The 57,671-nt window shown below is 45.6% G+C and carries 50 protein-coding genes, 1 pseudogene and 1 other annotated feature (1 of these 52 running past the window's edge); of the genes and pseudogenes, 34 read left to right on the forward strand and 17 right to left on the reverse strand.

Annotation, left to right across the window (positions count from 1 at the left end):
• Positions 1–396: 396 nt before the first annotated feature.
• From L6I86_RS28765 to L6I86_RS28780, 4 genes are all read left to right on the forward strand, one after another.
• Complete coding sequence (locus tag L6I86_RS28765; RefSeq protein ID WP_056609081.1) at positions 397–621, forward strand: hypothetical protein; 225 nt, start codon at positions 397–399, stop codon at positions 619–621.
• 109 nt (positions 622–730) lie between these two features.
• Positions 731–2,494, forward strand: coding sequence for a B12-binding domain-containing radical SAM protein (locus L6I86_RS28770; RefSeq protein WP_236291896.1), 1,764 nt, complete (start codon positions 731–733; stop codon positions 2,492–2,494).
• A 122-nt stretch (positions 2,495–2,616) separates the two neighbouring features.
• Complete coding sequence (locus tag L6I86_RS28775; RefSeq protein ID WP_236291897.1) at positions 2,617–3,042, forward strand: pyridoxamine 5'-phosphate oxidase family protein; 426 nt, start codon at positions 2,617–2,619, stop codon at positions 3,040–3,042.
• Positions 3,043–3,195: 153 nt separating this feature from the next.
• Entirely contained in the window at positions 3,196–4,698 is a 1,503-nt protein-coding gene (locus tag L6I86_RS28780; protein WP_056609087.1) for an IMP dehydrogenase, read from the forward strand.
• 83 nt (positions 4,699–4,781) lie between these two features.
• Here L6I86_RS28780 and L6I86_RS28785 read toward each other — a convergent pair whose 3' ends face one another.
• From L6I86_RS28785 to mnmL, 3 genes are all read right to left on the reverse strand, one after another.
• A complete protein-coding gene (locus L6I86_RS28785) occupies positions 4,782–5,747 on the reverse strand; it encodes a type I phosphomannose isomerase catalytic subunit (protein WP_276574909.1) in 966 nt (321 codons plus the stop codon).
• Positions 5,748–5,819: 72 nt separating this feature from the next.
• Complete coding sequence (mnmM, locus tag L6I86_RS28790) at positions 5,820–6,392, reverse strand: tRNA 5-(aminomethyl)-2-thiouridylate-methyltransferase MnmM (protein ID WP_236291899.1); 573 nt, start codon at positions 6,390–6,392, stop codon at positions 5,820–5,822.
• A gap of 172 nt (positions 6,393–6,564) precedes the next feature.
• Positions 6,565–7,545, reverse strand: coding sequence for a tRNA modification radical SAM protein MnmL/YtqA (mnmL, locus tag L6I86_RS28795; RefSeq protein ID WP_236291900.1), 981 nt, complete (start codon positions 7,543–7,545; stop codon positions 6,565–6,567).
• Positions 7,546–7,717: 172 nt separating this feature from the next.
• On the opposite strand from mnmL, the gene L6I86_RS28800 reads away from it, so the two are divergent.
• Both L6I86_RS28800 and trmB read left to right on the forward strand, forming a co-directional pair.
• A complete protein-coding gene (locus L6I86_RS28800) occupies positions 7,718–8,350 on the forward strand; it encodes a WGxxGxxG family protein (protein WP_236291901.1) in 633 nt (210 codons plus the stop codon).
• A gap of 148 nt (positions 8,351–8,498) precedes the next feature.
• Positions 8,499–9,263, forward strand: coding sequence for a tRNA (guanosine(46)-N7)-methyltransferase TrmB (gene trmB, locus L6I86_RS28805; RefSeq protein WP_236291902.1), 765 nt, complete (start codon positions 8,499–8,501; stop codon positions 9,261–9,263).
• Positions 9,264–9,323: 60 nt separating this feature from the next.
• Here trmB and L6I86_RS28810 read toward each other — a convergent pair whose 3' ends face one another.
• Both L6I86_RS28810 and L6I86_RS28815 read right to left on the reverse strand, forming a co-directional pair.
• Entirely contained in the window at positions 9,324–10,451 is a 1,128-nt protein-coding gene (locus tag L6I86_RS28810; RefSeq protein WP_236291903.1) for an MGDG synthase family glycosyltransferase, read from the reverse strand.
• Positions 10,452–10,454: 3 nt separating this feature from the next.
• Positions 10,455–10,985 (reverse strand): phosphatase PAP2 family protein, encoded by a 531-nt coding sequence (locus tag L6I86_RS28815; RefSeq protein ID WP_056609098.1) that lies wholly within the window; start codon positions 10,983–10,985, stop codon positions 10,455–10,457.
• A 694-nt stretch (positions 10,986–11,679) separates the two neighbouring features.
• Between L6I86_RS28815 and L6I86_RS28820 the strand changes: the two genes are divergently transcribed.
• The 4 genes from L6I86_RS28820 to rplT all read left to right on the forward strand — a co-directional run bounded on the left by L6I86_RS28820 (position 11,680) and on the right by rplT (position 14,293).
• The gene (locus L6I86_RS28820; protein WP_236291904.1) at positions 11,680–12,915 is read left to right on the forward strand and encodes a glycosyltransferase family 2 protein; all 1,236 of its coding nucleotides are present in this window, start codon (positions 11,680–11,682) and stop codon (positions 12,913–12,915) included.
• Positions 12,916–12,944: 29 nt separating this feature from the next.
• Positions 12,945–13,089 (forward strand) — a sequence feature (ribosomal protein L20 leader region).
• Positions 13,090–13,141: 52 nt separating this feature from the next.
• Positions 13,142–13,642: a translation initiation factor IF-3 gene (gene infC / locus L6I86_RS28825; RefSeq protein WP_056609101.1), complete on the forward strand. Its 501-nt coding sequence runs from the start codon at positions 13,142–13,144 to the stop codon at positions 13,640–13,642.
• Positions 13,643–13,673: 31 nt separating this feature from the next.
• Positions 13,674–13,877 carry a 50S ribosomal protein L35 gene (gene rpmI, locus L6I86_RS28830; RefSeq protein ID WP_028553997.1) on the forward strand — a complete coding sequence of 68 codons (204 nt, stop codon included), beginning with the start codon at positions 13,674–13,676 and terminating at the stop codon, positions 13,875–13,877.
• A 56-nt stretch (positions 13,878–13,933) separates the two neighbouring features.
• On the forward strand, positions 13,934–14,293 hold the full coding sequence (rplT, locus tag L6I86_RS28835; RefSeq protein ID WP_028553998.1) for a 50S ribosomal protein L20: 360 nt from the start codon (positions 13,934–13,936) through the stop codon (positions 14,291–14,293).
• Between the two features lie 78 nt (positions 14,294–14,371).
• Here the strand turns inward: rplT and L6I86_RS28840 are convergent, their stop codons facing one another.
• Genes L6I86_RS28840 through L6I86_RS28850 form a run of 3 tightly spaced genes read right to left on the reverse strand, consistent with a single transcriptional unit; the run spans position 14,372 to position 18,295 of the window.
• Positions 14,372–15,475, reverse strand: a complete 1,104-nt coding sequence (locus tag L6I86_RS28840) for a GerAB/ArcD/ProY family transporter (protein ID WP_236291905.1) — start codon at positions 15,473–15,475, stop codon at positions 14,372–14,374.
• A gap of 36 nt (positions 15,476–15,511) precedes the next feature.
• The gene (locus L6I86_RS28845; RefSeq protein WP_236291906.1) at positions 15,512–16,741 is read right to left on the reverse strand and encodes a Ger(x)C family spore germination protein; all 1,230 of its coding nucleotides are present in this window, start codon (positions 16,739–16,741) and stop codon (positions 15,512–15,514) included.
• 24 nt (positions 16,742–16,765) lie between these two features.
• A complete protein-coding gene (locus tag L6I86_RS28850) occupies positions 16,766–18,295 on the reverse strand; it encodes a spore germination protein (RefSeq protein WP_056609105.1) in 1,530 nt (509 codons plus the stop codon).
• A 520-nt stretch (positions 18,296–18,815) separates the two neighbouring features.
• Between L6I86_RS28850 and ilvB the strand changes: the two genes are divergently transcribed.
• The 15 genes from ilvB (at position 18,816) to L6I86_RS28925 (ending at position 36,080) form a co-directional block, all read left to right on the forward strand.
• Positions 18,816–20,561 carry a biosynthetic-type acetolactate synthase large subunit gene (ilvB, locus tag L6I86_RS28855; protein WP_236291907.1) on the forward strand — a complete coding sequence of 582 codons (1,746 nt, stop codon included), beginning with the start codon at positions 18,816–18,818 and terminating at the stop codon, positions 20,559–20,561.
• Positions 20,558–21,046, forward strand: coding sequence for an acetolactate synthase small subunit (gene ilvN, locus L6I86_RS28860; RefSeq protein WP_173110574.1), 489 nt, complete (start codon positions 20,558–20,560; stop codon positions 21,044–21,046). Before ilvB ends, ilvN begins: the two co-directional genes overlap by 4 nt.
• A gap of 146 nt (positions 21,047–21,192) precedes the next feature.
• Positions 21,193–22,185, forward strand: a complete 993-nt coding sequence (gene ilvC / locus L6I86_RS28865; RefSeq protein WP_236291908.1) for a ketol-acid reductoisomerase — start codon at positions 21,193–21,195, stop codon at positions 22,183–22,185.
• A 161-nt stretch (positions 22,186–22,346) separates the two neighbouring features.
• The gene (locus L6I86_RS28870; protein WP_236291909.1) at positions 22,347–23,894 is read left to right on the forward strand and encodes a 2-isopropylmalate synthase; all 1,548 of its coding nucleotides are present in this window, start codon (positions 22,347–22,349) and stop codon (positions 23,892–23,894) included.
• Positions 23,895–23,989: 95 nt separating this feature from the next.
• Positions 23,990–25,186: an aminotransferase-like domain-containing protein gene (locus tag L6I86_RS28875; protein WP_056609114.1), complete on the forward strand. Its 1,197-nt coding sequence runs from the start codon at positions 23,990–23,992 to the stop codon at positions 25,184–25,186.
• A gap of 583 nt (positions 25,187–25,769) precedes the next feature.
• Positions 25,770–26,597: a VanW family protein gene (locus tag L6I86_RS28880; RefSeq protein ID WP_236291910.1), complete on the forward strand. Its 828-nt coding sequence runs from the start codon at positions 25,770–25,772 to the stop codon at positions 26,595–26,597.
• 129 nt (positions 26,598–26,726) lie between these two features.
• Positions 26,727–27,182, forward strand: coding sequence for a DUF2269 family protein (locus L6I86_RS28885; RefSeq protein WP_236291911.1), 456 nt, complete (start codon positions 26,727–26,729; stop codon positions 27,180–27,182).
• Between the two features lie 213 nt (positions 27,183–27,395).
• On the forward strand, positions 27,396–28,931 hold the full coding sequence (locus tag L6I86_RS28890; RefSeq protein WP_236291912.1) for a spore germination protein: 1,536 nt from the start codon (positions 27,396–27,398) through the stop codon (positions 28,929–28,931).
• On the forward strand, positions 28,928–30,025 hold the full coding sequence (locus tag L6I86_RS28895; protein ID WP_236291913.1) for a GerAB/ArcD/ProY family transporter: 1,098 nt from the start codon (positions 28,928–28,930) through the stop codon (positions 30,023–30,025). The genes L6I86_RS28890 and L6I86_RS28895 overlap by 4 nt, the downstream gene beginning before the upstream one ends.
• Positions 30,022–31,140, forward strand: coding sequence for a Ger(x)C family spore germination protein (locus L6I86_RS28900; RefSeq protein WP_236291914.1), 1,119 nt, complete (start codon positions 30,022–30,024; stop codon positions 31,138–31,140). Before L6I86_RS28895 ends, L6I86_RS28900 begins: the two co-directional genes overlap by 4 nt.
• A 31-nt stretch (positions 31,141–31,171) precedes the next feature.
• Positions 31,172–32,275, forward strand: coding sequence for a GerAB/ArcD/ProY family transporter (locus tag L6I86_RS28905; RefSeq protein WP_236291915.1), 1,104 nt, complete (start codon positions 31,172–31,174; stop codon positions 32,273–32,275).
• Positions 32,272–33,390 carry a Ger(x)C family spore germination protein gene (locus tag L6I86_RS28910; RefSeq protein ID WP_236291916.1) on the forward strand — a complete coding sequence of 373 codons (1,119 nt, stop codon included), beginning with the start codon at positions 32,272–32,274 and terminating at the stop codon, positions 33,388–33,390. The genes L6I86_RS28905 and L6I86_RS28910 overlap by 4 nt, the downstream gene beginning before the upstream one ends.
• A gap of 148 nt (positions 33,391–33,538) precedes the next feature.
• Positions 33,539–34,618, forward strand: coding sequence for a 3-isopropylmalate dehydrogenase (leuB, locus tag L6I86_RS28915; protein WP_056609132.1), 1,080 nt, complete (start codon positions 33,539–33,541; stop codon positions 34,616–34,618).
• Positions 34,619–35,139: 521 nt separating this feature from the next.
• Positions 35,140–35,688, forward strand: coding sequence for a peroxiredoxin (locus tag L6I86_RS28920; protein WP_028554012.1), 549 nt, complete (start codon positions 35,140–35,142; stop codon positions 35,686–35,688).
• Positions 35,689–35,771: 83 nt separating this feature from the next.
• Entirely contained in the window at positions 35,772–36,080 is a 309-nt protein-coding gene (locus L6I86_RS28925) for a glycine cleavage system H family protein (protein WP_236291917.1), read from the forward strand.
• On the opposite strand, the gene L6I86_RS28930 is transcribed toward L6I86_RS28925, so the two are convergent.
• From L6I86_RS28930 to L6I86_RS28950, 6 genes and pseudogenes are all read right to left on the reverse strand, one after another.
• On the reverse strand, positions 36,081–36,377 hold the full coding sequence (locus L6I86_RS28930; protein ID WP_236291918.1) for a hypothetical protein: 297 nt from the start codon (positions 36,375–36,377) through the stop codon (positions 36,081–36,083).
• Positions 36,378–36,508: 131 nt separating this feature from the next.
• Positions 36,509–38,470 carry a glycoside hydrolase family 15 protein gene (locus L6I86_RS28935; protein WP_173110590.1) on the reverse strand — a complete coding sequence of 654 codons (1,962 nt, stop codon included), beginning with the start codon at positions 38,468–38,470 and terminating at the stop codon, positions 36,509–36,511.
• Between the two features lie 179 nt (positions 38,471–38,649).
• Positions 38,650–40,806 (reverse strand): 1,4-alpha-glucan branching protein domain-containing protein, encoded by a 2,157-nt coding sequence (locus L6I86_RS28940; protein ID WP_338113455.1) that lies wholly within the window; start codon positions 40,804–40,806, stop codon positions 38,650–38,652.
• 63 nt (positions 40,807–40,869) lie between these two features.
• Positions 40,870–41,670, reverse strand: a pseudogene (locus L6I86_RS35985) (1,4-alpha-glucan branching protein domain-containing protein); the annotation flags it as partial.
• Complete coding sequence (locus L6I86_RS28945; RefSeq protein WP_236291919.1) at positions 41,667–42,230, reverse strand: DUF4912 domain-containing protein; 564 nt, start codon at positions 42,228–42,230, stop codon at positions 41,667–41,669. The pseudogene L6I86_RS35985 and the gene L6I86_RS28945, both read right to left, overlap by 4 nt.
• 175 nt (positions 42,231–42,405) lie before the next feature.
• Positions 42,406–42,618, reverse strand: a complete 213-nt coding sequence (locus L6I86_RS28950; RefSeq protein ID WP_236291977.1) for a KTSC domain-containing protein — start codon at positions 42,616–42,618, stop codon at positions 42,406–42,408.
• A 192-nt stretch (positions 42,619–42,810) separates the two neighbouring features.
• Between L6I86_RS28950 and L6I86_RS28955 the strand changes: the two genes are divergently transcribed.
• Positions 42,811–43,233, forward strand: coding sequence for a hypothetical protein (locus tag L6I86_RS28955; protein WP_056609146.1), 423 nt, complete (start codon positions 42,811–42,813; stop codon positions 43,231–43,233).
• A gap of 111 nt (positions 43,234–43,344) precedes the next feature.
• Here L6I86_RS28955 and L6I86_RS28960 read toward each other — a convergent pair whose 3' ends face one another.
• Complete coding sequence (locus L6I86_RS28960) at positions 43,345–44,118, reverse strand: LytR/AlgR family response regulator transcription factor (protein ID WP_236291920.1); 774 nt, start codon at positions 44,116–44,118, stop codon at positions 43,345–43,347.
• 189 nt (positions 44,119–44,307) lie between these two features.
• Between L6I86_RS28960 and L6I86_RS28965 the strand changes: the two genes are divergently transcribed.
• Entirely contained in the window at positions 44,308–44,937 is a 630-nt protein-coding gene (locus tag L6I86_RS28965) for a hypothetical protein (RefSeq protein WP_236291921.1), read from the forward strand.
• On the opposite strand, the gene L6I86_RS28970 is transcribed toward L6I86_RS28965, so the two are convergent.
• A complete protein-coding gene (locus L6I86_RS28970; RefSeq protein ID WP_236291922.1) occupies positions 44,908–45,549 on the reverse strand; it encodes a helix-turn-helix domain-containing protein in 642 nt (213 codons plus the stop codon). The genes L6I86_RS28965 and L6I86_RS28970 overlap by 30 nt on opposite strands.
• Positions 45,550–45,802: 253 nt before the next feature.
• On the opposite strand from L6I86_RS28970, the gene sigI reads away from it, so the two are divergent.
• The 4 genes from sigI to L6I86_RS28990 all read left to right on the forward strand — a co-directional run bounded on the left by sigI (position 45,803) and on the right by L6I86_RS28990 (position 50,861).
• The gene (sigI, locus tag L6I86_RS28975; RefSeq protein ID WP_236291923.1) at positions 45,803–46,591 is read left to right on the forward strand and encodes an RNA polymerase sigma factor SigI; all 789 of its coding nucleotides are present in this window, start codon (positions 45,803–45,805) and stop codon (positions 46,589–46,591) included.
• A gap of 19 nt (positions 46,592–46,610) precedes the next feature.
• A complete protein-coding gene (locus L6I86_RS28980; RefSeq protein WP_236291924.1) occupies positions 46,611–47,966 on the forward strand; it encodes an anti-sigma-I factor RsgI family protein in 1,356 nt (451 codons plus the stop codon).
• Between the two features lie 182 nt (positions 47,967–48,148).
• Positions 48,149–49,162: an aldo/keto reductase gene (locus tag L6I86_RS28985; RefSeq protein ID WP_236291925.1), complete on the forward strand. Its 1,014-nt coding sequence runs from the start codon at positions 48,149–48,151 to the stop codon at positions 49,160–49,162.
• 190 nt (positions 49,163–49,352) lie between these two features.
• Positions 49,353–50,861, forward strand: a complete 1,509-nt coding sequence (locus tag L6I86_RS28990) for a leucyl aminopeptidase (RefSeq protein ID WP_236291926.1) — start codon at positions 49,353–49,355, stop codon at positions 50,859–50,861.
• 99 nt (positions 50,862–50,960) lie between these two features.
• Here L6I86_RS28990 and L6I86_RS28995 read toward each other — a convergent pair whose 3' ends face one another.
• Positions 50,961–51,449: a hypothetical protein gene (locus tag L6I86_RS28995; protein ID WP_236291927.1), complete on the reverse strand. Its 489-nt coding sequence runs from the start codon at positions 51,447–51,449 to the stop codon at positions 50,961–50,963.
• A 195-nt stretch (positions 51,450–51,644) separates the two neighbouring features.
• Here L6I86_RS28995 and L6I86_RS29000 point away from each other — a divergent pair, with 195 nt between their 5' ends.
• From L6I86_RS29000 to L6I86_RS29010, 3 genes are all read left to right on the forward strand, one after another.
• Complete coding sequence (locus L6I86_RS29000) at positions 51,645–52,922, forward strand: MFS transporter (protein WP_236291928.1); 1,278 nt, start codon at positions 51,645–51,647, stop codon at positions 52,920–52,922.
• A gap of 1 nt (position 52,923) precedes the next feature.
• Positions 52,924–53,847 (forward strand): Gfo/Idh/MocA family protein, encoded by a 924-nt coding sequence (locus tag L6I86_RS29005; protein WP_236291929.1) that lies wholly within the window; start codon positions 52,924–52,926, stop codon positions 53,845–53,847.
• A 351-nt stretch (positions 53,848–54,198) separates the two neighbouring features.
• Positions 54,199–57,671, forward strand: partial view of an OmpL47-type beta-barrel domain-containing protein gene (locus L6I86_RS29010; protein WP_236291930.1) — the 5' portion only. 952 nt of this gene lie beyond the right edge of the window; only the first 3,473 of its 4,425 coding nucleotides appear in the window; the start codon lies at positions 54,199–54,201; its stop codon lies beyond the right edge, outside the window.

The following is a 57,671-nucleotide window of genomic DNA, read 5'->3' on the forward strand; positions in this document are numbered from 1 at the left end:
CACCAACCCACCAACCCACCAACCACCAACCACCAACGCATCAACACACCAACCACCAACCCACCAACCCAGCTCCCCACCAACAACAAACTGTCCCCCAACCGCTCCTCATTGGATAAATCCAATAGAACGCACTGAAAAGTAGCCAGAATTTGTGTTTGATTGGAGGAATCCATTCAAATCCCTCAAAATACTACTTTTTCTGCCCAAATTGAGCTCATCTACTGGATAAATCCAATGTATAGGGCATGGTAAGCACTCTATTTGTGGGTTTTCACTGTATTTATCCAGTGGTGTAATTACAATGACGGACGTGCTGCCCCCCCACCCGAATACGCCTCCGCAAATCAGGGAACACTAGCACGTACATATCCTACGTGTGAGAGGTGGTTTCCTATGCTTTTATACCAATTAACGCAATGGTTCGAAGAACGCAGTACGCTACAACAAGCGCTGCAACGTGAACCGGTGGAATCGGCCGGCGAAATCAGTCAGAGAATCCAAGAAGTCGAGCAGCAGCTTTACTCCCACGCCGAACGCTGGAAAAACGCCATCGAAGAAGCCTCTTACCTGCAATTCCCCTATGAAGTCCCCCATCTGGACGACGACATGGTTCTTTAATGTTTTTTGTTTTACTGTCCCGTATGGGAGGGCTTACCTTTGTATTTCCGCGGTTTTCGTGTAGAATTAGAAGGCACGATAACCCAGAATAGAACGAGGTTTTTTTCATATGAAAGTACTTGTATCCACACTGAACGCCAAATTCATTCATACATCCTTGGCTTTGCGCTATCTGAAAGCGTTCTGCGAGAAGGATTTTGATGTTGAGATATCTGAATATACGATTAAAGATCCCGTCATGAATGTCGTCTCCGACATTTATCAGAAGGCACCGGATGTACTGGGCTTCTCCTGTTATATATGGAACATCGAAGAGACAATTCACATTATCAAAATGATCAAAAAAATCAGACCCGAAATCCTCATCGTCCTTGGCGGACCCGAGGTTTCTTACGACACAGACTACTGGATGGAGCGCATTCCCGAGGTTGATTTCATCGTCATGGGCGAAGGGGAAGAGACATTCCACCAACTGCTGACCGAGATCTCAACAACCCGCAAATACCACTTCGTCTATGGCGTTGCCTACCGCAAGGAGCAAGAAGTGATCCTTATGCCGGGCAGACCAAAGCTGAAGCTGGATGATATCCCGTCCCCGCATCGTTTCAAGGAGGATCTTCCGAGCCTAGCGAACCGTGTTGTCTACTTCGAGACGAGCCGCGGTTGCCCGTTCTCCTGCCAGTTCTGCCTATCGAGTATCGAGGTGGGGGTGCGGTATTTTGACATGGAGCGAACCAAGGCGGATCTGCTGTACCTCATCGACTCTGGCGCAAAGCTGATCAAATTCGTGGATCGTACGTTTAATATTAAACGGGACTACGCAATGGAAATCTTTGAATTCCTTATCCAAAATCACCGTGGAACCGTGTTCCAATTCGAGATTACGGCGGACATTATGCGACCGGAAGTGCTTGATTATCTGGCTGAAAATGCCCCTCCAGGTACGTTCCGTTTCGAGATCGGTGTGCAATCGACGAATGACACGACGAATGACCTCGTGCAGCGAAGACAGAACTTCTTCAAGCTGAGTCGCACCGTGTCTAAGGTGAAAAACAGCCTCAAAATCGATCAGCATCTCGATCTAATTGCGGGGCTTCCGGAAGAGGATTATAACTCGTTCCGTAAGACGTTTAACGATGTTTTCGAGCTAGGTCCGGAAGAATTGCAACTTGGCTTTCTCAAAATGCTGCGCGGCACAGGCATGCGTAACGATGCTCATAAATATGGCTATATTTATATGGATCACGCGCCTTATGAGATTCTCGGCAACGACATCCTTCCATTCACCGACTTGATTCGCATCAAGCGCGTGGAAGATGTGCTTGAGAAATATTGGAACGCTCACCGCATGGATCACACGGTGAAGCACTTAATCGCCAACGAATTCGCATCGGCGTTCGATTTCTTTCAAGAGTTCGGCGACTTCTGGGAAGGCCGCGGCTGGCAGAAGATCGGGCATCAGCTTGAGGATCTGTTCACTCGCTTACGCGAGTTCCTGCTGCATCGCGGCACGTCAAAGATGCATATCATCGAAGGCTTGATGAAGCTCGATTACTTCCTCGGCCACAAATATAAGCCGCGTAAAATCTGGTGGGACTTCACCTTGGAGAAGTCCGAACAGAATGCGTACCTCAAGCTGATTGCGGAGCAGCCTGAGCTCGTCAGCGGAGACTTCCAGAGCCTCCGCATCAATGAGAAAGATCTCCACAAGCATGCTATGCTTGAGGTGTTACCGTTCGCTTTGCAGACGTATCTGCAAAGTGGCCATATCGACGAAAGCAGCAAGGAGCTGCTTGTCGTGCACTTCCCGCCGGACGCGCAGAAGCCGGCGTCCTACTACACGATGCCGCTGCAGCAGCTGGCAACGATTTAACCCCCAAATCCCCTTCACGCCTAGCGTGAGGGGGATTTTTTTCGCATAAAACGATTGAACACGCGCCCATATGGGTAATCTAGGGTAGTTAAAGCAGTTTGAGACTGAGAGGAGAGCTAACTATGATCGAAACGAAAAAAACACAACTCGAAGAGCAAATCATTCAAGTGCTGGACGCTAATCAGGTGTGCTCCTTTGCGACGATTGACGGTAACAAGCCGAAGGTGCGTTATATGGCTTTGTTTCATGATGGGCTGGAGATTTATTTAACGACAAGTAAGAAGACAGATAAAGTTGAGGAACTCCAAGAAAATCCCCACGTGCATATTCTAGTAGGATATGACGGCAAGTCTACGCCGAACATTTTGCAAATCCAAGCTACGGCAAAGATCTCTTCGGACAATGCAATTCGGGAGAAGCTATGGACCGATGAAATGAAAGAATGGTTTGACGGGCCGCACGATCCTAACTATGTGGTGATGGACATTTCACCGTCGTATATTGAATATTCGAGTAAGGGCTCTGAACCCCAAATTTGGAAGAAATAACGACACCTCGTAGCCTACTGAACATTTCCCTAAAAAATCCATTGACCACAGGCAAGGTTCAGTGATAAGATTATAAAAATTTACCTATGGATCAATCAAAGGCGAGACTTTGAGCTGCGCTCAAAGATCCCTATTTTAGGAGGAAATTGTAAAGTGGCTACGTATTATATGGAACCATCGCGTACGTTTAGTGAGTTTCTGTTGATTCCTAATCTAACGACGAAGGCTTGCACACCTGCAAATGTAAAGTTGAAGACACCTTTAGTCAAATTTAATAAGGGTGAGGAACCAGCAATCTCACTGAATATCCCGTTTTCCTCCGCTGTCATGCAAGCCGTATCCGATGATGGAATGGCTATTGCACTGGCGCGTAGTGGCGGGATTTCGTTTATTTTCGGCTCTCAGTCGATTGAAGAGCAAGCACAGATGGTGCGTAAGGTAAAAGGGTACAAGGCTGGTTTCGTTGTAAGCCGCTCTAACCTGAAACCTGAGCAGTCACTTAGTGATGTGCTAGCTTTGAAAGAAGAGACAGGACACTCAACCGTTGCGATCACTGATGATGGCACAGCGAACGGAAAATTGCTGGGGATCGTAACAGGCCGTGACTACCGCAAGAGCCGCGATCCGTTAGATCGTGCAATTTCGGAGTTCATGACACCTTTTGAGAAATTAATTTATGGTAAATCCGGTATTTCGCTCTCGGAAGCTAACAACCTAATCTGGGATCATAAGCTGAACTGCTTGCCGATTGTGGATGACAACGGGAATCTAGATACGCTTGTTTTCCGCAAAGATTATGATGAGCACAAAGAGAACCCGATGGAACTACTTGATAAGAATAAGAGTTACATTGTCGGCGCTGGGATCAACACGAAGGATTATACGGAGAGAGTTCCTGCGCTTGTTGAAGCGGGCGTAGACATTCTCGTAATCGATTCCTCTGACGGTTACAGCGAATGGCAGCATGAGACTGTGCAGTATGTGAAACAGAATTTTGATGTGAAAATTGGTGCGGGTAACGTTGTTGATCGCGAAGGTTTCCGCTACCTGGTTGAGTCAGGTGCTGACTTTATTAAAGTAGGGATCGGCGGCGGTTCCATCTGTATTACGCGAGAACAAAAGGGTATTGGCCGCGGCCAAGCTTCCTCTGTGATGGAGGTTGTTGAAGCGAGAGATGAGTACTTTAGAGAAACGGGTACGTATATTCCGATTTGCTCCGATGGTGGTATCGTACACGACTACCACGTAACCCTTGCTTTGGCGATGGGTGCTGACTTCGTTATGTTGGGCAGATATTTTGCACGTTTCGATGAGAGCCCAACTAGAAAACTTAAAGTGGGTAACAACTTCGTGAAAGAGTACTGGGGCGAAGGCTCCAATCGTGCCCGTAACTGGCAGCGTTATGACACTGGTGGCAAGAGTAAGCTCTTGTTCGAAGAAGGTGTGGATTCCTACGTTCCTTATGCGGGAAGTCTGCAAGAAAACTTGGACAAGACGCTAGGTAAAATTAAATCTACCATGTGCAACTGTGGTTCCTTGACGCTGGACGAGCTCAAAGCAAATGCGAGAATTGCTCTCGTATCCGCAACAAGCCTAGTTGAGGGCGGAGCACATGACGTAATCCTTAAAGAAAGCAGCCTTTCGGAAGAAGGTTAGCATAAATATAAAAGCTCTCTGACAGTGCCCGTCAATCGCGGCTATCAGAGAGCTTTTTTTTATTTTTAGATAACGAATATCTACTAAGGCAAATAACTGCGAATCACTGTCATGTTGCCCTCAAGTGAGTAGCTGCCCAGATCAGCTGGAAGCAAGAAACAGTCACCTGGCTTGGTCGCGATTTGACCGTCTGCCCATTGCAGCGTCCCATTGCCGTCTGCAATCACAAGGATCACGAAGCTATCTGGTGTTGTCGTGAGTTCCCATTGCGGTCCTACAAGGCCTTTTTCCACGGTGAAAAAAGGAGAGGACGCGAGTGTCAGCCAAGTACCAGCTTCCGCTAAATCTGTCTTCATACGCGTGGAGCCTGATCCTTCATACGCGATGACATTGAGGGAATCCTCGATGTGAAGCTCACGCATTTTACCATCTAAGCCTGGACGGTTGTAATCATACAACCGGTACGTTGTATCCGAATTTTGTTGAATTTCGGCTACTAGTACACCCGCGCCAAGCGCGTGAACCGTTCCAGCTGGTATGTAGAAGGAATCTCCAGCTTCAACAGGTACTTCTTGCAAACAATCCATAATGCGGTTCTCCGCAATCGCTTCTGCAAGGCTTTCCCGTGTTACGCCGTCTTTCATGCCATATATAATTTTAGCGCCTGGCTTAGCATCGAGAATATACCACATTTCTGTTTTGCCAAGTTCACCAGCCGCGAGGTTCTCGTAGTGATCATTGGGATGAACCTGAACAGATAGATCGTCTTCACAATCTAGCAATTTAATTAATAGTGGAAAACGGCCATTTTTTTCGGAAAAACCTTTGGTCCCGAATAATGTTTTACCGTACTTTTCACGAATTTCGTCTAGACCTAAGCCAGCTAATTCGCCGTTGATGACTTTCGTTGTTCCGTTCGGGTGATCGCCGATCATCCAGCCTTCGCCAATGGCGCCTTCCGGCAGCTTAAAGCCGAATCGTTCGAGCGCTCTGCCTCCCCAAACACGTTCTTTCATTTCAGGTTGAAATTGTAGCGGGTATGATTTCAAAACAATCCCTACTTTCCCCTAGTCTATTCTATCATTCTGTCATTTATACCACTCTAGCATTATATCATGTGACTATCTTTTTTCTAGAGCCAAGAGATACGGCGCGGAGGCGCTGCGATTGGCAAATTGATACCGCAGCACCTGAAACGCTGCGAGCGGCAAGCACTCCGCCCAGCGCTCAACCGCTGCGGCTTCTTCAGACCCGCCATCGTGGCCGCTGTACAGCACGATGGTCACGATTCCGCCTTTGCGCAGCAGGCGGAGGGCAGCTTCAAGAGCAGGAATCGTCGATGCCTGCTCCGTGATGATGGCTGTATCGGCTCCTGGCAGATAGCCGAGATTGAAAGTGACCGCGGCGACCTTGCCGTGGCGGTCTTGCGGCACTGCCGCTTCCATGAGCGCATGGCTGCATAGGCTCATGTGCACTTGGGCGTCTGGCAGCTCTTTCGCCAGACGCTGCTGCGTTTGATCCAGCGCAGCCTGCTGGATATCGAAGCCGTAGACGCTTCCCCGAGCGCCGACGAGCTTAGCCATAAACAAGGCGTCTACGCCAGTGCCAAGCGTGGCATCAATAACAGTATCACCAGGCCCGACGCGCTGCCCGATTAGCTGGTGTACATAACTTAGAACTGAAACAAATCCCATGTGTTGAGAGCCTCCAATGATTGCTTGCTAACGCATTTCTCGACAATTTCCCAGGAAATAAGGAACGAGAGACGCTAATTGTACAAAATTCACTTAAGCGCCAAGTTGCGAAACATGGTTCTTCTATTCGGTTTCACAATCAATAAGATTCTCAAGCTGGTTTCACGCATGGCTAGCGGGCAGTAACGCCTTCAGCACTTTCTTTTCCCGCCCAATACTTTCCTTGCCATGTATTCCGCTCCGTGAGCAATTTATCAAAAGCGTTCAACACTTCCCACTTCTTAAGACTCCACATCGGTCCAATTAGTAGATCCCGCGGGGCATCTCCCGTGAGTCGATGAACGATCATCTCTGGCGGCAATATCTCCAATGTATCCACGATCAGCTTCACATACTCATCTTTCTCCAAGAATTGTAACAAACCAGCTTCGTATTGTTTCACCATTGGTGTTTTGCGCATGAGATGAAGCAAATGAATCTTGATGCCCTGCACATCCATCTGAGCGACAGCTTTCCCTGTATCCAGCATCATCTCATGGGTTTCTCCAGGTAAGCCATAAATAATGTGCGCACACACGCGAATATTATGTTTGCGCAATTTAGCTACAGCATCCAGATAACATTGCGTATCATGGGCACGATTGATGAGCACCGAAGTGGATTCATGGACGGTTTGTAGACCCATTTCTACCCATAAATAAGTGCGCTGATTCAATTCAGCTAGATATTCAATGACATCATCTGGCAAGCAATCTGGCCGCGTGGCGATAGACAAGCCGACAACACCAGGCTGCTTCAAAATCTCTTCATAATACTCCCGCAACTCCTCAACCGGCGCGTAAGTATTCGTATAGGCTTGGAAATAGCCGATATAGTTGGCCTCGGGCCATTTTTGATGCTGAAGATCGCGGATCTTATTAAATTGTGTGACAAGATCGTCGCGGCGACTTCCAGCGAAATCTCCTGATCCACGTGCACTGCAGAAGGTGCATCCGCCTGTTGCAATTTTGCCATCGCGGTTCGGGCAGGTGAAGCCAGCATCAAGCATGACTTTGAAAACTTTCCCTCCAAACGCATCGCGCATTTCATAATTCCATGTATGGAAACGTTTATCGCCCCAAAGCTGAGGTGATTCCTGGATCATTGTAGACATAGGACATGTATCCTTTCTTTCTGTTGCTTCGCTTTCTTCCAACCTATATTGTAGCGAAATTTACGCATGAAAGCGACCCCTGCCTTTCCAACAAGTTCCCCGATAAAACCCCTCAACTACGAGCATGATAACTTTGCACCACAATTACGAGCTGAGAGGGGAAATGGACTACATGAAAAAGTTTCGTACGATAACTTTGGCAGTAGCATTGACAACAGCTTTAACTATGGGGGCAGCAGGTGTTCAGGCAACTCATATGGATACTGGAAATGCGGTCGGAACGGGATCACCAATTGGGACATTGGGAACTGGAGCAACGGGGACTACGACATCAACGGGCTATACAGGAAGTAACTACGATGCCACTTCACCCGGAATGGGGCTTGGGACAGGCGTCAGTAATTTTAGCGGAAATGGAACGAACGGCGTCTACAATGGGAATCTAACGACCCCAAACACGTATTCTGGCTATGGAACAGCTGGGAGAGGCACTGGTGTTATGGACCATATGAATGGATATGGAACGAATCCAGTTGAAAAAGGGGCTAACGCGGTTGAGAGAGGTGTCGAACGCGGTGCCAATGCGGTTGAGCGGGGTGTCGATCGCAGCGCAAACATGGTTAATAGAATGAGTACGAAAAGCATTGCAACAACACCACCAAGCACTTATGGTACTTCTTATCGTGCTTATTCCACGACAAATACGGATAGAGGCATGAATTGGGGTTGGTTAGGTCTAGTAGGTTTATTGGGCCTAGCTGGTCTACGAAGCAATAATAGAAGAAAAGACGAAAGCTATAAATAAACATCTTCTAAGAGCGAAGCACCTTCCATTCCGGAAGGTGTTTTCTTTCATTCTTCCATTTATCTACTAGAGGAAAGTTTTGATTTTTTTTATAGAATCGTCTATGATTTGTATTCGAAAGCATGTACGTGTAGGAGGCAAATGAAGAATGCGTTTACGGGGTAGAAAAGGTATCAGAGAAGATATAGAACGTCAAAAAGAACTCGTTGTATTAAATGCCAAGGATTATAAGGGCAAATGGTCCGAGTTGTTCGGAAACACTAACCCGATTCATGCCGAGCTAGGAATGGGCAAAGGGCGCTTTATTAGTGAAATGAGTAAGAAATATCCGAATATCAATTTCATCGGTGTGGATATGTATGATGAATTGATCCGCAAGGCAAGTGAGAAAGCTAAGGTTGCCCATGAAATTACCGTTGAGAATGAAGAAGATGCGGTGCTTAGCATTCCAAACTTAAGGCTGATGTTGTTCAATATCGAGCATATTGAAGAAGCATTTGCTGAAGGTGAGCTAGAGCGCGTTTACTTGAACTTTAGCGATCCGTGGCCTAAGAAGAAGCATGCGCGCAGACGTCTAACTCATCCAGGTTTTGTTGCCAAATATCAACAAATTCTGAACGACAAGGGCGAAATTCATTTGAAAACCGATTCACAATCCTTATTTGAATTTTCATTGAATTCTTTTGCGGATATGGGTCTAAGAATGCGCAATATTTCGCTGAATCTTCACGTGGATGGCATTCATCCGGATCATGTGATGACGGAGTACGAAACGAAATTCGCTGGACAAGGCATGAATATTCACCGCCTTGAAGTTGTGATTGGACAAGAAGCATTGTCAACACATCAAGAGCAGTTGAAGCAAGCCGCTGCATCCGCACTTGCTTCTGAATCGAAAGAATCAGCTGAATAGGCTTCTAACAAAAACAGACTAATCCATGTTGCGAATGAGCAGCAAGGATAGTCTGTTTTCTCATCCTAACAGTTGGAGAATGACTTCTGAACCATCACCCGCTGGCAGGTGACTCTTTCTATGTTGATTAGAAACGCGCTTGGCCTGAACATCCGCATAGCGGCTAGCCAGCATGGACAACCAATGAGAGATCGTATCCGCTGACTGGATCGATTCTCCGAAGCCATGTCTAGTAAAATAATGTACGTTTTCTTCCTCTTGGCCTGGAATGGGATCATAGAATAACATGGGAATCGATTTGGCCAGTCCTTCTGAACACGTCATTCCCCCTGGCTTCGTAACGAGCAGGTCTGAAACTTCCATTAACTTGCCAATCTCTTGTGTAAATCCGAGCAGGTGAATATGGGGATGCTGATATCGCGGGTCTGCCGCTAGCTTCGAAATCGCCTTATGGTTATGTCCTAAGCAGAAAATAAACTGAATTCGGTCTCTCCACGTTAGTAAATGCTCGCTCAATGAATCGCCGCCGATAAGCCCCCAACCTCCGCCCATAACCATTACAGTAGGTCTCGATGAGAGATGGAATTGCTGTCGAATCAATGTCCGATCATGGACTTCTCGGAAGCTGGGATGCACCGGGATTCCCGTGATTTCGACATGCGCGGCAGCGATGCCATGTACGATAAGTTTATGTTTCACATCTTCGGAAGACACCATGTATTTATTCACCTCACGGCTGACCCATGTTCCATGAACATCGTAGTCAGTGATAACGGTGCATAGGGGGATATGCAGTCCTGCTCTTTTGAGTCGAGAAACAACCACGCTGGGAAAAGGATGCGTACATACGATGGCTTGCGGCGCCCAATGTCTGATCATAGCTGCCGTTTGTGCATAGAAAATGCGGTGAAGGGCGAGCTGTGTCAATGGATTAAGTGACTTTTGATATTGAGCCCGGTACAAGCGACCATACAATTTGGGTTGCACAGCAATTGTTTTCTTATAAGCACCGAGAATCCAAGGTGCCAACGTGGGATGGAGAAAGGAGCCGAGCTCCACAACACGGGTTTCAATCGTTGAGCAGCGCTGTTCTAAGCTGCTGGCTAGTGCGTAAGCAGCTTGCGTATGGCCGGCACCAAAGCCTTCTGATAAGATAAGCACTCTTCTTTTTCGCGATACTTGTTCCATGTTCTACCCCCAGAATGCGATTGTCACTACGGATATCGTCGTTCCAATCAAGCAACCTACGATACAATCGGATGGATAATGAAGTCCCAAGTAAATCCGCGACATACCGACAACGAAGGCAAGAGGGATTAGTAGCAGTCCTAGCATGGGTAAAGCATATACGATAGGGACGATAACCGAGAAAATAGCCGTGGTATGTCCAGAGGGGAAGGAGTGATCCGTTAGAGGGTTTTTATGTGTAATCGTTTGAGGATGAACAAGATAAGGTCGAAGTCTAGGGTATCTCTTTTTCATAATGGCAACAGGAATATGGCTGATGGCTAAAGCCAGCAGTGCTTGAAATCCAGCTATACGCAGTGAGCCTTGCCCAAAACAGGCCAAGCATAAAGAGATCATAATGGATGCTGTGGCACCGCCCAAATGGGTGAACTTCGTAAAGAATTGATCGAGGAAATGATGCTGGATCCGTTGATTGACGAAGTGGAATAGACGTGTTTCATGATCTTGAAGCCAATGGACAACTTTGCTGCTCATGAGTAACCGCCTCCTTCTAACTTGGAATTGCTCCCTATCCTTATTGTACGAAGGGTTTATTAGTGGAGGATTAACTGGATGATAAATATTCATAAATTCAATTTAATGTTGCACTAATCTGGCGTTAACATTTGTATGGTAGGATGGCAATTAACTTCGACCTGGCTCAGGCAAGTTCGTAGTTCGTAGCATCTCTTGCTAGTGTTTCCGAAATTTGGAGTGGATATCCCGCCACAGCTTAGGTTGATATATCCTAATTGTGAACGACGGACTCTTAAGGACTTTGTTATGCGAATATTGTTATGGTGGTTAGAGCTATCCATTAACAGGGTATTTAAGCAAAAGTTGTCAGCGAATAGCTGAGTAATTTATAATAAGGACGTCACCACATAGAAAAGCTAGTGTTCGTCTAAATGGTGAACTTTTGGTACACAATATATGAAAAACGATGAAAACAAGACATTTTCGACCCGATTTCAAGCGCATGCTGTATTCGGCGTGTGCGAACCTCCCAAATATCAAAGAACTGACGCTTTTTCGAAGTTTGCAGACTTTGACAAACAGGGGGAAAGAGAGGAAAATCAGAAACGATTGTTTCACCGTTAGTCTGTTAACATGAATGACCTGTACATAAAAGCACTAGGCATACAAAAAGAGATAGCTGACGTGCACAAAAAAAGGGGGACTTTGCTTCATGCTAGACAAGATTATGCTTGCCGTTCAAGTATTCTTGGCTTTGATCGGCGCGTATCAGTTGTTTTTAACGTTTTTTGGTTGGTATCGTCCCAAAAACAAAAAGATGTATGCTCCACAGAAATCGTTTGCTGTATTGGTTGCCGCTCATAATGAGGAACAAGTTGTCGGTGCTTTGATTGAGAACCTGAAGACCTTAGATTATCCGAAAGAGCTCTATGACATCTTCGTGATTTGTGACAACTGTACGGATAACACGGCTGACATTGCCCGTCACCACGGGGTGTACGCGATGGAACGCCATAACCCGAACCTTAGAGGGAAAGGGTATGCGATTGAATGGATGCTCAAAGAGTTATGGAAACGTGAGCGTCAGTACGACGGTATCGTAATGTTCGATGCGGATAACCTGGTTAGTCCAGATTATTTGATTCACATGAATAACGATCTGTGTTCAGGCTCCCGCGTGATTCAAGCTTATCTAGATACGAAAAATCCGAATGATTCATGGATTACGGGGTCTTTCGCTATCTCTTATTTCTACGCGAACCGTTTTGTTCAAACCCCAAGATCCAACCTGGGACTAGCCAATTACCTTGGCGGTACGGGCATGTGCTTCGACTCCAATCTGTTAAAGCAAATTGGCTGGCGCGCAACGAGCTTGGTTGAGGATCTTGAGTTCTCGATGAGATGTATTCAAATGGGGATCAAACCTACGTTCAACTACGATACAAGGGTTTACGATGAGAAACCGCTATCCTTCAACGCTTCTGCTAAGCAGCGGCTACGTTGGATGCAAGGTCACTTTGAAGTAGCCAAACGTTTCTTCTTCCCATTGCTATGGCAAGGGATTAAGACGGGAAGCTGGATGAAAATTGACGCGGCGATCTATTCCGCGAATGTATACAATTTCTTCTTTGGTGCCATTCTAACAGTTATGCTATGGATCCAATCCATGACATCACACGGGACAGCTGATTCGGCTTTGGTTCATGTCAATCCGGCTGTTATCAATTCACTCAGCTTGGCCATCTACGTATTGCTTCCGATGTCTATGCTGATTGAGAAGGCTCATAAGAAGACCTACAAATATTTGTTGCTTTACCCGATTTTCATGCTGTCTTGGTGGCCAATTACGTTCTATGCGTTCTTCACGCAAAACAACAAACAATGGAGTCACACAGAGCATACGCGTGTAATCCGGTTGGATGAAATGAAAAGTAAACAAGTGAGTTGACTTTTCCAGAATGAGATGATAATATGTTTCAAGTAAAGCAGAAGCGCCCGCTTCTCACCTGACTAACGCAACGTTGGCTGGTTTGAATGAATCATCATGTACATTCAATAGGTTTGTCTTAAACCTGTTATTGATGAAGATGTGGGCCCACTGTGCCCGCATCTTTTTTATATTTGGAAGAGAGTTACATACTTTATGGAGGTGGAACACGATTAGCAAAGACCATATGATTAATGACGAGATTCGTGTGAAGGAAGTACGCCTTATTGGGGCGGACGGAGAACAACTTGGCATAACACCAATTCGCGAAGCTCTTCAAATTGCACTTGACGCGAACCTTGATTTAGTAAACGTTGCACCGACGGCGAAGCCGCCTGTCTGCCGCATTATGGATTACGGCAAGTTCCGTTATGAAACGCAGAAGAAAGAAAAAGAAGCACGTAAGAATCAGAAGATTGTGGATATCAAAGAAATTCGCCTGAGTGCGACGATCGATGAACATGACTTCCAAACGAAGCTTCGCAACGCAGTTAAGTTTCTTGGTGAAGGCGATAAAGTCAAAGCTAGCGTTCGTTTCCGTGGTCGTGAAATTGCGCACTCGGAGATTGGTCGCAAAGTGCTTGAGCGCCTTGCTACAGAAACTGCTGAAATCTCCTCACAGGAGCGTGCTCCTAAGCTTGAGGGAAGAAGCATGATCATGATCTTAACGCCAAAAGCGACAACTTAGGCGAGTATACTAAATTAGGAGGAACAACAACATGCCGAAAATGAAAACACACAGCAGCCTGAAAGGCCGTTTCAAAATCACTGGCACAGGCAAAGTGATGAGATACAAACAAGGTAAGAACCACTTGCTTTCTGGTAAATCATCCAAGCAAAAACGCGTATTGTCCACGAACCCAACAATGGCTCCTGGCGATGTACGTCGTTTGCAACAACAACTGTCCCTTATCAAAGGTTAATTGTAACGTAGCATAAAATTCGAACATCATTTATATATCCCAGGAGGTAGTTCACAATGGCAAGAGTCAAGGGCGGATTTATTCGCGCTCACCGTCGTAAGAAAATTTTGAAATTAGCAAAAGGTTATTTCGGTTCCAAACACCGTTTATTTAAAACAGCTAAAGAGCAAGTAATGAAGTCATTGGTATATGCATACCGTGACCGTCGTCAAACAAAACGTAACTTCCGTAGACTTTGGATTACTCGTATCAATGCAGGCGCTCGTCAAAACGGCTTGAGCTACAGCAAATTGATGCACGGCCTTAAATTGGCTGGTATCGAAGTTAACCGTAAAATCTTGGCTGACCTAGCTGTGAATGATTCCAAAGCGTTCAACGATTTGGCAACAGCTGCAAAAGCGAAAGTAAACGCGTAAGCGATGCGATGCGCCTAAGAGCTTGTCCCCATCAGGGGGCAGGCTCTTTTTTCATCTTATGGAGAGTTTCGGCAGGACTCAGATGTCTGAGGTGGCCTTTGGAGCTGGAATCTTCCGAAAGCGGATCACGATAAACATGAGTAGGGGAATGATCACCTGAAATAGCGGGTAAAGCTTCACACTAAACTTAAGCCCTAGCCAAACGTGTACGGAATAGTTGGGTTCAAGGAATGAAGTGATGAAGATCAGGCTGCCCACAATAACAAGCCAGGTAGCTTTCCGTAAGGAAGGGAAAATGTGTGCCAAAGCATAAACAGCTCCCCAGAAGAAGGTTGTCATTTTGACAAACAGACCAAGAAAGAGCAGTAACGTGACGAGAACATCGAGGCGTTCAAAAATATCGCCAACCTCAATGAGCTGCACAGTTTGCAGGAAGGGTAAAGTGCTGTTGGCAGCTAATGTGGTGCCGAGTACGGTAATGTTGATGATATTCATCAAGATCAAGAAGAGGGAGACGATGGTATAAGCCGTAAGACTTAGCTTTTTCACCTTCTTTTGTTCAGGCAGCATATGCCAAACCATGAAGAAGATAATGGTTTGCCCGAAAGGAAAGGAGACCATGTCCGGGAAAGCTGCTCGAAGGACGGGTTTAAAGCCATCTTCTAAGGTGGGCAATAAATTATCGAAATGAATTAAATGAGCGATGCTAATGAGGAAAATAAGCAAGCCGTAACTGATTGCGACGATAGGAAGCAGAGTTTCTGTCACTCGAAATAGGGTATCTACCCCCATCATAATGGCGTATGAGGCTAACAATAGGATAATGAACATGGTGATATATTTAGGTGTAGTGTTCAGTAACGTTAAATTCGAGATTTCCCCGAAATCACGGACATTTCTCATGGACTCATAAGCAAAATAGATCGCAAAGGAAACTCCGAGGACACTGCCGGCGACTTTGCCGAAACAGATTCGAAGGAGTCTGACAATATCCTGCTCAGGAGCTCGACGTTGAATGGATACAAACATTAACAATAAGAAGAATCCAGCTGCTGCTGCAGCCAACATGGCAAGCCAAGAGTCCTGCTTCGCACTGCTCCCTAGCGCGAATAGCGGAGTGCTCCCGATTTCGAATAGGATAATCATAACAACGAGTTGATAGTTCGTAATGCGTTCTTCCAAGACCCTCTACCTCATTCCACTGTGAACTAGAACAGATCACTCACCTGTTTCTTTGGACATTTCCTTAAAAGCTTTACCGCTCATACCGATTCTTGTAATCTTCACTTTCACGTTAGTTGCTAATTCAAGTTTGGCGAAATGCTCCTCCCAATCGGGTTTAACCTGTTTCCAAACCTTGGGGTTATGCTTATGTATCACATCCGCGAAATGAAAGATATCTAGATTGTTCTTAACAGCGACTTGAAAGGCATCGGTCATGAGTCGTGTGATTTCGGCACTTGCGATTCGTTCCATGGTATGCAAGTCCTTAGGCTGCGTAGGGTCATTTGGACAGCCATTCTCATTCAGGGTACCACTTGTATCCACATCAACATGCATAACCAAATGGCCATCTTCAGAGAAGATAGGCTTCAATTTGCTTTTGCTCTGATCGATTCGCAGTGCTGCTTTAATATCTTTGCTTCCTTCTGTACAACCAAAGAACAAGGTCGTGTGATGAATGGTATTCCGAATCCAACTAATGCCATATTCTTGTTCTGCTGTAAACCAGCCAATTAGTTTATCTTTTTTGAACACAGCCATTCTGCCAAGCTTAAGCTTATTGGTGAAGGAAGTTTTCTTCAGAGTGGCAATTGTCGTATTCTCACCTTCACCAGAGATCACAATTTCGGGGACAAGTGTGAAAGGAGCGTCGCTTGCGATCCCCATCATCATTTGATACATGGAAACTTGTTGGAAATTAGATCCATTCTTAGCCTCGTTGTGAATCATGTTTTTAATGGCAGCTCCAGGCACTTTCTCTAGTGGAACAATTTGCTCCAGAATCTTGCGCCCTTCTCCAGTTGTCACTAAAATGCCTACCGTTTCGCGTGAATCTGAATTGCGCAGGTAGACGTCCAGTAACTGGGAAATGCCCTCTTTAGCCGCTTTTTCACCGATGACAATCACACGATTATGTGCAAAAAAAAGAGATCTTGGCATCTCTAAACTCGATTGCTGTACAGCCCCTCGGATTGAACCGCCGCTTGTAGAGAAAACCATGACAGGTGCTTGCTGCCCAGGGCTTCCCCCTGTATTCGGGTTGGCGATAGATTGTGGGATAACCACCTGATAAGATACGGTCCACACTTTCCCGTCCCAATCGATGGCGGTCGCTGAGGTGATAGCAAGTTGGTTCAGTTCTTTGCGATCCCAACAGCCTGTTAGCAGTAAACAGCATAAACTGAGGATCATCAAACACACGTAACGGTTGAGCTTCTGATTCATGTCGATATCCTCCCAGAGCATGTCTTAGAAGCGATTTTTTCTAGGTGGAGAAGGCTTATCATAGGGCTTATTTCTAGTTGTGTTAGACCGGGTAAAGGGACGTAAACCTAATAACCAACGTGGCACTCGTAACAATGTGTCCTTGAATGAACTCACAGTGAGTGGTGCGACAGGCGTTAAATAGGGAACACCGAAAGAACGCAGCGAAGCCAGATGAATCAAGATGGCCATACAACCTGTCAGAATGCCGAATAAACCAAATGAGCCTGCCAACAACATCAGCCCGAAGCGAATTAATCTGGCGGCAACAGCCATATTCAGTGCGGGTGTCACGAAGTTCGAAATCGCTGTAAAGGAAACGATGATAACCATGGCAGCAGAAACTAATCCTGCTTGAACAGACGCCTGTCCAAGGACAAGCGCTCCTACGATCGAAATAGCGGATCCGATGACGCGTGGCATACGTACACCAGCTTCGCGAAGTACCTCGAAGGTGACTTCCATGAGAAGCGCTTCGAGTAAGGCTGGGAAGGGAACGCCTTCGCGTTGTGCAGCCAAGGAGATGAGCAAGGTCGTTGGCAGCATTTCCTGATGAAACGTCGTAATAGCGATATAGAGGGACGGAAGCAGCATCGAGACGAAAAAGGAAATATAGCGAATAGCTCGTATAAACGTTGCAATGTCGAAACGCTGATAGTAATCCTCACTCGATTTCAAGAAGCTGAAAAAGGTGACGGGTGCTTGTAAAACGAAAGGAGTGCCATCCACAAGGATCGCAATCTGACCTTCGAGAATACCTGCGGCTATCGCATCAGGTCGTTCAGAATTCATGATTGTAGGAAACGGGGAGTAGGTGACATCCTCGATATATTCCTCAATAAATCCGCTCTCTAGAATGCTGTCCGTATCAATTCTCTCTAATCGTGATGTGGCTTCAGTGACTACCCGTTCATCGGCAATACCCTCCAAGTAGCAAATGATGACCTCGGTTTGGGTATACCGGCCAATCCGCAAGGAGATAAATCGAAGATCAGGAGATCTAATTTTTCTCCGTATTAAAGAGGTGTTCGTGCGAATATCCTCTGTAAAGCTTTCCTTTGGGCCACGGACTACAGTTTGCGTTTGCGGTTCTTCAATAGCTCTCTTGTCCCACCCTGAGGTACCAGCGATGATAACCTCGTCATAGCCATCCGCAATAAGGATGGTATTTCCACCTAGCAGGGCAGCGAGGACAGCGGTTCCTTCCTTACTCAAGGTTAGCTCGCTGATCGTGATCGCCTGGCACAACAAATCGTGGAAGCAAATATCCTGCTGCCAATAGGATACATTCTCATGAGCGGTGAGGAGAGGCTTTGACACGTGTTCATTCAAAATATCATTTTGGACAAGTCCATCGATGTAAAATAAAGCAACACTATTCGTTTCTGGATATACGCCAATTTCTAATTGTCGATAGTACACGTCGGAACTTTTGCCTAATTGATCTTGAAGCCATTTGACGTTGTCTTGCAGCGATGTGGTCATGGGGAAAGGGACTTGCAGAGACGTTTTCATTGTAAGCCTCCTCAGAACTTTCCATAGAATTGGTATTATCTTCTCTCACTTTCCAATGTTTTATTCGATCTACCTATTGACTATTGGCTTTCAGATGCATATAATAATCTTTAATCATATTTGATATGGTGAAGCATACGAATGAATCGCTATGAAGAGGAAGAAGTAATAAGGGCACTTATGCGCAGAGAGCGTTGGACTTGCTGAAACCATCGCCTTAATCCCTTAAGTACGAAGTCACCTCGGAGCTGTTTTCCTGAAACATGTGGATTACCCGCACGTAGTAGGGAGAACCGGAAGAGCACACGTTATCGTGCTGAGGGTAATGTTCGTTCATGAACATTCCTGCTAAGGTTATGTGCTGTGAGGCATATAGCAAATTTGGGTGGTACCACGGAAGCTTAAACCCCTTTCGTCCCGTTGAACACGTTTTGTGCGTGTCCGGGATGATAGGGGTTTTTCTTATTTTCATGGCATGGTAGACGATAACACGAATTGACTTTTCGAGAGGAGGATCACAATGAATGTTCAAACTGAACCAAAACGCTCTAAAGAAGAACTAATTGAGAAGCTGACGCAGCCAGACCTGATTACAGGCTCCGAGATTTTGCTAAGAAGCTTATTGCTGGAGGGTGTGGACTGCGTCTTTGGATATCCAGGCGGCGCTGTATTGTACATCTATGATGCGATGCATGGTTTTGATGATTTCAATCACTTGTTGACTAGACATGAGCAAGGCGCGATTCACGCAGCTGACGGCTACGCTCGTTCAACTGGCAAAGTTGGCGTATGTATCGCAACTTCCGGACCGGGGGCTACGAATCTAGTCACAGGTATTGCTACAGCATATATGGATTCTGTTCCTCTAGTTGTTATCACAGGTAACGTGGCAACGAACTTCATCGGTACGGATGCTTTCCAAGAGGCTGACATTACAGGTATTACAATGCCGATTACGAAGCACAGCTACTTGGTAAGAGACGTTAATGACCTGCCGCGTATCATTCACGAAGCATTCCATATTGCGAACTCAGGACGTAAGGGCCCGGTTCTCATTGACATACCAAAGGATGTCTCCGCTCATAAAACGATATTTAAACCTGCAAAGGATGTAAGCATTCGTGGTTACAACCCTACGGTTCAACCGAATAAGCTGCAAGTTGATAAGCTGATCAAAGCCATCGAAGAGGCGGAACGTCCAGTCATCATTGCAGGGGGCGGCGTTGTTTATGCGGATGCTTCCAATGAATTGATCGAATTTGTAAATAAAACACAGATCCCAGTAGCCACGACTTTGCTTGGATTAAGCGGCTTCCCAAGTGCGCACGAGCTATGGCTCGGTATGCCAGGGATGCACGGAACGTATACAGCGAATACAGCGATCCAGAATGCAGATCTATTGATTTCTATCGGTTCCCGTTTCGATGATCGGGTGACGATGAATTTGAATGGTTTCGCACCAAAGGTAAAAGTGATTGCTCATATCGACGTAGATCCAGCTGAAATTGGCAAGAACGTGAAAACGGATATCCCATGCGTTGGTGATGTGAAGGCCGTTCTGGAGTATGCGAATACGAAAGCGAAGCCTGCGAATAACGCAGCATGGATCGCTGAGCTGCAAGAAAGCAAAGAGAAGTTCCCGTTGAAATACGGTGAAACTGAAACTGAGCTTAAACCGCAGTACGTTATTGAAATGATCAGCGAAACAACGAAAGGTGAAGCGATCATTACAACGGACGTTGGTCAGCATCAAATGTGGGCTGCGCAGTTCTATAAATTCAAAAACCCTCGCTCCCTAGTAACATCAGGTGGACTTGGAACGATGGGCTTCGGATTCCCTTCGGCGATCGGCGCTCAAATGGGGAACCCGGATAAACTAGTTGTTTCCATCAATGGAGACGGCGGCGTTCAGATGTGTGCGCAAGAGCTTGCGATCTGTGCGATCAACAACATTCCTGTTAAAGTTGTTATTATCAACAACCAAGTGCTTGGGATGGTTCGCCAATGGCAAGAGATCATTTATGAAAATCGTTATAGTCACATCGACTTGGCAGGAAGCCCTGATTTCGTGAAGCTTGCAGAAGCTTACGGCGTAAAAGGCTTGCGCGCAACGACGAAAGAAGAAGCAAGAAGAGCATGGCAGGAAGCCCTCGATACACCGGGGCCTGTCGTTATTGATTTCGTCGTACCGAAGGGTGAGAACGTGTTCCCAATGGTCAAAGCCGGCGATACAATTAGTGACATGTTAATGGGGGATTCGGAATGACAACTAAACATACAGTTTCCGTACTCGTAAACAATCAGCCTGGTGTCCTGCAACGTGTTTCTGGTTTGTTCGGACGCCGCGGCTTTAACATCGAAAGCATCACCGTAGGAGAGTCCGAGGAAAACGGACTTTCCCGGATGGTTATCGTAACCACAGGTGACGACAACACGTTAGAGCAAATTTCCAAACAATTGTACAAGTTGATTGACGTTATCAAAGTTATTGATTTGAGCTCCAATCCAATGGTAGCTAGAGAACTCGCACTTATTAAAGTAAATGCTGAACCGATTATGCGTCCTGAAATTCTAGGAATTGTTGAAACGTTCCGCGCGGCAGTTGTCGATATTGGCCCTGCTTCATTGATTGTGCAAGTTGTTGGAGATTCAGATAAAATAGATGCTATGGTCGAATTGCTTCGTCCTTATGGCATTCGTGAGCTTTCCCGTACGGGCGTTACTGCGATGATTCGCGGTTCGGTTAAATAAATTTTTACCAAGAAAAGCCAAGTGTTCTACCAGCAATAACTTCTCCTTGAGTGGGGGTTTCAGCGAAGTACCACGGTAAATCGTTGAAACACCCACTCAAGGGGTAGACAAAACGGATTCATTATATCAAAGGAGGATTTATTCGAATGGCAGTTACTACTTACTATGAAAAAGATGCAGACTTAGCGGTACTTAAAGGTAAAACGATTGCGGTTGTTGGTTATGGTTCCCAAGGGCACGCACAAGCACAAAACTTGCGTGACAGTGGGTTGAACGTTATTATCGGACTTCGTGAAGGCCGTTCATGGAACGCAGCTAAAAACGATGGTTTTGAAGTTGTATCTGTAGAGGAAGCAGCACGTCGCGCTGATGTTATCCAAATTCTTATGCCGGATGAAACACAAGCTCGCGTTTACCGTGAGTCCATTCAACCGAACATGAAAAAAGGCGCAGCTATCATGTTCTCCCACGGATTTAACATCCATTTCGGACAAATCGTTGCTCCTGAAGGTACAGATGTATTCTTGGTAGCTCCTAAATCCCCTGGTCACATGGTACGTCGTACGTACGTTGAAGGCTTTGGTGTACCTGGCTTGATCGCAATCGAGAAAGATGCGACTGGCAATGCAAAAGCAATCGGTCTTGCTTATGCAAAAGGTATCGGCTGTACGCGTGCAGGCGTTATCGAAACTTCTTTCCGTGAAGAAACAGAAACTGATTTGTTCGGTGAGCAAGCTGTTCTTTGTGGCGGTGCTTCTGAGCTAGTTAAAGCTGGTTTCGAAACATTGGTTGAAGCTGGTTATGCACCAGAAATGGCTTACTTCGAGTGCTTACACGAATTGAAATTGATCGTTGATATGATGTACGAAGGTGGACTTGCTTCCATGCGTAGTTCCATCTCCAACACAGCTGAGTACGGTGACTATGTAACAGGTCCTCGCATCATCACAGCTGAAACGAAAAAAGCGATGAAAGAAGTTCTTTCCGACATCCAACAAGGTAAATTCGCTCGCGATTTCATCTTGGAAAACCAATCCAACTTTGCATTCATGAACGCAACGCGTCGTAACGAAGCTCAACACCCAATCGAGGTTGTTGGTTCCCAATTGCGTGAAATGATGCACTGGATCAAAAAATAATCTTTGGTATTATTGAATTTTATAGGCTGTACATTCCACAGGGAGTGATTGAGGAGAATTTCCCAATTGCTCCCTGTGAATACTATAACGACTTGGAAAAAATATCTTAGAAAAAGCTTACGAAGTAAGTTTTCTATTGAAAACTTTTGGGAGGTGACATGGTGCGTAAAATTTACATTTTTGATACAACCCTTCGTGATGGTGAGCAGTCACCAGGTGTGAACTTGAACACTCAGGAGAAGGTTGAGATCGCCTTGCAGTTAGAGAAGCTTGGTGTGGATCGTATGGAGGCTGGTTTTCCTGCGGCATCCCCAGGGGACTTGGCTGGTGTGAATGCGGTCGCTAGAGCGATTAAGAACGCTTCTGTTATCGGCTTGTCCCGTGCAAGAGAGAATGATATCGAGGCTGTGCGTGAAGCCCTTCAAGGTGCACAAGATCCATGTATTCATCTTTTCCTTGCTACATCTCCAATTCACCGTCAACATAAGCTGCGGATGGAGAAGCACCAAGTGCTGGAAACGGCTGAAGCAGCGATTAAATATGCGAAGAAGTATTTCAGCAAAATCGAGTTCTCACTCGAAGATGCTGGACGTACGGAGCTGGATTTTATCGCTGAAGTAACAAGCATGGCAATTCGCGCTGGCGCTTCTGTCGTGAATATTCCAGATACAGTTGGTTATATGACACCGTATGACTACGGGAATATTTTCAAAATGCTGAAAGAGACAGTCTCAGGCATTGAGAAAATTCAATTGAGCGCGCATTGCCATGACGACTTAGGCATGGCAACTGCGAACGCGCTCGCAGCTGTTCTGAATGGTGCCGATCAAATCGAAGGCACCATCAATGGCATTGGCGAGCGCGCAGGGAACACCTCGATCGAAGAGGTCGTCATGGCGCTGGAAACACGCCAAGACTTCTACCAAGCGAAGACTTCGCTTGTGCTGAACGAGATCTACCGCACCAGCCGTCTAGTTAGCAAGCTGACTGGCATGGTGGTTCCTGGCAATAAGGCGATCGTTGGCGCTAACGCCTTCGCGCATGAGTCAGGCATCCATCAAGATGGCATGCTCAAAGAGAAAACAACGTACGAGATTATGTCTCCGGAAACGATCGGCGTGAAGGAAAGTAAGCTCGTGATGGGCAAACACTCCGGACGTCACGCATTCCGTGAGAAGCTCATTGATCTTGGCTACGAGCTCAACGACGAGCAAGTGAATGTGGCTTTTGCCAAGTTTAAGGATTTGGCAGATCGCAAGAAGCAGGTAGAAGATGAAGATATTCGTGCTTTGATCGAAGAAAAATTGATCGAGACACCGGAAATTTTCGCACTGGGCACGCTTCAAGTTGCCTACGGCAACCAAATGACGCCAACTGCTACGGTTCATGTTCGCTTCCAAGATGGCAGCGAAGTGGCTGAAAGCGCGGTAGGAAACGGTTCGGTTGACGCGATTTATAACGCAATTGATAAAGCAACGAAGGAAAACGTTGAGCTTGACGACTATTCCATCAAATCCGTTTCCCACGGGAAAGATGCGCTTGGTGAAGTTCATGTTGTTCTGAAACAGGACACGATTTCCGTTCAAGGGCGCGGTATTTCTACGGACATTCTGGAAGCAAGCGCGAAGGCATACCTAGACGCTGTGAACAGACTGATTGAGAAACGCAAAAACCCAACAAGTAACAGAAGCAACGTTACGTTAATATAATAATCTCTTAGCTTTCATGGCAACCCGGATAAGCACCTCACCTCCAAGATTCGAGGAGGGGTGCTTTCTACAAATGCGAAAGGATGCGTCCCTGTATGAAATATCGATTTTCTAAATCGTTGGAAGGCTTCTCATCGTCAGCAGTAAGAGAAATTCTTAAGCTAACTCAAGGGAGCTCGATTATTTCCTTTGCTGGCGGATTGCCTGCTGAAGAGTTTTTCCCATTAGACGCGGTTAGCGAAGCGTTCACAAGAGTTGTTGGCGGCGGGAAGTCTGCGTTGCAGTACGGGTTAACAGAGGGCTACAAGCCTTTGCGTGAATCCTTATGTAAGCGGATGGCAGCGAAGAACATGCTGGTTACACCAGACGAGATGCTGTTGACGACAGGTTCGCAGCAAGCGATTGACCTTTTAACACGCGTATATATTGATGAAGGCGATGTCATTCTCGTTGAAAGTCCAACGTATTTGGCCGCGATCCAAGTGTTCCAAGCCAAAGGCGCAAAGATCTACTCCGTTGACAGCGATAGCGACGGGATGATTCTTGATGATTTGGCAGCAAAAATTGCGAAGCATAACCCGAAAATGGTTTATGTGATTCCAACCTTCTCGAACCCTGCGGGGCGTGCATGGAGCTTGGAACGTCGTCAAGGCTTGCTGGATATTTGCCGCGGCGCGGATGTGCTTATTCTGGAAGATGACCCATACGGGGAAATCCAGTTTGACGAGAGCGAGAGTTATCCGACTGTCTACTCGTTAGGTGGAAAAGCGGAGGGTGGAAACGTTGTTTACACAAGCACCTTCTCCAAAACCGTAGCTCCTGCTTTCCGTACAGGTTGGGTGATGGGCGACGAGTCGCTAATTCGTCAAGTTGCACGCTTCAAGCAATCCGCGGATCTGCACTCCAGTACAATTGATCAACAAACGCTGTATCACTTGCTTGAGCATTTTGATCTGGACGCGCACATTTCCTTAATCCGTGAACAGTATCTAGATCGGATGAAGTTCATGTCAGGACTTCTCAAGGAGCTGAACTGGCCTGGTCTGAAATGGGAAGAGCCAAAAGGCGGCATGTTCATTTGGGTGGAGCTTCCTGAGCAAATTAACGCAGCGGATTTGTTGAAAATCGCCGTCAAAGAAGGCGTTGCCTTTGTTCCCGGCGCTACGTTCTACGCGGAGAATCCACAGTACAACACGATGCGCCTGAACTACACGCATACAGATAAAGAAACTACCGTTCTGGGCATGAAAAAGCTCGCAAAAGCGATGGAATCGTATTTGCAAAACGCATAAAAGAGATGCAGCACCCAAGGCCATTGGCGCTTTGGGTGTTTTTTGTGGCGTGCCGGCCGCGCCAGGCGAGAACGTGAGCAATAGCGCCTATTTTGGGCGCTATTGTAGTGAGAGCGGCGCTCGTGGGCGCAGATAAGGCCCCAAAAGGGCTTTAAAGTGCAGCGCGTGGCTGCGCCGGGAGTGAAAGGAGGAAATAGCTGCCCCTTTGGGCGCTATTGCAGTGGGTGTGGCGCCGAGGGCGCGGATAAGGCCCGAAAAGGGCCTTAAAGAGCAGCGTGGAGGCTGCGCCAGGTCCGACGTATGAGTCCATCTGAGAGTTGCGTGCGACTGATCTGGCTGGCGTGTGTGCTGTACCCATCAATTTCGATAGCAAGCTTCAGCCCTTGTCTAATGTAGGCAAAATCGATATAACGAGTGCCATCACGGAAGTCCTTAATCTCAAATTCTGGATGCAAATATAGAAACTCACCTAATGCTAGGGATAGTGGCGTGATTAAGTTTGATATCGGTTTTGGGTCCGTTGACTTGGGATTATATTGAAATTAAGATGGGGAGAGGATATGAGAAAGGGGATTTTTATCGTATGAGTAAACCCTTAAAACCGATCCACCGAAGTCGTGCAAGGATTTATCTAGGGATCAAAGCATATCGTTTGAAACGATATTTGGCCTGGTTATTCGATGACAAAAAGTACGCCACTCATAAACAGAGTGACATCCTCCCACAACTAGCGTTCACGCACAGTACCCCTCTTCTAAGACAGTTGAAGGATGTAGATATGTGGCTTCAGCACAACAAAGTAATCAATTTGAAAATTGCTGCGAAGCAGTTGAATGGTGTGATCATTCAGCCTGGTGAAACTTTTTCATATTGGCGCTTAATTGGCAGCACACCCCGTAGGAAGGGGTATGTCGATGGTATGGTGCTTTTTCACGGAAAGGTGAAGACAGGTGTTGGCGGCGGTTTATGCCAGCTTTCGAATTTGATCTATTGGATGACGCTGCATACGCCGCTTACGGTAACGGAAAGGTATCGTCACAGCTATGATGTATTTCCAGATGCGGGGAGATCTCAGCCTTTTGGGAGCGGGGCAACGTGTTATTATAACTACTTGGATTTGCAAATTCGGAACGAGACACAAGAACCGTATCAGCTGACGATCCATGTTTCGGATACCCATTTAGTTGGTGAATGGCGCGCACTTAGTCCCAATCTTCATAGCTACGAAATTTATGAGAAGAGCCACAGAATTACAAGAGAATACTGGGGGGGCTATGTCCGGCATAATGACATTCACCGGAGGGTGAAGAATCGAGAAGGGCAGCTCGTAAGGGATGAATGGGTGACGGATAACCATGCGATTATGATGTACGAACCTTTGCTGACAGCTGGAGATAGCGATAATAATTGATGAAATTTTAATCGAGTATATGGTAAAAATATACACTAATGGTGTCTGCACTCATAGAAAATTCTCTCTCTAGATTGTATGTTATAAACTGTGTTGTTTATATATTACAAAGCGAGAGGTGAATTTAGCATGAAGTTTCTTGTACTTATTCATGTATTGTCTGCCATTATCGGTGTTGGTCCAACGTTTTTTGCCCATGTGCTGCTAAGAAAAAAACAAACGCTAGAGGAATTGCGGATGTCCTTGAGCGTCGGAAGTCGGTTAGAGATCTTTCCGAAAATCGGCGGTAGCCTCGCGGTACTAACTGGTTTGTTATTGTTTTGGTTAGGCGATTATGGTTCTTTCATGCAAATTTGGCTGTTTGGTTCGCTTGTGGCCTATGTGATCATTCAAATCATTGCTATCGGCTTTGCTACGCCAAATCAAAAAAAACTCGGAGGCTGGGTTCTGGATCCTTCGAACCAGAAGGCGACTACACTCCCTGGTGAGCAGGTGCTGCTATGGACCAAGGCGCGTAACTATTTCTATGCGGCATCTACTGTAGGTGTCATTTTGTTCATTTTCATGATCATCAAACCAAGTTAAGTTCAAGCGCGGGGTATTATGTTTGAAGCGATCTGGCGAAGGCGATGGAGTCGCATTTGCAAAACATATTAAAGATTGGTAACCAACACTCAGATGCATGGCTCTGGGTGTTTTTTCATGATCAAATTTGGAATGAATCGACAACCAGAGAATAATTTTACCTAAAAGTGGGAAAATATGCTGTACATGTGATAGAGGAATGGTGGTGCAAGGATGGTATCGATTCGGAGATGGTTAAAAGGTATGAATTCAGTTCCAAGTAAGCAATCATCCGTTCATCTACTTCAAACGATTACAGGAGTAATTGAAAATGACCTTGCTACCTTGCAAACATTTTTTACATTTGCTCCAGATCTTGTTACACGTCGGTTTCAATTAAGGACAGGGGACAATGCCGTTCTTGTCTATTTGGAAGGGCTCATTGATAAATCAGCGATCAATAATAACATCTTATATCCGCTTATGTATGAACTCGAGTCGATCAACGATATTTGGAACTCTTCCATTACAATTGCAAAAACAGAAATGATCACTTTATGGACAGATGTTGAAAATGCGATTTTTCAAGGTAAAAGCGTCCTAATTATTGAGGGGCAGAAGTGTTCACTTATTTTACATACACAAGGCTGGCCTCAAAGAGCGATTAAAGAACCGCAAATCGAATCGACGCTAAAGGGGTCGCATCAAGGGTTTGTCGAGACTTCAGGGCAGAATATTGCTATGATCAGGCGCTATCTTCCTAATCGCGAACTTAAAATAAAAGAATATAGCATTGGTTCTCGTGGGAATACGAGAGTGTCAATCATGTATCTCGAAGATGTATCACAACCTAATATTGTGAAAGAAATGGAGGATCGACTATCGCAAATTAATGTGGATGCCATTTTGAATACGGGAGAATTAGCGGAGTATATTGAAGATCATCCAATAAGTTTGTTTCCGCAGTTAATTATGACGGAACGTCCCGATGCGGCTGCAGCCCATATTTTGCAAGGAAGAATAGTTCTCGTTGTCGACCACTCCCCCAGCGTAATCGTGGCTCCTGTAACTTTTTCGGCGTTCTTTCAAAGTGTTGATGATTACAGCAATCGTTGGCTCATAGCCACTTTCCTGCGTTTATTGCGCTTTCTAGCCTTAATTACAACAATCTCTTTATCGGCGATATATATAGCCATTGTTTCGTTTCATTATGAAGTACTTCCTTTAGCCCTGTTGATATCGATTGGGGAATCCAGAGCAAAGGTACCTTTTCCTCCAATTGTTGAAGCGTTTCTTATGGAACTGGCCCTAGAGATGTTAAGGGAAGCTGGTTTGCGTCTACCGGGCCCAATCGGACAAACAATAGGTGTTGTAGGGGGTATTGTCATCGGTCAGGCGGCTGTGCAAGCGGGAATTGTAAGTAATATTATGGTTATCATCGTTGCTATCACGGCAATTTCCTCCTTTATTATTCCTGATTATGATATGTCCTCCTCGCTGCGGTTGCTTCGTTTTCCAATGATGCTTCTGGCCGCTGTGTTCGGTATGGTGGGAATAGTAATTGGATTGATGATTATAGGTGCACTACTTATTTCAATGGAATCGTTTGGTATCTCCTATGGAAGTCCAATTGCTCCGATCCGACTGTCTGATTGGAAAGACGTATGGATTCGACTCCCGATGTGGAAAATGAAAAAACGCCCAGTTTCGACCAATCCAACTCAACTTATCAGACAGGGTGCAAACAGAGAAGGTGAAGATCAAATATGAAATATGCGTTTAATCAAATTTCTTTGATCCAATACATTTTAATCATATTTGAAACGCAAGTCGGGATAGGCGTCTTATCCCTTCCTCGTGATTTAGCTAAAACTGTGGGTACGGATGGTTGGATATCTATTATATTGGGTTGGATTTTGTCTACGCTAGTAAGTTTAGTCATTATTCAAATTATGAATAAGAACCATGGATTTACGGTGTTCGAACTTTTATCTCAATACTTTGGAAAGTGGGTGGGGAAAGGTGTATCCGTTCTTTGGATTCTATATGCGGCATATGCAGCAAGTGTGGTTATGTTTTCAACAGTCTATCTCGTAAAGCTTTGGATCGTACCTGGAATGCGGGAATTTATCTTAATGCTCCTGCTCATTATACCCATCTATATCATCACGAAGCATGGAATTAGGGTGATCGGACTCTTTGCTGAGCTCGTTCTCCTTGTCTCCATGTGGATGCCTTTCTTGTTATTGTATGCATTAAAAGATACCCATTGGCAGTTTCTTCTTCCAATTGGTAAAGAAGGTCTGTTTCCCATTGTGTCCACTGTGAAATCAACAATTCTTTCTTTCCTCGGGTTTGAAATGGCTTTCATTCTATATCCGTTTCTAAAGGACAAGAAGTCAGCGTCCAAAGGGATTATAATTGCAAACTCTATATCCATGATTATATTCGTTATGGTAACGGTAGTCAGTTTTGTTAGATTTTCTCCAGATGAGATCAATGATTACATCTATCCTACGCTCAACTTATTGAAGCTCATTCAATTGCCTTTTTTGGAGAGATTGGAAATCATCTTTCTTTCCGTGTATTTGTTTACGCTGTTTATGACGATCATTCCCTATCTATATGCAGCTGTTCTTGGTGCAAGTCAATTAGTCGGTATGGAGGATCATCGAACTATGTTACGAGTCGTCATGTGCCTCTGGTTCATCTTACCCTTCTTTTTTCTCCCTTCTGCTTCTCAAATAAATGATATGGGCAAATCGTGGGGGATGGCAGGTACTTATGTCGCGTATATGCTTCCCATTTTTCTATGGATCTACGGATTGCTGTTCCATCCTGCTAGAAAGGAACACAAGCAATGATGAAATGGAGGAGTATTCTTTTAACTGGGGCAGGCTTATTATGTTTAACGGGGTGCGGTAAGGAAGTATATATCGAAAATCAACGTTTTATGGTTGCTGAGGGTATCGATTTTGATGAAGATAAGAAATTGGTCATCTACACTGCTAGTCCTGTCTTCAGTAGAGAAGCAAAGGATAAATATAAAATCACTTCGACAACTGCGGAAACGATGCGTATTGGTAAGAAACAACTCGAGTCGCAAATAAACGGCAGTTTTGGGCCAGGCAAGTTGCAAAGTATTCTTATAGGAAAAAAACTGTTGCAGCAAACCAATGTATTACCCTACTTAGATGTCTTCTTTCGCGATCCTAAAAATGAAATTAATGCCAATATGATAGTGGTTGATGGGCCTGTAAAAGAGGTTATGTATGCAAATATGCGTGATAAAGGCCAATTGGGTATCGTGATCAAACAATTGATTGAAAGTACATATAAAGGCAGAATTTCGGTGCTGACAACCCTCCAGAAATTCCATCAAGAAATGATGGATAGTGCAATAACGCCAAGTATAACGGAAATGAGAGTAGAGAAGGATGATCTTATTATTTCAGGGACCACCCTTTTACATAAAGATGGTACCTATGCGACTTCTTTGAATAATCAAGAAAGTTCGTTATTGCTATTGTTGCAGCGAAATACGAATAATCCCATACCGCTAACGTTTCACATTTCTCCTGAATTATTTCATTCGGAAGAAGAATTGTCTTATGTGAGCTTCAATATTAACAAAGTAAATGTTAACTTTAAATCAAAATTTGAAGAAAATCATCTTACCATCGATATCCAGATGAAGATTCAGATTGATTTAATGGAACGCATGTTTACTTTAGACATGGAGAAACAGAGCAAACAGCTGATACAAGCGGTTGAAGATGAACTAAAAAGAGAGTGCCAAGATGTCATCAAAAAAGCCCAAAAGCATGAAGTGGCCCCCTTTGGGTTTGGTATTTATGTGAGAGCACATAATTATAAAAACTGGAAAAAGGTAGAGGGTAACTGGCCAAAAGTACTATCTGAAGCAACTGTAAATGTTTCACCGCATGTTACGATTAAAAGTACCGGAGTTTCCGAATAAAGCAAAGCAAACGAAAAGGGGAAGATTAACCATGAACAAATATTCGTTCAATCAAATCTCCTTAATCCAATATATCTTGATTATTTTTGAAACCCAAGTGGGGATTGGTGTCCTATCTCTGCCAAGCGATTTGGCTAAAAGGGCAGGTACCGATGGATGGATATCAATCATAATAGGCTGGATGGTGTCCACGCTGCTAAGCTTAGTCATCATTCGAATTATGAAGAAGAATCCCGAGCATACCATATTCGAACTTTTAACTACATACTTTGGTAAATGGGTGGGTAAAGGCTTAACGGTAGTATGGATTCTGGTTGTCGTAAGTGGAGCAAGTAGCGTTATGTATTCAACCATTCATATCATGAAAATATGGATCGTTCAGGATACACGAAACGTCATCTTAATGATCCTTTTTACCATCCCCATCTATATAATTACGAAGCACGGGATAAGGATGATTGGACTCTTCGCTGAGCTTGTTTTATTTATTACTTTGTGGTTACCTTTCTTATTGCTATTTGCACTCAAAGATATCCAATGGATGTACCTTTTTCCAATAGGAAAAGTTGGCGTGTATCCCATTCTGTCTGCCGTAAAATCAACCATTTATTCTTTCCTTGGATTTGAACTTACTTTCATTCTTTATCCTTTTCTTAAGGACAAGAAATCAGCTTCCAAAGGAATTGTGATTGCCAATTCATTAACAATGATTGTGTATCTAGTAGCGACAATCGTCTGTTTTATTAGATTCTCTCCGACTGAGGTCGCAGATTACGTTTATCCCATGCTTAATTTATTGAAGGTGATCCAATTGCCGTTTATAGAACGGCTGGAGATCATCTGCCTGAGCTTTTATTTGTTTATGATATTTATGACGATAATTCCGTATCTCTACGCGGCCACACTCGGAATTAGTCAATTATTAGGCAAGCAAGATCATCGTAGTGCTTTACGCATACTCCTATTCCTATGGGTCTTATCGTCATTCTTCTTTATCCCTACTTCTTCCCAAATCACTCAAATGGGCCAAGCCTGGGGGATAATAGGGATATATAGTGCTTACGTATTACCAATTTTTCTTTGGGTGTATGGATGGATTTTTCATTATTTCATGAGAAAGGAAGCGAAATCATGAAGAAATTCAAACCTATTTCGTTGACATTGGTCGTTTTAATGATCGTATCAGGGTGCGGTAAAGCCGTCTATATAGAGAATCAACAGTTTGTTCTTACAGAGGCAATTGATTTTGATGAGAATAATAAGCTTGTCGTGTACACGTCAACTCCTGTTTTCACGAAAGAAGCCAAGGATCGATATAAAATCACATTCGCAAGGTCTAATACGATGCGCAAATCAAAAGGGGAAATTGATAGTAAGTCAAGCGGCAACCTTGCATACGGGAAATCACAAAATGTGCTCATAGGAAAAAAACTACTGCAGCAAAGAAACTCATTCCCCTATTTAGATGTTCTCTTTCGTGATTCCCGAAATGAGATTAATGCGAATGTGATTGTGATTGATGGGACAGTTAAAGATGTGATGAATACGAACATGAGTGATAAAGGTCGAATTGCCACCGTGATTAAAGATCTTGTAGAAAGCACATATAAGAGCAGGGTCACCGTGCAAACCTCATTACAACAATTTCATCAACAAATAAAGGATAAAGGAATGACGCCTGCATTAACTGAAATGAAACCTATGAAAAATGAACTCGTCATTTCAGGTACTGTTCTTTTACATAAAGACGGTACTTACGCGACCTCTTTGAATCATCAAGAGAGTTCTCTGCTTAACTTATTGCAGGGCAATGCAAAAAATAGCATTCCGTTAACGTTTCAACTTCCTCCTGAAATATTCCATACGAACAAAGAAATGTCGTATGTGAGCTTTAATATCAAAAAAGGAAAGCCTAAAATCAAGGCGAAATTCGAAGGTAATCATTTGACGATTGATATCGAGATGAAGGCTCAGATCGATTTGACAGAACGGTTGTTTCCTTTAGACGTAGATGAGAAAAAAAAGCAATTGGAACAAGCCATTGAAATCGAGTTACAAAAAGAATGCGCGGCACTAATCAAGAAAGCTCAAAAATACCAATTAGATCCTTTTCAGTTTGGCGTTCATGTACGTGCATTCCACTATAAAGACTGGAAGAAGATAGAGGATAATTGGGGAAAAGCGTTATCTGATGCACAAGTCAATATTTCACCTAAAGTGATCATCAAAAGTATTGGCGTTCTAGAATAGTCATTGAAAAATGTTAATAGGTGAAACCTATAAACGCAATAGATTTTATATCTAAAGAAGAGAGTCTCCTTATGGTACAATGAGGTCAGGATATAACGATAGGAAACTAACGAACTAGGTTTGCTAAAATAAGGAGTGAATGATTGTCATGGCTGATGTTAAAAAAATTGCGGTAATCGCTGGGGACGGTATTGGTCCAGAAGTCGTTGCAGAAGCAGAAAAAGTATTGAAACGTACGGAAGAATTATTCGGATATCAATTTGAAACAGAGCACGCGCTTTTCGGCGGTATTGCAATCGATGAGAAAGGTACACCACTGCCGGAAGAAACATTGAAAGTTTGTCAATCCGCAGATGCTGTACTTCTTGGAGCAGTTGGTGGTCCGAAATGGGACAACAATTCTAAAGAGCTTCGTCCTGAAACAGGTCTTCTAGGTATTCGTAAAGCGCTTGGTTTGTTCTCTAACATCCGTCCTGCGTTCATCTTCGACTGCTTGAAAGAAGCTTCTACATTGAAACCAGAAGTTCTTGAAGGTACAGATTTGATCGTTGTTCGTGAGTTGACTGGTGGTATTTACTTCGGTGAGAAATTCCGTCGTGAAACAGCTAACGGGCAAGAAGCGGTTGATACTTGTGCATATAACGTAACTGAAATCGAGCGTATCGCGCGTCAAGCGTTTGAAATTGCGCAAACGCGTCGTAAGAAGCTTGCTTCCGTTGACAAAGCGAACGTTCTTGAAACATCACGCCTATGGCGTGAAACGGTTAACCGTATCGCGGTTGACTACCCAGATGTTGAGCTTGAGCACGTATTGGTTGATAACTGTGCGATGCAATTGCTTCGCCGTCCGTCCAGCTTCGATGTTATCGTAACAGAGAATATGTTCGGCGACATCTTGAGCGACGAAGCAGCGATGCTTACAGGCTCCATCGGGATGCTAGCATCCGCTTCCCTAGGTGAAGGTGCATTCGGCTTGTACGAGCCGGTACACGGTTCTGCACCTGATATCGCAGGTCAAGGTATCTCCAACCCAATCGCAACAATTCTTTCCGTTGCCTTGATGTTCCGATTGACTTTCGGTTACCACGAAGCTGCGGATTCCATCGAGCGCGCTGTGAAAGAAGTCTTAGACGCTGGTCACCGCACAGGCGACATCGCAGTGGATAAGAGCACAGCGATCGGTACGCTGGCAATGGGTCAATTGATTGTTGACGCAATGCGCAAATAATTATACAAAATAAGCTCGCACTTTCGAAGCAAATCTGCTTCGGGAATGCGGGCTTTTTTATATCAGGCTGAGGTGCCGGATCAACTAACCATTCTTGAGAAGCGTATCCGTTAGGGATGGGGAGATCCGCTGGATCAAGTGCAGCAGCTTTATTTTGCTAATCAGAATCTCATAACGATCTCGCTCAAAGCCCCGTACGAATTCGTTAACGAGCTACAGCCTGATAAGCAGAAATATAAATAAGAAAGTGAATCGCCAGCTCGAAGCAAATGTTCACCTTTGGTCAACGTTGTGGTCGTAATTAAGCTCGAGAAACGCTTCTTTTGGTTCTCTGTGAGAGGGAGCAAACTATCCAAAAACGTATGTAAAGGAATGAATGCGTTCACAACGGTTAAGCCTTCATGGATTAAAATAATTATTATTTAGTATACGATCTAATTATTGACTTTCAAGTAGGGGGATGATACCATTTTATACGGATAATATAGAATTTAGATAGATTTTGAGGAGGAATTATACCCATGGCAGAACGTTTAGTTGGTAAACAAGCTCCTGATTTTACAATGGAGACAGCTACAGGTGACGGTACAGCATTTGGTAAAGCATCTTTGTCCGATTACAAAGGAAAATGGTTAGTTCTTTTCTTCTACCCATTGGACTTCACATTCGTATGTCCGACTGAAATCACAGCACTTAGCTATGCTGCTGATCAATTCAAAGCTTTGGACACTGAAATTCTTGGTGTTTCCATCGACAGCATTCACACACACAAAGCGTGGATCAACACACCGGTTAACGATAATGGTCTTGGCAAATTGGCATTCCCACTTGCTGCTGACATTACGAAATCCGTAGCACGTGACTACGGCGTTCTAATCGAAGAAGAAGGTATCGCACTTCGCGGTCTATTCATCATCGATCCAGAAGGCGAATTGAAATACGAAGTTGTTAACCACAACGACGTAGGCCGCAGCGTAGAAGAAACACTTCGTGTGCTTCAAGCGCTTCAATCCGGCGGATTGTGCCCAATGAACTGGAAACCAGGCGACAAAAACTTGGTTGTTAAATAAGTTTTAACTACATAGGAAGGCCCCTCGGTTAGCATGCGAATGCGGGCGGAGGGGTCTTTCTTTCTAAGGAGATCGATCGTGTCATGGATGTTATAACAGAAGAGTTGTTTTGGATACGCCAAGAAGGCAGTGAGGCGGTAATCGGGCTTACCGAGTATGCATTAGAAAAATGGGGCATTATTCTGTACATCGAACTGCCAGAAAAAGGTGTGCAATTAACGAAAGGTGCGTTCATGAGTTCCCTCGAAACAGCGGTAGATGAGCACGATTTATTTTCTCCTGTAACGGGTGAAGTGACCGCTGTGAACATACTAATCGAGCGGGCAACGGGAATGCTTTATGAGTCGCCGTATGAGAAAGGCTGGTTATTCCGAGTCGTATTGGGTGACTGATTAATCGCCGCCCCCACCTCCATCACCACCGCCAGAATCTCCCCCACCGCTATCCCCGCTGCCATCGTGGGAATTACCGTGACTACCATGGTCACTATGCCCACCGTGATGGTGATGATTATGGTGATGACTCTTGTTAGAAGAGAAATCCATGGAGTCATAGGTGGCAAAGCCACTAGAGTCGTTAGTACCACGTCGGCCTTGTGGGCGATTTTTGTTGCGAGAATTAGGAAGTATACCAATAACAAGGAACAGAATAATAGGAGCAAATACGATAAGCGTGATGATACTACCCATGAATATACCTCCTACAGAAGACCATTGTAACTATACCACTATCTACAAGCTATCGTACCACACAATATTCCAATAAGAATAGACAGCGCGCAATGAAAAACCGTCCTCCAAGGAGAACGGCTTGACTTGCCCTATTTCGCGAGTTGCTTATATTTGTTGAGATATTTAACCACAGTCAGCACATAGGTCGCATGCGACCAAGTAAGTGGAGCAACAGACACCGGCTCGCCGGAGAAAGGATCCAATTGCTCAGACAACACACCGCTTTCCATGGCATGTTTGACGACCCACTCGAGCGTTTTGCGCGGTGCCTCGAGGTCAGCAACCGTTTTGGCATACTCGATTTCCCATTCTGCGATCCAGAGGGTACAAATGATCCAAGGATTGCCCGGCACTTTCTCGATATCGGTGGAGCGTTGGAAGTAATAATCATGATGGTAACGGGCGGAGCCACCGACTTCGGTTTTGATCATGAGACCTTCTTTGTTAGCTAACATCGTGCTTACGACACGTGGATCATCAGCAGGCAGAACGCCAAATTCAAAGATACCGTACACGGAGCTTTCCAACGTCATATCCTTCACCCACTGGCCGTCTTCCATATACAAACCGCGAACGAATCGTTGTTCACCTTCGTCCCACAAATGCTTCAGGATACCGGATTTAATTTTCTCCGCGGTGTGCTTGTAGCGATTGCTGCGCTCCTCATCTCCAAACAAATTGCTGAAGTTCGAAGCAGCGATCAATCCCCCGTACACAGCAGATGCCGTGAAGGTATAGATCCCGTAGCGTTCTTCCCATAGATCGTAGCTTGGCTTCGGTAGGTTCAGTTCTTGATCAATGTAAGTGGACATGAATCTAGCCGCTCTACGAATGAGGTTCCGATACAGAGATTGCGCAAATTCCAAACTTCCATTTTTCTGGAAATCCTGCCACAAAGCAAATAAAACAAGTGCTGTCTCATCTTCCTGAATCGGAAGCTGTACACGACCGGAATGAATATAAGGATGCCAGCTGGATCCTACGGTACCGTCTGGATTGTATTTGTGATGCAAGTAACCTTCTGGTGACAGTACATTCGCACAGAAGTTAAAGAACGGAATAATCATGCCTTGGTAGCCAGCCATGGACATCGAATAAGCGATTAACGCACCATCGCGCGGCCACATGTAGCTGTAATGATCTCGGTTGCTCTGCATGATGTCAGAATCATTCGCGGCAATAATAGCTCCGTTCACATCGGTTTGCGTGCGGACGAGCAACAGGCTTTGTTTGAAGAGGCGTTGCACTTCCGGTGTGAGATCAAAGTAGTCGCGATCGATTTTGTTCGCCCAACGCTGCCAATACACCGTCACACGGTCAAGCAGTTTGCCTGGGTGGCTGTCTTTGACGTAGGAGTCGAGCTTCTTCACTTCTTCCAGATTCTTGCCAGCGCCCATCCAATAGTAGAGCGTTTGGTTGCCGTTAGGTGGGACGAACAGTCGGAAAGAGATCGTACTATCGACCGACCCCTGTGCAATGGCATTGCCCATCAGATGGCCATCTTCCGCATCTCGCCATGTGCCTTCGGCGTTATAGAACCTTTTGACACCGGTAGAATATTGGAATATTCCTTCCGTGCCAGTACTTCCGTTAAACATGAAGTAACGATCCTTTTTATAATGAAAGACGGTATTCGTAGAAGGGTAGTAAGCGGCTGTATCGCCAACCTCTGTCTCATTAATGAGCAGATCCTGGTTGAAGAACATACGTACTTCACGAACCGTATTCGTGTGATTGGTAATATGAATTCGTTTCAAATAAATATCTTCGCGCTGGTGAACACCGTCATTCATAAGCAGAGTAACACCGAGGCCGGGATGTGTAGCTGTCACTTCTGTGACGAGGGAATCCTCCACATACGCGAGCTTGAATTGCCACTCAGGGGCATTCAGCCATGCGAAGTCACCATCTACCCATACACCAACACGGCACTGATAACCGCCAATATGGTTAAGCTGGCCTACGAAAGGATAGTACAGATCCCGCATGTAGGAATGCTGATCGAGGTTAATAAGGAATTTTCCATTTCCGATGACCAGATGTCTTGGCAATACAATCACTTCCCCACTCATTTGTTTGATCGCGCATTCAGATCAGGCCAAGAGGACTGAACGATGGAGCACAAGTCTTGCAATTAGGTTACCTAATTCTGACAAAGGAATCAATGATTCTTTGAAAAAAAACTGAAAATTCTTACTGGTCACGCTTTCATTTGGTACGGTTATCCAAATTACTTGATTATTTCCTTTTGATGCGGGGAATGACTGGTTGAAGCAGCCAGATTCGAAATCACTGCCTCGTAAACGTGAGTTGTCAAAGATCCAATTTTCTTCCAGTTATATTCACTGTGAACAGTACGTAAGGCAGTAGCAGCAAGCTTATTTGCATATTGCGGTTGGTCCAAAAGCTGAATGATTTGTGCAGCTAAAGCATCCTTGTCGCCTGGAGGACATGTACATCCGTTAACCCCGTGGCTGACGATCTCCGCCAGGCCTCCTGTATCTGAAACGATGAGTGGCGTTCCGCTGGCCATCGCTTCCAATGCGACTAAACCGAAGGGTTCGTAGAGGCTTGGGAAAATGCAAATTTCTGCCCTTTGTAAAAGCAAGCTTTTGTCAGCCTCATCGAGAAAACCAGTGAAGCTTACTCGGTCTCCAAAGCTAAGAGCGAGTTCCTCTAATGCGTTACGCTCAGGTCCGATTCCAGCGATGACGAGTTTGGCGTCAGGGCATTGAGCGAGTACTTGCGGCATCGCGGCCAAAAGGGTGTGTACGCCTTTTTCATGCACAAGACGGCCTAGAAAAGCAAGGACACGCTGCGGTATCTCGCTGGAGGAAATGGCGTTAGCAAGCAGTGGATTCATCGTAAATAACGTTGGATCTGGTTCAAGCAAGGGAGAAACACTGTTTGGAATTACCGTTATTTGGTGAATAGGAATATGAAAGAGCGCCTTAATTTCCTGCTGCATGGATAGACTGCAAACGATGAGATGATCGGCCGCTTCTGTTAATTTTCCTTCTATGGTATGAATCCGCTTTTGAAGCGGTGACTCGAGTTTTCCAAGATTACGTCCTGTTTCCGTAGCGTGAATCGTTGCTAGAAGCGGGAGGCCCACTTGATGCTTGGCGACATGTGCTGTGTAGTAAACTAGCCATTCATGCGCATGCACCAGATCGAATACGAGGCCCTGTCGTAAGAGGCACAACATGAGATCCGTGAACGCCATATTCATTTGGAATACGCGATCTAGGAAGTGTAAGGAGTCTGTTGTAGGGAGTACTTCCGCTCTATGAATATGGACCCCCTCAGAAACTTCATAAGGCAGACACTCTGGAGACTGACAGGTGATGACATGAACGGAATGTCCATCGGCAGCAAGCCCTCTGGATAAATCGCAAACCGCTCTTGCCAGTCCGCCGATGACATGCGGCGGGTATTCCCAAGCGAGCATGAGAATTCGCAGTTTGGACGGATAGCTCTGTTGGGTCGCCTCTTTGTTCGAGGCAATGGCAACTTCGTTTAAAAGTATTACGGTATCTACACGGGAGGGGGCGCGTAGAAGAGTAGGTTCAAAGGAAGATGGCTGAAAAAGTCGATAATGAAGCTCAGGTAAGAAAGGTGTCTTTCGTTCTAAAGCATGCACCAGCGTGGCTAGCTCTTTGTCAGATCCGACATTGTCTAATGTATTCATAAGGTTATGGAATTGGGATAAATGCGATTCGATGCGCTTCGTCGCATAGGAGGTTACCGTATCTGCATCCAGAATAAACGTCCAGTCGCTGCTCTGCGCGAGCATCAGCTCCCGCGCCGCTTGGTTCAGCGTACGCAGCTGCAGGCTGCTAAGCGCTGCCGGGTCCTGGTGCTTCTGCGCAGCCAGCACCATCCGATCCTCTGCCGCGTGCAGCCGCGGCGTAACCCACTGGCTGCGCGGCTGCAGCCAGACCTCGGCATAGCCGCCGCGGCCCCAGCTCGATACCGGAAGCGTAGCTTCGATGGTCGGCGCATGGGCGGCGGCGTAGCCGCCAAGCGTAGTCGTCTGCACGACTACGCTTTCATCAACGCGCGCGGCAAGGCCGCGCAGCAAGGCTTCGAGCCACTGGTGGCCTTCGTACCACCAGTGCCCAAGCAGTTCGGCATCGTAGGGGCATACGATGACATAGGGCTCTTGAGGCGCAGACGCAGCCTCTGCGCCTAACATCAGGCGCCGCTCCGCGAGGCGGCGTACTTGCGCCACCCGGCTAGCGATGAAATGCTCAGCATGCTGCTGAGCTTTCTGAACGGCACGCGCCGGGTTGTAGGGCACTTTGGCGTCACCATCGCCGGTGACGCTGTAGTACTTGAAGCCCGTGTTGATGCGTGCGCCGTCCGGCAGCACATAGGGCTTCAAGTACGCCCACTCGGCGCCGCCTTCGCGGCCGAGGTCGTGCCCGATATCGCGATAATATTCGCGATAATCGGGGTCGCCGGGGTATCCGACCTCGGCGCTCCAGACATGGGCGCCGGCCTCGGGATCCCGGGCGAACGCACAGGCGCCGCCAGGCGTGCGCAGCGGCAGACCTGCGATGTCCTTGTCAGGGTCGCCGTCGCGGCGGGCTAAGGTGTGCGCATGCGTATCTACGATAAAGTAACGTAGATCCAACGCTTGCAGGTGTGGCTCAAGCGCAGGCGAATAGCCGCACTCTGGCAGCCAGATGCCTGCAGGCGCGACTCCGAAGTGCCGGCGGAATTCCTGTACCGCCGACTCGAGCTGCGCACGTAGCGTACTATCATTTTTTACCAAGGGTAAAAACGCATGTGTCGCGGCGCAGGTAATTAATTCTAAGCAGCCTGTGCTGCTGAGGCTGCGGAACTTGGCAATGAGATCGCCGTGGAGCCGATCGTACAGGAGGCTGATCCGGTGATACTGATCCGCGTACAGCTTAGCTAGCGGGCCGAAGGCCTCATCCCCCCATAGGCGGATGACTTCACGCTGCCCCAACTCGCAAAGCGAGGAGAGGTGCTTGCGAAGCCGCAGATGCATGCGGGAATCTTCTAGCATGGCAAGCAGAGGTGGAGACAATGACAAGGTAAGTCGGAATGGCACTTCATCTTCTATAAGCTTTTCCATCATGTCTATGAGAGGCAAGTACGTATCGACAACGGCTTCAAAAAACCAGCGTTCTTCTAACGTAATGTCAGATGAATTATGGCGAACATAAGGGATATGGGCATGCAAGAGCAAAGCAATATAGCCTTGTACGTTAGTGCTCAATCAGTATCGCCTCCAGATTCCATATCTACAAGGTAAGTGTTCTTCGGGACATACACCGAATAGGCCGAGAAATACGCATGTTCATCAGGCGTTACTTGCGGTACTAGAAGAGACGTTGGCTGGTAAATGAAAGGATGATCCGTTTCGACTGGATGATGATCGCTAGGCAGGCTTGTCGCTGGGATTTGAATGATATTGGAATGCAGGAGCGGAAGGAAATATCCTTGCTCATTCCGGATACCTAGTCTTGCACAATACGATTGACCGGAGGCTAACCCGCTTAGAAAGCAGGAGTCTCCAGGGGGAAGCATAAGCTCTGAGACCCGATCTACGGGTTGCTGCAGTTTGCTGAAGGATGTGGGAGATGGATCAACGACTTCGTGAAACCGTAGTGTAGGAGATAAAGAGCGCCAGTCCTTCTGGAAATGTTCTTGCAGTAACATCTGCTTACTGGAAGAAAGCTGCCAATAAATAAACTGGACAGATGGGGATTGTACCAGTAAATAAAGGGTATCGCCATCAAGGGCAAAGGGGCGTGCTTGAATAGAGATCAGACTCACCTTTTCTGCTTGCTTATGTTGTAAGAAGGAACAATTGTGTTAATCCTATGTTTTATTGTAGCATATGCGCCATATAAACCAAAAATCTCCACCCCATAATAAAGGGGGGAGATTGCTTGTGTACCACTTGCGGTTACTCATCATGATTGGCCGAGGGTAAAGGGGATCCTGTGACTTACTTGGTAGAAATGTTTTCTTCCATGTACCTACTCTCCGTAAGTCTCATTAGAGAATCATATCGATTCGCCGATGTGAAAAGCAAGAGATACTCATCTTGTTTTACATTGGTGTAGGAGGCTCTGAATCCGGTATGATACTGGACTGTCATGCTGGAGGATTGATCGTCATACTGCACAAAGGCTATCTGTCTGGAAACACTCGGAATCATGTTCACGCCGCTCTCCCCTTCATCTTAAGAATTCGGAAAACACGTAATGGATCGGTCATTACTAACATTATGCTTATTCAAACACATTTAGAATGATTTGACATAAGCTAACGCACTTATGAAAAAGGAATTTCACACATTTGTAACGAATATATTAAATTAATCCGGGTTCGACGATTAGGAGGGAATTCCATGAGTTTTTGCTGTGGAGCCAGTATGATTGGAACAAAAGGTACTTTGAAGCACATACGTACACAAATTCACAATGTGCCCATCCTCTTCTGCCCGGTATGTCACCATATTGAGGTTCACTATCTGGTGGAGAACGAATATGAAATCCTCGCTGAATATGCCCATGGGGATGGTGCTGTTGAAGTCGATTTTATTGAATACGTAGATGGCAAAGATCATCTGTTGCACGACAACTGTGTAAATCACGAAGGCGAAGAGCCGCTCGATATCGTTCGCTGCCAAATTGACATGGCGTTAGATCTGTTAGGATTCGCCAAGACAATTGAGGATCAGGAATGGGAAGAGCAACTTATGAAGCGATTAAAAATGCTTAGCGCACGCCGCGACAAGCTGAAAAATAAAAAGACCTCTAAGAATTCTTAGAGGTGGGTGTCATCCTGAGGCGATTTACTGTACGAAATGGAAAACCTCCTGCTAATTTTCTGAATTTTGCTGTTTTCGAAGCAATTGCCAGAGAATAGTCGGAGGTTTTCCTTATTTAACTTCCTGCAGCAGCTTTGCGAATTCCTTCTGCAAATCACGGCTGAGGGGGATCTTGACGGAGGTGTGCCTCAAGTGAATGATAAATCTCCGAGAAGTGGGGAACCCGCTTTCTTTCACAAACGAAACGACATGCCGCAGATTCACTAGATAGCCCTTGAAGGGGCTGAACATATGGGGTGTGCTTTGAGCCAGAATATCCGATAAATTCGAACTGGATTCCATTTGAGCCCCGTTCACCAGATGAATTCTGGAGAGTCGCTTGTCTTCCTTTTCCACAAAGAGTATGGCATCTTCGGAAATAGGGAGTTGTGATTTTTGATTTTTAACGGTAATCCACGTTGCGGAGGCAGGCTGTGGTTCTTCCGAAATACGGCTTCGATCTAATTGGATTTCTGCAATCGTTTTGCGGATGGCAGCTTGAAATTTCGGCAGCATAACAGGTTTGGAGAGAAAATAGACAGAATCAAGCTCATGAAAGGCGGTCAAGATATGCTCGGTATTCGTTGTTCCACTAACCATAATGACCTTCATTTGATACCCTGATAGTCGTAAGGCTTGCACAACGCTGATGCCATCCAATTTACCTTCAAGCCCAATATCCATGAGAAGTATATCTGGCTGCAGCTTATCGTAATCCCGTAGAAATTGTTCCCCATCCGATACGATCGAAATGACCTGTAATCCACATTGCTGACAATAGTTTTCAAGTAATTGACCTACCCAGTAATTATCTTCTACGATGGCGACTGTAAAGCCATGCTTCATTTACGGATCTCACTCCAATCCTTTCTAGACAATTGCAGAAACTTTTGTCATCTTATACGCTATAACAGCCAACTTAGTCCACTTTGAATGCAAAAGTACAAATATCTTGTATACTTTTAAATGTAATTATAGAAATTGTCAAGTTGCTTATCGTATGATTTCGTCGCTTAGAAATGAGGGAAAGCGCAATTGTTCACATGGGTAAAATTGATACTAGCCATTATTCATTTTGTTCCCATGCTCTTATTCTCCTTGCTGCTGTTTCGGATTCGAATAAAGCCATATTGGAAACAAATATCGCTTGCCGTACTGGTAGGCTCACTGCTCTCATTAATTAATAATTCGCCTTTAATATTGGTTTGCATCATATGTATCTTACTTATGTGTGTATGGAAATATCGATTTGTACCTGCATTGCTTATTGCACTTTCCGGCTACATTATGCCAGTTCTCATATCAACGACTGTCATTGTTTGTGTCGATTTTACACAAGACGAAGCCTATAATGTGATCAAGAACGATCTTACCATTACTTATGTGACGCGCTTCTTTATTCAGTTGGGCAAATTCGCATTTCTCTTAACACTATATAAACGTAGATTAGGATTTACCTTTCTTTCGCATTATACGAGAATTCCGTTCAATCGAGAAAATGTCGGGGCCTATTTATACATGATCGTTGTTATTATTGGCATGATCTACCGTCATGCTTTAAGTGATAATGTATTCAGTGTTGTGATGCCGATCCAGCTATTGAGTATGGCAACGATTCTCTTCATTTATGTCATGCTAAGTAAAGAACTTGGCTTTCAACGATGAGGGACAGGGATTACCCATTGATTCCAAATTGTGTCCATTATTAAATGCGACATAATCAAGAATCGTTTGATGATACTTCTTCTGTGGTATTGCTGCGGCAATGATGAAGGGTGCATTTTCATATGTATCAAAATAAAGTTTGCCTTCTGAGGAGGCATACTTTTTTACTTTGTTCAGATTTACGAAAAGATGCATATCCATTTTCACAAAATGATGCTCTGTTAATGTTTCGATAAAGTGTGTGAAAGCCACGAGAGATTCAACTTGTTCTTCTCGCATGCCGTCTTCTGAGTAGTAGATAATCGATTGGATTCCGAATTCCACATACCAGATGGTATCCAGATTTGCTTGCGCTGGCTTCGACCACGTGGAAGTTTCTTCTAGATATCCTGCCTTTTTAAGTAAATCCGTATACGGGTATTGATAAGCTTGTGCCAACTTTCTCAAGGTCTCAGGAGAAGGTTTAATGACATCATTGGTCGTTCGATTACGACCCAGTTCCAAATCTCTAATATATGCATGAGATAGACCGCTCTTATTAGCTGCTTTACGCAATGAAGCTTTGCCTCGTAACGTTTCAAGAAACTTACCGAAGTTATTGCTTGCTTCCATATGAAACACCTCCCTTGTCGTACCACCTCTATTCAACATTGCTCATCTGAGAGGGCATCGTGATAAAGGTTTTCTTAATATTATAAAGGATAGATAAAGCAATTGAAACCGTAAACAAGGGTTTATTTGCCAGTAGGTGCTCATTTAGAGATCTATGTTATAATGAATCAGCAAATTATTTATAAATTTCATCATACGTACCCCCCGAATTGTTATATACAAGGACGAAACTACTATACTGTGAGGTGGAAAGGTGCTACTGGTACTATTCAAAAAGTTTCTGGGAAAGAGTGAGTCCCATGGAAAAAATGAACCGCAAGCCTCTTCACTTGAGGTAACTATACATCAGATTCAAGAGGGAGACCTACGACTAAGGAATCAATTTATTTCAGATTATCAGCCCTACGTAGCCAAAGTAACGAGCAGGTTCTGCAAGAGATTTATTGATCCCGCAAGAGATGATGAATTTAGCATTGCCCTAGCGGCTTTTAATGAAGCTATTAATCAATACTCTTCGGTTATGGGAAGATCTTTTCTAGGTTTTGCAGAGACTGTTATCAGGCGAAGGCTCATTGATTTTATTCGTAAGGAGCAACGCTTCAAAGGGCAAATCCCTTACAGCTCGTTTGATCAAGAAGATGAAGAAGATAACTTAATGAATCCAATAGAGGTTCATCAAGCCATCGAAGCCTATGAGAAGCAGAAGGGTTTAGAAGAAAGGCGAAGTGAAATTATTGATTTTAATCGCTGCTTAAGTGATTTTGACATTAATTTCTCGGAATTAACGGATGCCTCCCCCAAGCATGACGACTCAAGGCAGATGCTTTTCGGTATCGGCCGTACACTTGCACAGGATTCAGAGCTTATGCGCACTCTGTTGACGAAACGACAGCTGCCAATTAAAGAGCTGCTCGAGCAAGTTCAAGTATCTAGAAAAACTTTGGAACGAAATCGTAAGTACATCATTGCCATTGCACTTATTTTTAACGGTCCATACCCTTATTTACGGGATTACTTACATATTCGCGATGAAGAAAGTTGAATGAAAGGAAGAACAGCGCATGAACAAGGGGATCGTAATGGAATTAAGCGAAAGCTCCATTATTGTAATGAATTCAGAGGGGCGTTTTGATAAGTTGCCAAGGGGGACGCGCAGCTGTGAGTTAGGTGAAGAGATTCTCTATTCACCCATGAAGCGTCGGTTACAAGTACCGCAAATGGCTGTCGTTTCAGCATTAGCTGCTGCAATCGTTGTATGCTTCGTTCTAGTCACAACCTTGTCAGGCGGCGTGCCCGGCAATAGCGTAGTTGCGTACGTAACCATTGATATTAATCCAAGTGTTGAGATTGGCATTGATAATAATGAGATTGTTCGTGACCTGCATGGACTCAATACAGACGGTGAGGATCTGATTCAAGCTTTAGTGTTTGAAGGTAAGTCCTTAGAGGATGTAACGTCTGATATTCTCGATAAAGCCGAGCAAGGGGCATTAGCGAAGGGCGAAGGAGATATAATTATTTCCTCAACGGTTGTAGGAGCCAAAACAACGGTCAGCGACGAAGCGATTGCGACGAAGCTGAAGGCTCAGGTCAATAAACACATCGAAGACAGTCATCCGGACCAAGTGAAGAACTATGAAGTGCAAGCCTTCGCTGCGCCACAAGAAGTAAGGCAGGAAGCGAAAGCCAGTGGTGTTTCCGCAGGTAAATATGCGATCTATCTAAATGCCATTGATAATGGTGCCAAAGTATCGCTGGATGACATCAAAACGACTTCTATTCATCAACTTGCAAAGGACAACGGTGGTATTCAAACGTTCGTTAAACCGGATAAACCGATTGATAAGTCTTCTTTGCAAAGGTTACTTGCTGACGAGAAGTCCGGCAAGCTCAGTGAACGAGCTGGGCAAACTTCCGTTGCCAAATCTGGTGCAGATAATACATCTAATAAAGATGACGACAAAAACAGTAAAAATAACAACGGCAAAGGTAACAACACAGGGAATAATACCCCGGGCAAAGTGACGAAGAAACCGACGCCGACGCCAACATCGAAGAATGACAATAATAACAATGGTAAGAACAACGGAAATGATAAGAACGATAACGATAATAAGGATGATCGTAAACCGCCCCCAAAGCCGGATCGTAAGGATGATGACGACGATGGGAAGAAACCAACGGTAACGAAGAAACCAACGGCTACACCAAAGGCGACGCCAACACCAACTCCTAAGGCAACTTCAACACCGAAGGCAACTGCGAAGCCTACAGTGAAACCAACAATTTCAAGTAAACCTACGGTAAACCCATTTCAGCAATCGAAAGATGACAACGGGAAATTCCCAGGTGTCAATTGGGGCTGGGGAAACAATGATCGTGACGACAATGGTAGTCAAAATGAGGGAAGAAGATAAAGGAAGAGCACCTGAGGCATTTGTCTCAGGTGCTTTTGCATGTAAGCGACCTAGTGGACAGCATGGAAAGTAGAACTGACTTGTATTACAATATTGAAGTGAAGAAGGAAGCTCTTGCGGGAGAGCATGAGAATGTCAAAGTTAATTTGAAAATGAACCAGCAAACCTGAGGGGGAATAAGGTTGAAATATTCAACGTTTGGGAAGTCAGGCTATAAAGTTTCGTCATTAGGGTTTGGCGCCATGAATTTGCCTAGCGTACCCTTGGAACAAGCGAGAGAAGCGCTTAATTATGCTTTGGATCATGGCATTAATTACATAGATACTGCGGCAGCTTATAGGAACAGCGAAGAAATTATCGGGGAGTGTATCTCGCATCGAAGACAGGATTATTTCTTGGCAACGAAAACGGGAGCACGCGATTATGCTACTGCGAAAGCGGAAATTGAGCGAAGCCTGGTACGTATGAAGACCGATCATGTTGATTTACTACAAATTCACTATGTGAATAATGTAACGGAATACAAGAAAGCGATGGAAGTCGGTGGCGCCTACGAGGCAGCATTAGAGGCTCAGCGAGAGGGGAAAGTGCGATTTATCGGCATTTCCGGACATCGTCCAGATCTACTTGTTAAATGGATTGCGAAAGGGCAATTCTCACAAATATTATTTCATTTGAACTTGGCACAGCCCTTCGCCTTGGATGAGCTAATTCCCAAAGCAGCTGAGATGGATTTGATGCGGGTAGCGATGAAGCCTTTATCAGGTGGATTCATACAACCAGTGGATCGGGCGATCCGCTATCCGTATAGCCAAGATGTGCATGTGACCATTTCAGGGATGGTCAGCGTCAAGGAAGTGCAAGAGAATTTGGAGGCGCAGCGAAAAGAAGTTGGCCCAGAGGAACGCCGTGAACTAGAACAGCTTGCACTTGAGTTAGGTGAGCACGATTGCAGACGTTGTAATTATTGCTCTTGTCCACTGGAAATCCCGATCCCTGACGTCATGATCGCGAGTAAGTTCAGGGAGAAATTCGGCTTGCTGCCGAAGGGGGATGGATTTTTCAAGCGGCATCAGGAAAAAATAACTAGCTGTGCGGACCATGATCCTTGTAAAGTGGTCCCACTATGTGAAGCAAAGTGTCCATACCAACTACCGATGTCTTCGGTTGTGCAGAAGGCTGCTTCGTTTTATTAGGGGGGAGTTAGTGGCTGCTATCTGGGACTTCGGAATGATGCTGCATGACTAATGCTCCTCAGTCCAGGCGAATTGGCGGGGGCAACCAGAATAGGAATCAAGATACAAAAAACAGGAATAACGATGAGAGCGATTAGTGGGAAGAATAAAGTAAGAGTAGAAATATAGATGAGGGTAGGGACAACTTCCTATGTTTACAAAAATAACGAACGTTACAACAGGGGTTTACACCTCGTTGCTAGATAACACAACAGGGGCAGACGCGATTCTCGTCTGCCTCACAGAAGCGGAGCTGCGCCAGGACGGCGTCCTCGGCCAGCCGCAGCTCGACCAGGCCCTTGAGCGCATGCGCGCAAAGGGCCTATTCACGGGCGCCTCAGGCGAGCTCGAGGCGCTGCCGACCCACGGGCTGCTGCCGTACGCGTACGTGCTGGTTGCGGGGCTCGGCCCCGCAGCCACGCGCGATACGCTGCGCGCAGCCGCGGTCTTTGCAGCGCGCAAGATGCTTGCGCTGCAGTTCGAACGCTTGGCGCTGAAGCTGCCAAGCGGGTTTGACAGCCGGTCAGCCGCCTCGGCGCTGACCGAAGGGCTGCTTCTCGGTACGTACCGCATCGCGTCGTACCGCAAAAACGAGCCTGCGCGCGCGGAGCTGCGCCAGGCGGTGTTGCTCACAGAAGCGGCTGCGGATGCAGCGCTTCTGGCAAGTGCGATCGCAGCCGCAGAGGCGGTTGCGGAGGGTACGAACTATGCCCGGGATCTCACGAACCTCCCGGGCAACAAGCTTGTGCCGGCTTCCCTCGCAGAGGAAGCCATCCGTATAGCCCAGCACTATGGCTTCGCCATAGAAGTGCTGGATGAGCACGAGATCGCCGCCCGCGGGATGGGCGGCCTCACAGCGGTGGGCGCGGGCAGCGTCCACCCGCCCCGCATGATCACCCTGCGTTACACGGGTGATCCAGATAGCGCCGACGTGCTGGGCCTCGTCGGCAAGGGCGTTACCTTCGATACCGGCGGTATCTCGATGAAAAAGCCCGACGGCATGGAAGAAATGATCAGTGACATGGGCGGAGCCGCCACACTGCTTGGTGCTCTACACGTTGTCGGTCAATTGAAACCGAAGGTGAATCTGGTTGTGGTCATTCCCGCAGCAGAGAATATGACGTCTGGCACCGCGTACCGCCCAGGGGATATCGTCAAGATGCTCAGCGGGCATTCCGTGGAGGTGCTGAATACTGATGCGGAGGGTCGTATTATTTTGGCAGAGGGAATCACTTACGCGAAAGCGCAAGGGGCGAACCGACTGATCGACGTAGCGACATTAACGGGCGCAATTTTGATCTCCTTTGCAGATATCGCAACAGGGGCTGTAACGAATGACGATGAATTCATTAAGCCATTTCTGCAAGCAGCAGGAGCTGCTGGTGAGAAAGTATGGCAGCTTCCGAACTATCCCGAATACCGTGCGATGCTGAAAAGTGATGTAGCGGATATCAAAAATGCTACCTCCTCCGACCGCTGGGCAGGTGCAATTACGGCTGGTCTGTTTATCGGATACTTTGCCGAGGAAACGCCGTGGATCCATTTGGATACCGGTGGCACTGCTTGGCTTTGGTCGGCCAAAGGCATCGAGCCCAAAGGGGCAACCGGTGTTATGGTTCGTACGTTAGCTGCCTATTTGTGCAGCGAGCAGCTCACTTAATCTTTTTCAAATGAAAAATCACCCACGTCTGAGACTCCTATCTGCTTATTGCATGTAGGCTGAGTCTCAAGTGTTGGGTGATTTTATGTTTTGTGGCTATTAGGCGCCAACCTGTTGCCCCACAGAGGCAGGTTGTTTAAAGTTGGTTTGCAGTAATTCTTGAATATCCGAAGTGCGAATAATTAGACGGTTCACTTCATTGGTTGTATAAGAGAGCTGTTTGGTGCGCTGTTCAAGCTGATCTAAGGAAATGCCGATCCAATTCTTCTTACGGCGATGCTTGAATAGGTCGTATTTGAGTACAGTAAGCGTTGCCGCAAATGGATCTGGCTTTACATACACATCTTTCATGTTATCTGCTAGATTGAAGAAAAGCTTGCCGCCATTCCATTTGATATAACCAGGTTCAAAAAGGATCACGAGAAAATCAGTATCACCGCTGTCCTTGTTTTCCATTGAAATGAGGCGTACAGCGCCGTTCCCTTTGGGCTTAATATATTGATTCGAGCGAATATCAGGTAAAAAAGGAACGATAAGAATCGGGCAAACACTAGCGACATACAAATAAGTAGTTGACTCAAATTTCATAGAGAGTACAATGAAAATCAAAAAGAGCAACAAAGTTGCCAGCAAACCCCAATATTTAGGTTTCATAAGGTTACGATGATCCCGCCTGACATGATAGATTAGGTAGTCTCTCCTATTTTAACATAAGCAACCCATAGGTTGTAAACTATTAGATCCTGCTAACCTTGCTAGACCGACAAAAGGAGATTTATGCCTATGAAATTATTCGATCCGAACACGCGCAAACCGAAGAAAAAAATGTCCACCTACCGGAAAAGCTTACTCGTTGCGACATTTGAGGGTTTTCCTGCTGTTATTATTTTCCAACTGCTTGGCGGACCGTTCCTAACCGGTTACTTAATTTACTTAGGTGCAAGCTCGACCGAGATCGGACTTATTCTAGCGATCACAACAGTCGTCAATATCGTGCAAATTGCGATGGCAGTCGTTATGCAGAAATTCCGAAATCGGAAGCGGATGCTGATTATTTTCGGATCTACCCATCGTGTGTTATGGTCTTGTGTCGGTATAATTCCTTTTGTCTTGCCGCAAGAGTATTGGGTGATTACCTATATGATTCTGTACACGGCTGCGCATCTAGGGAATGCGGCTGGGGGGATTGTGTGGACCTCACTGATCAGTGATGCGGTACCTGGACCGATTCGTGGACGTTATTTTGGACTGCGTAATACCATTCTGGGTGGCGTGAGCTCGCTGGCGCTATTCGTAGGTGGTCAGATTCTCGATAAGTACCCGGGTGAGCAGGGATTCAATTACATTTTTATGATCGTAAGTGTTTGTGTGGTTCTTAACGTAATTGCTTACTTTTTGTACCCGAATCCACCTTTTGAGCCTTCAACGGCATCCAATCCAGTTGGTATGCTCCAGAAGCCATTAATGGATCGCGCGTTTCTCAAAGCGATTATTTTCCTGGCCGCCTTCCTCTTCGTGCAAGGATTGACCGTGCCTCTTTTCTCCTATGTCATGCTGAAGTTGATGAACATTTCCTACGGAACTGTTTCCTATATTACAGTGGTACATACCTTAGTCATGATGGCTAGCTATTATGTATGGGGAAATTTGAATGCACGATTCTCGGCCCAAACCTTGTTATTATGGTCATTACCGATCATTGCGTTAGCGTGTTTATTATGGGGAACTATCGCTTTCATTCCAGCTGTTGTTGTGCTGTTCTTGGTTCATATTGTGCTCGGGATTGGTTTGGGAGGCTTCAATCAAATGGTATTCGCTTTTACAATCGGGGATACTCCAAAGAGTGAGCGTCCGATGTATATTGCGACGTATTCGGCGATCACAGGTTTCGCAGCTTTCTTGGGACCTGTTGCAGGTGGGAAGATTTATGCCCTAATTGTGGATCAACCTGAGTGGGTGCAGGTGTATGGCGTATCCACGGTAGTTGGCGCTATCTTGCTCATACTTGGCTTGTGGGTAGGACGTTATGTATTACGAACAGAAATAAGGAGTGGTGTTTAGCATGTCAAAAAAAAGAATTGGCCTCATCGGCTTAGGCGATATTGCACAAAAAGTATACTTACCGCTTCTTTCCGTCAATGAACAAGTAGATCTTGTAGGGATTATGAGCTCTACACCAGCGACTGTGGAGCGCATGAAGTCGAAGTACAGAGTGCCGTTCGGGACGACACAATTGGACGAATTGTTAGCGCTTGGATTGGATGCTGTTTTCGTGCATAGTCCGACGTCGACGCATTATGATATTGCGATGACATGTATGGCGCATGGCGTTGCAGTCTATGTAGATAAGCCGCTTTCGTACACGTGGGCAGAGTCCGTGGAAATGGCTTCCTATGCGGAGCGCAAAGGTGTGCTGCTTGCTGCGGGCTTCAACCGTCGCTACGCACCTCTATATATCGAAGCGAAGACGTGGTTGCAGGAAGCGGGCGGATTCGATGTGGCTTCAGCCGTCAAACATCGTACCAAGCTGCAAGGACACAGTGCCAAAGAAACGCTGTATGACGATTTGATCCATATGCTGGACACGTTACTTTGGTTAGGAGAAAGCTCTTACGAAGTGATGGCCTCCCATCAACAAGTGGATGATAGCGGCAAGCTGCTGCATGCCTCAGGAACGCTGGGCTTTGGTTCCGCGATAGGCTCCTACAGTATGGTCAGACTCGCTGGTGTTGATTTGGAAAAGGTGGAGCTGCACGGCAGTGGAAGATCCGTCGAGGTAACGAATTTGGAGTCAGCGGTCTTTTATGATAAAAATGCCGCTCCGCGCCTGCGGACCTTCGGCAGCTGGGACACCGTGCTGGAGCGTAGAGGCTTCGCTGGTGTCGTCCAGCATTTCTTGGATTCGCTGGATAATCCGAATGCTTGTGGCATTCGCGGGGATCGGGTGCTGGCTTCGCACGAGCTGGTGGAGAAGCTGTCGGTGTGAGGGGACTTGCACCGGGTTCCGGACCTTAATCTAATCTTGAAGCCCTCATCTTGTTCAGACAAGATGGGGGTTTTTTCATTTTTCAGAACATACAAAAAATTCCAATGATTGATAGAATCCAAGTTTACAAGCAGCTGGAAGACGCGAGAGTTCATATAAGTTGTTTTTGTTCATGCTGCGAAAGGAAGGATTGTTCAGTGTTAGACGGTATGTAGACTACACAGATGTGGGTTATGGTTCTACCATATAGACAGAGGTGATGAAATCGCTAAGCGAAATTCGATGTACGGGAGGTTACAGTACTCATCACTCAACCCACCTCATCTCAACAACAAAAGGAGACGGAGCATGATGCATAGAAAGCACAAACTGTTAGGATGGTTTCTGCTGTTGATAGCCATTACATCTCTTAATCTCACCAAACAACCAGAAGCTTCAGCGGCTCCTGCGCTACCCACGACCTATTTGCAGGATGATTTCTCGGACGGCGATTATACGACTAATCCTGTATGGACGGCAACCTCAGGAACATGGAGAGTGAATGCGGACCCCACAGATGCCAGTAATAAAATGTTAAATCAGACGGACGCTGGTGAAGGGATTATTACCGCAGGAGATGCTGCATGGACGAATGCTACTGTTACTATGCGTTTCTATACAGGTGCCGGTGGAGCTTACCCGGGTATTCTGGCGCGAGTTCAGGACTATAGAAATTTTTATTATTTCCAAATGCAAACGACTACTGGCTTGGTTCTTTCCAAAAGAATCAACGGAACGGATACAACGATAAGAAGCTTCAGTTATCCCATGAACAAAAACACGTGGTATACGCTAAAAATGGTTACGGTCGGTAATTCCATTAGATGCTATATCGTTAACAATGGCGTTGATAAACTAATTTTTGATGAGACCGACACCACATTTCCAAGTGGGAAAATCGGCATTCGGAATAAATGGCAAGCCATTTATTTGGATGATGTGAAAGTAACAGACGCACCGGCTGTCAACACTTCAGGGGTTCAATCCAACTCTCAAACCAGCTCCACGATATCCCTGAATTGGCCGCAAGTAGACGGGGCAACTAGTTACAATATTTATCGTTCAACGACGGCAAATAGCGGTTACACCTTTATATCTAATAACACAACCAACAACTTTATGGATACGGGGTTGCTTTCAGATACCGCGTATTATTATAAAGTAGCCTTTCTCTATGGCGGACTGACGGAATCGCAATGGTCCTCCGAAATAAGTGTGCGGACTACGCCAGCACCACCAGCAGCACCTACGGGACAGACTGCAACAGCCGTAAATGCCTCGAAAATTAATTTGAGTTGGACAGCGGCAGTTAAGGCAACTGGATATCGGGTGTATCGATCTGCTGATGCGGGGAACACATTCACTCAGGTATATGATGGGACAGCCTTAAACTACGTAGATGCAGGTTTAAATCCTAACACAGCATATAAGTATCAAATCAAAGCTTATAACTCGATTGGTGAATCTCCAGCAGCATCTGTAGAGGCTTCTACTTATCGCTATGATGCCCCTGGAAATTTCCAAGCAACATCAGTTACAGATACAACAGCTGCACTAGCCTGGGACATTGTGCAAGGAACAACCGTAACATACCAAATAAGCAGATCCTCAAGTGCGACTGGAACGTATAGTCAAATGTACAGCGGTCCGAATACGGTGTATATCGATACAGGCCTAACGCAAGGCACAGGATACTTTTATAAAATAGTTGCCGTCATAGATGGGGTCACATCAGCCTTATCCGATCCGCTTGGTGTAGGGACAGTGAGAACGGCTTTTACACCTGGTACGGTCTGGTCAGATATCAGTGGTAACCCCATTGATGCCCATGGAGCAGGTATCATGTATGATCAGAAAACGCTGAAATATTATTGGTACGGTGAATACCATAAAGGCGCTTGGCCTGCAGCTGGAGTGAGAGTTTACTCTTCTACGGATCTGTATAATTGGACAGATGAAGGTATGGCACTGACGATGGTCAAATCGATGGACGATTTTACGAACGATCCTTATATTTCCACGCTCTATGCCGGTAGAACGGATACGTTAAACATATGGGCAGATATTCGAATGGGCCGAATTATTGAGAGACCCAAAGTGATCTATAATGATAAAACAAAAAAATATGTTATGTGGGCTCATATTGATGGAGATAAAGATCCGTATAATAACAACGCGAACTATGGCAAAGCGCAAGCTGGTTATGCCATAAGTGATTCACCTTTAGGGCCGTTTATCTACCAGAAGAGCTACCGCATGGATCAAGCACCAGCGGGGCAGATCGATTATCAGCCTGGTAACCCTGGTATGGCACGCGATATGAATTTGTTTAAAGATGATGATGGTACGGGATATCTCATCTATTCCAGTGAAGAAAACTTAACGATCTATATTTCCAAGCTGTTGGATGATTACTCTGACGTGACTGGCTGGCACACAGATGGCCATGTAGATGCTAACGGCAAACCTGTCCGCGATACTAGCTATAAGGCTGTTTACGGCTCAGATTATATAAGAGTATTTCCAGGTACTCAGCGTGAAGCTCCAGCTATTTTTAAAACTAATGGAAAATACTACATGATCACTTCCGGTGCAACTGGATGGTCTCCGAATGAGAATAAATTCAGTGTGGCAGATTCTATGTTTGGTCCTTGGGGGGCGCCGGTGAATCCATTTGTAAGGACATCGACATCAGATCCAGACCCGATGACAGCATTTAAATCGCAATCGACATTTGTGATCCCAGTTGACCCCGCGAAAGGAAAATTCATTTATGTGGGGGATGATTGGAATGGCGGACAGTTTACGACAAATGGCGGTGCCAAATATATTTGGCTGCCCATTGAATTTGGGCAAGGTGCGGATATCTCGATCAGATGGTATAGCACTTGGAATAAAGAAGTATTGAACAGTATGGGGAAAATGGACATTAATCTGAAATTGCCTGAAGTTGTTGCTACGGGATCAGTACTGAATTTACCGACTCAGGTAGAAGTACGCCCAAGTGGTGCAACGGTTGCAACGACAACCGCAGTAACATGGTCAGTCAATTCACAGCCAATAACGGCGAATACATTTGCACTTCCAGGTGTGTATACCTTACAAGCTGTTCTTCCACAGTTTAATAATAAAGCGTTGCGGTTTAAAATGTACGCCGTTCCTGATAAGACCATCTATTTCGTAAACAGCGGTGGTTATGCGACAAGTGATTACAGCCTGTTAACCTCATACCTTCAAGATACACTTGTTAATAAGGACGTAGTTGAACAGGCGTATAACACTGCCGATCCAGCTCCTTGGGGCTATGTCGGAACGAATTCGAATTCAGCAGGTTCAGCTAGTGGAGATATTTTCTCAACACTCCGATATCTGAATGGCGGCAATATTAGTAATTCCCCTGCGGGTACGGACCTGACCTACAAGTTCAATGTGAAAAATGGTTCCTACACCGTGTACACAGGCTTCAACGATATATGGAATAATGCCTCTAGGAAAGCTGACTTATATATCAATGGGGTTAAAAAGAATGCGATCACTTATATTTCCAATACTGTCTATGGAAATTCTGTTGATGTGACGGATGGCACGATCACGGTTACGGTGAGAAATACAGCCTCACAGGATCCGTTGATCAACTGGCTGATGATTGTTGATCAAACACAGACACATGATCCTTTAAGGGGACTTCAGGTTGATTCGACAACATCCCATTCTGCGGAGCTTTCCTGGAACAAAGCGATCGGGGCAACCTCCTATACACTGTACAGATCAACCAGTGCGGGTGG

It is taken from the genome of Paenibacillus allorhizoplanae (genome assembly GCF_927798215.1).
Lineage (GTDB): Bacteria > Bacillota > Bacilli > Paenibacillales > NBRC-103111 > Paenibacillus_E > Paenibacillus_E allorhizoplanae.

What these genes read in the sequence shown, in the direction of transcription:
- L6I86_RS28765 (WP_056609081.1), top strand. Translation starts at nt 397, where the DNA reads ATGCTTTTATACCAATTAACGCAATGGTTCGAAGAACGCAGTACGCTA.
- L6I86_RS28770 (WP_236291896.1), top strand. Translation starts at nt 731, where the DNA reads ATGAAAGTACTTGTATCCACACTGAACGCCAAATTCATTCATACATCC.
- L6I86_RS28775 (WP_236291897.1), top strand. Translation starts at nt 2,617, where the DNA reads ATGATCGAAACGAAAAAAACACAACTCGAAGAGCAAATCATTCAAGTG.
- mnmM (WP_236291899.1), bottom strand. Translation starts at nt 6,392, where the DNA reads ATGGGATTTGTTTCAGTTCTAAGTTATGTACACCAGCTAATCGGGCAG.
- mnmL (WP_236291900.1), bottom strand. Translation starts at nt 7,545, where the DNA reads ATGTCTACAATGATCCAGGAATCACCTCAGCTTTGGGGCGATAAACGT.
- L6I86_RS28800 (WP_236291901.1), top strand. Translation starts at nt 7,718, where the DNA reads ATGAAAAAGTTTCGTACGATAACTTTGGCAGTAGCATTGACAACAGCT.
- trmB (WP_236291902.1), top strand. Translation starts at nt 8,499, where the DNA reads ATGCGTTTACGGGGTAGAAAAGGTATCAGAGAAGATATAGAACGTCAA.
- L6I86_RS28810 (WP_236291903.1), bottom strand. Translation starts at nt 10,451, where the DNA reads ATGGAACAAGTATCGCGAAAAAGAAGAGTGCTTATCTTATCAGAAGGC.
- L6I86_RS28815 (WP_056609098.1), bottom strand. Translation starts at nt 10,985, where the DNA reads ATGAGCAGCAAAGTTGTCCATTGGCTTCAAGATCATGAAACACGTCTA.
- L6I86_RS28820 (WP_236291904.1), top strand. Translation starts at nt 11,680, where the DNA reads ATGCTAGACAAGATTATGCTTGCCGTTCAAGTATTCTTGGCTTTGATC.
- infC (WP_056609101.1), top strand. Translation starts at nt 13,142, where the DNA reads ATGATTAATGACGAGATTCGTGTGAAGGAAGTACGCCTTATTGGGGCG.
- rpmI (WP_028553997.1), top strand. Translation starts at nt 13,674, where the DNA reads ATGCCGAAAATGAAAACACACAGCAGCCTGAAAGGCCGTTTCAAAATC.
- rplT (WP_028553998.1), top strand. Translation starts at nt 13,934, where the DNA reads ATGGCAAGAGTCAAGGGCGGATTTATTCGCGCTCACCGTCGTAAGAAA.
- L6I86_RS28845 (WP_236291906.1), bottom strand. Translation starts at nt 16,741, where the DNA reads ATGAATCAGAAGCTCAACCGTTACGTGTGTTTGATGATCCTCAGTTTA.
- L6I86_RS28850 (WP_056609105.1), bottom strand. Translation starts at nt 18,295, where the DNA reads ATGAAAACGTCTCTGCAAGTCCCTTTCCCCATGACCACATCGCTGCAA.
- ilvB (WP_236291907.1), top strand. Translation starts at nt 18,816, where the DNA reads ATGAATGTTCAAACTGAACCAAAACGCTCTAAAGAAGAACTAATTGAG.
- ilvN (WP_173110574.1), top strand. Translation starts at nt 20,558, where the DNA reads ATGACAACTAAACATACAGTTTCCGTACTCGTAAACAATCAGCCTGGT.
- ilvC (WP_236291908.1), top strand. Translation starts at nt 21,193, where the DNA reads ATGGCAGTTACTACTTACTATGAAAAAGATGCAGACTTAGCGGTACTT.
- L6I86_RS28875 (WP_056609114.1), top strand. Translation starts at nt 23,990, where the DNA reads ATGAAATATCGATTTTCTAAATCGTTGGAAGGCTTCTCATCGTCAGCA.
- L6I86_RS28880 (WP_236291910.1), top strand. Translation starts at nt 25,770, where the DNA reads ATGAGTAAACCCTTAAAACCGATCCACCGAAGTCGTGCAAGGATTTAT.
- L6I86_RS28885 (WP_236291911.1), top strand. Translation starts at nt 26,727, where the DNA reads ATGAAGTTTCTTGTACTTATTCATGTATTGTCTGCCATTATCGGTGTT.
- L6I86_RS28890 (WP_236291912.1), top strand. Translation starts at nt 27,396, where the DNA reads ATGGTATCGATTCGGAGATGGTTAAAAGGTATGAATTCAGTTCCAAGT.
- L6I86_RS28895 (WP_236291913.1), top strand. Translation starts at nt 28,928, where the DNA reads ATGAAATATGCGTTTAATCAAATTTCTTTGATCCAATACATTTTAATC.
- L6I86_RS28900 (WP_236291914.1), top strand. Translation starts at nt 30,022, where the DNA reads ATGATGAAATGGAGGAGTATTCTTTTAACTGGGGCAGGCTTATTATGT.
- L6I86_RS28905 (WP_236291915.1), top strand. Translation starts at nt 31,172, where the DNA reads ATGAACAAATATTCGTTCAATCAAATCTCCTTAATCCAATATATCTTG.
- L6I86_RS28910 (WP_236291916.1), top strand. Translation starts at nt 32,272, where the DNA reads ATGAAGAAATTCAAACCTATTTCGTTGACATTGGTCGTTTTAATGATC.
- leuB (WP_056609132.1), top strand. Translation starts at nt 33,539, where the DNA reads ATGGCTGATGTTAAAAAAATTGCGGTAATCGCTGGGGACGGTATTGGT.
- L6I86_RS28920 (WP_028554012.1), top strand. Translation starts at nt 35,140, where the DNA reads ATGGCAGAACGTTTAGTTGGTAAACAAGCTCCTGATTTTACAATGGAG.
- L6I86_RS28925 (WP_236291917.1), top strand. Translation starts at nt 35,772, where the DNA reads ATGGATGTTATAACAGAAGAGTTGTTTTGGATACGCCAAGAAGGCAGT.
- L6I86_RS28930 (WP_236291918.1), bottom strand. Translation starts at nt 36,377, where the DNA reads ATGGGTAGTATCATCACGCTTATCGTATTTGCTCCTATTATTCTGTTC.
- L6I86_RS28950 (WP_236291977.1), bottom strand. Translation starts at nt 42,618, where the DNA reads ATGATTCCGAGTGTTTCCAGACAGATAGCCTTTGTGCAGTATGACGAT.
- L6I86_RS28955 (WP_056609146.1), top strand. Translation starts at nt 42,811, where the DNA reads ATGAGTTTTTGCTGTGGAGCCAGTATGATTGGAACAAAAGGTACTTTG.
- L6I86_RS28960 (WP_236291920.1), bottom strand. Translation starts at nt 44,118, where the DNA reads ATGAAGCATGGCTTTACAGTCGCCATCGTAGAAGATAATTACTGGGTA.
- L6I86_RS28970 (WP_236291922.1), bottom strand. Translation starts at nt 45,549, where the DNA reads ATGGAAGCAAGCAATAACTTCGGTAAGTTTCTTGAAACGTTACGAGGC.
- L6I86_RS28980 (WP_236291924.1), top strand. Translation starts at nt 46,611, where the DNA reads ATGAACAAGGGGATCGTAATGGAATTAAGCGAAAGCTCCATTATTGTA.
- L6I86_RS28990 (WP_236291926.1), top strand. Translation starts at nt 49,353, where the DNA reads ATGTTTACAAAAATAACGAACGTTACAACAGGGGTTTACACCTCGTTG.
- L6I86_RS28995 (WP_236291927.1), bottom strand. Translation starts at nt 51,449, where the DNA reads ATGAAATTTGAGTCAACTACTTATTTGTATGTCGCTAGTGTTTGCCCG.
- L6I86_RS29000 (WP_236291928.1), top strand. Translation starts at nt 51,645, where the DNA reads ATGAAATTATTCGATCCGAACACGCGCAAACCGAAGAAAAAAATGTCC.
- L6I86_RS29005 (WP_236291929.1), top strand. Translation starts at nt 52,924, where the DNA reads ATGTCAAAAAAAAGAATTGGCCTCATCGGCTTAGGCGATATTGCACAA.